Raw genomic sequence first — 57,671 nt, 5'->3', positions numbered from 1 at the left:
GACGCACGAGGTTGTGCGTGTCGGAGATCAGGCCGATCCGGGTGGCTGGGGAGCTTTGGGTGCGCGAAGTCATGATGCCAGTATCGGCCAAACGGCCTCAATCCGCCGACTTCTGTTCGGCAAGTTCCCGGGTCAACACCTGCACCGGCCGCTTCGCGCGAAGCAACCGCCTCGTCGCTCCCTGCACCACCATCGACACCACCGCCGCGCACGCAAAGCTCAGCCACACGCCGTAATGCGGCAGCATCGCGGCAGTCACGGCGAAGAACGACGCAAACGATCCGCGGCCGATCACCATGCCGCGCATCAGCAACGCGACGAAGTCCGCGCCATGCGCGCGTTGGGCCGACACCGCGAGCACGATGCCGAGCAAAGGAAACACCGACAGCAACCCGCTCCACGTCGCTCCCATCGACGCGGACAGCGTGGTCACAGCAATCGTCAGCAGCGCGCCGGCGAGCATGCGCAGCGCAAGATCGCCGAGCCCGAGGCGCGCCGCCGGCACGTGACCCGTGACGCGAACGCCGGCCCACGCTCCAGCGCGAGCAGCAACACGATCGGCCCGGCCACCACCGGCAGCCCCGCCAGCCATCCCGCCACCGACGGTCCCCACACACGCCCTGCCACGGTCAGCGCGGCGAGAAACGCGGGCACCAGCGCGAGCTTTAGCGCAAGCAACATGCTTACGCTTCCATCAGGTGTTCGATGCGCCGGTCGGGCACCAGCCACCACGCCGCGGCCAGCGTGTAGAGCGCAGCCGAGAGCCACGGCTGAACGAACGCCAGCGCAATGCCCGATAGATAGATGACGACGGAAACCTTGCCCTTGAAGTCGTTGCCGACCGCCTTAGCGATCGTCGACTCCGTGCCGTGCTCGCGGATCAGCACGCGGGTCAGAATGAAATACGCAATCGCCGACATGAACAGCACGGCGCCGTACATCGCGGTCGGCCAGGCGGCGAGATGGTTTTCGCCGACCCAATGCGTGACGGCCGGCAGCAGCGACAGCCAGAACAACAGATGGAGATTGGCCCAGAGCACCGCGCCGTTGACTTTCTGCACGGCATGGAACATGTGGTGATGATTGTTCCAGTAGATGCCGACGTAGATGAAACTCAGGACGTAGGCGCAGAACACGGGGATCACGGGGCGCAGCGCGGCGAGATCGTAGCCAGCCGGCACCTTCAGCTCGAGCACCATGATTGTGATGATGATGGCGATCACGCCATCGCTGAAGGCTTCGACGCGTCCCTTGCCCATCGGTCGGTTTCCTGATTGTGTAATCGCGATTGTGAAGACGATTATCGGTGATGACAACGGGACTTGTCGAATGCCGGCGGGCCGCGTAGGCACGCATCACCTTATCAGCGCACCCCGCTCGTTTAACAACTGACGAAGAATGCTGCGATGGCACCGGCTTTCGTCGTCGCAGTAACAGCCGATGGAGAAGTTCGTCGTTTTCGACAATGCGGCAAGCAGGTCCAACACCTTAGCGGTATCGCTACCATTCATCTCCGTGCGGAATTTTTTCGCGAACGCGGCCCACTCAGCGTCGCTCGCGACCGCCTTGGCTTCTTTCACCAGCTCCGCATCAGGCGACAGATTAGGCAGCCACACATCGTAATAGTCGCGGGTGGCGAATTCCGTCCGGGGTACGCCGCGTGGCGGTCGCCGAACGGTACCGATACGCAGCCCTTCGTCGGCTGCCCTCGGAGACCCAAGCTGGACGATGCTAATGCTCATGTCTTTTTTCCTGATTTGTGTTGAACTCGCGATCGTCCCCCGCCGGTCGACAAGCGCCGCTCGCCGGTGGTTCTGTAATGCAGGCTCAATGCCTCGTGCCCTTCATCGCCTCGATTTCCATGGCGGCGGTCCGCTCTTCGCTCGCTTCAATCGGGTCCATTGCCTCGTCGATCGAAGCCGCCGCACGTTCCGCGGCCGCTTTCGTTTCGTCGATTTCGTCGATTTCGTCGAAAGTGGGATCGGATTCTACGTCGTCATCACCAGGGGGTTCCAGCATGTCCCGAAGCATGGCCGCCAGTTCTGGCGTGTCCCACTTCGCGCCCTGTTGCTTCTGTTTCTTTATGTAATGTCTGACTTCCGCGTCCTGTTCCGGGGTCAACGGAAGACCGCGAAAAGTGCTTTTGGGGTCGGCATCATTCATGATCTCGCTCCAGGATACGTGCCAGTTTGAGTGTAATCCCGTTATGGTGCCGTGATCAGCTATTGGACATTGCCAATCGACCCGGCTGGCGCTGTCTTGTGATCAATCAGCCGCGAACGCCAGGGTAGTAAACCGCTAGCCACACGCTCGGCTCCGTGTCGCTCGTCCACGCCACCCGATGCCGGCAATGCGCTTCAATCAGCACGTGGTCGCCCGGCTTCATCGGATGCGGCTCACGCTCGCCGTCGAATGCGAATTCGAGCGTCGCCGCGCCGCTCAGCAGCACGACCCACTCGGCGCGCGGACTGTCGTACCAGAAGTCCGGCGGGCTTGCGTGCCCTCTCGAGACGATCCGTTCGATGCTCACGCCGGCTTCTTCCACAAGTGCGTCGACTTGCTCGTCAGGGCCCGCCGGCGCGCAGAGATCGAAGAGATTGCCGCTGCCGATTACGCGTTTCATCGCTTGTGCTCCGCCTATACCCGTCACCTGCGTCCGCTGCGCGTTCTCGCCCATCGGGGCCCATCGCGCTCATCACCCGGTTTGCCGCCGGGTGCACGGCTCATTTCATCGGCTTGAGTCCATCGAGCAAGGTCGGTACCAGTTCGCTGATGGTCGGATGAATGTGCATGGCGTACTCCAAGGTCGGATACGGTGCGCCAGCCGTCATGATGTCGATGAACGTGTGCAGCGCTTCGTCGCCTTCGATTCCATGGATCGCCGCGCCAAGAATCTGCTTGCTCCGCGCGTCGACCAGCACCTTCATGAAGCCGTCGGTCTCGCCGCGTTCACGGGCGCGGCCCACCCGCGTCATCGGCATGGTGGCGATCAACGCGTCGCGGCCGGCCTTGCGCACGTCGGCCTCCGAGAGCCCGACACGCGCGAGCGGCGGGTCGACGAACACCGCATATGTCATGATCCGCGTGTCGACGCTGCGCGCGCCGCCGTCGAGCAGATTGGCCGCGACGATCTGGAAATCATCGTAGGAAGTGTGGGTAAAGGCGCCGCGTCCGTTGATGTCGCCGATCGCCCAGACGCCCGGCACATTGGTGCGCAATTCGCCATCGACGGGAATCGTGCCGTGCCGGTCCGTCGCGATGCCGGCGGCGTCGAGGCCGAGGTCGTCGGTATTCGGTTCACGGCCGGTGGCGAACAGCAGGTGCGACGCTTCGAGCGCGGGAATGTTCTGCTCAAAGCCAGTGCACACCTCGTTGTCTCGATGCGGATGCGGCTCGACCCGCGAGGGCTGCACGCCGAAAACAAATTCGATCCCTTCGCGCGCAAGCACTTTCTGCACTGAGGTGGCGAAGTCGGCATCCTCGCGCGTGAGCACGCGCTCGCCGCGCGCCAGCACCGTCACGCGGCTGCCGAAACGGCGAAAAATCTGCGCAAATTCGAGCGCGATATAGCTGCTGCCGACAATCGCCAGATGGTCCGGCAATTCCGTCAGTTCGAGCAGATTGGAGTTGGTGTAGTAGCGAATTCGCTCGAGTCCTTCGAGCGGCGGCACGACTGCGCGTGTGCCGGTATTGATGAAGATTTCGTCGGCGCTGATCTCATCTAGCGTCGTGCCGTCTGGGCCGCTGATGGCGAGCGTATGCGGGCCGGTGAAGCGCGCGTGGCCGTTGAAGACGGTGACGTTATCCGTGCCGCGCAGCCATTTTTCGACGCCGTCGCGCGATTGGCCGATGATCCTGTCCTTGCGCGCCTTGACCGCCGCCAGATCGACGCCGACGGCGCCGCTCACCTGCACGCCCAAGTCCGCGGCATGGCGCGCCACGTGGGCCGCGCGGGCGCTGGCCACATAAGACTTGGTCGGCGTGCAGCCGACATTCACGCAGGTCCCGCCGAAAGCCGCACGTTCGATGACCGCGGTTTTACGGCCGCTTTGACCGAGACGCACAGCGAGCGGCGCACCGCCTTGTCCCGTGCCGATCACGACTGCGTCAAAGTGCTGTGGCATGGCAGATCTCCCGAGGCTGGGATGCAGGTCGTAGCATCTTACCCTCAGCGCCTCGCCTTGCCGTGATCGCCCTATCTGCTTGTTTCTGTTGCGTTGTGCAAGCCGGCGTGCCGGCTTGCAATCCGTGTTCGCGGCGCCGAGAGGCCGGCGCCGGCCGATTGATGGAGATTGCGCGTGATTGTGTTCAGGCGTGGCAGTGGACGGCGCAGATCAATTCGCGCGAGCGTTGCAGCGCAGCCTGCGCGCCGCGCGCCGCAACGACCCAACCGACCTGCCCGAGGTTGAAATCCTGCGACACCATCACCTGCATGAGCGCGACCATGGGCAGGACCACCGATGGCCGATAAAGCTGGTTCTTAATCAAGGCTGGTATAACGGGTCCCATCGCGGCTCCCATCGCGCGAGGCCGCTTCGGCACGGCGCGGAATTTACATTCGATGGGAGGATTGTAGGGAGACCGGGGGCGCGGATAAATACCGGGAACGCGAAGTCACTTGTTCGTCAAACTGAACAATCGAGTTTGGACGCCAGCGGCGGCAGGGTCCGATCGTTGTATTGGCCCATTAGCCCATTAACCCGCACGGCGAAGTGGGTTTGCGGCGCCCGCGCTGTGGCCGGCGGCGTCAGGACCGTCACGACGCGCCGGCCCCATCTGCGCGTCGCACAAACTACGCGCATAAGCACTCGCCCCCACGGGCCGGCTATAAAAATACCCCTGCTGCTTGTCGCAAGCGATCCCGCGCAAAAACGCCGCTTGTTCAGCGGTCTCCACGCCTTCAGCAGTGACATTCATGCCAAGCGAATGGGCCATCGCTACCACCGCCTGCGTGATCGCGATCGAATCGCGATGATCCGGCAAGCCCGCGACGAACGATCGATCGATCTTCAGGTTATGCAGCGGAAACCGCTTCAAATACGACAGCGACGAATAACCAGTGCCGAAATCGTCGACGGAAATCCGCACGCCCATCGCGCTCAACGCACTGAGCATCGGCAAGACGGCATCGCTGTCGCTCATCAACAGCCGCTCGGTAATCTCCAGTTCGAGCGCCTCCGGCTCGAGTCCGGACTGCTCGAGACAGCACTCGATCCGCTCAACGAGGCCGCCTTTGAACTGGCGCGGCGACAGGTTCACCGCGACGATCAGATTCGGCGCCAGCGTGCGCCGCCATTGCGCGACCTGCTCACAGGCCCGCGCCAGCACCCAGGCGCCGATCTCGACGATCAGACCGGCGTCCTCGGCCACGGGGATGAATTCCACCGGCGAGACATTCCCCAGCTCACTGTTGTACCAGCGCAGCAGCGCTTCGGCGCCGATCGTGCGGCCGCACTTGCTGTCGACGATCGGCTGATACACGAGGCTCAGTTCGTTGGTGGCAAGCGCGCGGCGCAGTGCCTGCTCGATCATGAAGCGGCGTTGCAGATGCTGATTCAGTTCGGCCGTGAAGAACTGAAAATTGTTGCGGCCGCATTGTTTCGCGTGGTACATCGCCGAGTCGGCGTTGCGCATCAGAGTGGGCACGTCCTGGCCGTCCTCGGGAAACAAACTGATGCCGATCGACGCACCCATGTAGTACTCGTTGTCCGCCACCGCGAACGGCACCGCGATCGTGTCGAGAATCCGCTGGGCGAGCGCGATCAGATGACCCGTGTTTTCGTAAGCGCTGACCACGATCACGAACTCGTCGCCGCCCACGCGCGCGAGCGTGTCGTCCTGCGCGACACACGCCGACAGCCGCTCCGCCACGCTGCACAGAAGCGCATCCCCAGCCTCGTGACCGGCGGTGTCGTTGACCTTCTTGAACCCGTCAAGATCGACGAACAGCACGGCTACCCGCGCCAGTTCGCCGATCCCGGCTCCCCCAACCGGCGCGAACAGATCGCGCATTCGCTCGCCCAAGTAAGCGCGGTTGTAGAGGCCCGTAAGCGGATCGCGCGTGGCCAGAAACTTGAGCTGCCGTTGCGCCTCGCGCACCGGCCCGATGTCGGTAAACGAAATCAGCACCGAGCTGGGTTCGCTGTCGCCCGGTTTGATGATCGGCACGACATTTTCAGTAATCCAGATGACGTCGCCGTCGGTCAGCTCGAGACCGATCGTGACGCCTAGCAGGGGTTTGCCGCTCGCCAGCACCCGAGTGGTCGGGCGATCGGCCTCGGTGACGATGGAACCGTCTTCGTGAAACGCACGCACCATCACCGTCAGAATGTCGTGGCCAACCAGTTCGGCGCTCGCCCGCAAAATGCGTTGCGCACTCGGATTGCAGGCCAGCACCACGCCGTCGCGCGACTGCACGATGATGCCCTCGTTCAGATGGTCCACAACCAGCCGGTGATGCTCCTCGCTGTGCGCGAGGCGTTGCGCCATGGCGTCCTGATGAACGGCGAGACCGACACTGTGGCTGATATCGTGGAGCATCGCCGCTTCTTCGGCGCTCGGTCGGCGCGACGTGCGGTGATAGACCGCGAACGCGCCCAGCACCCTGCCGGCATCGTTTTCAAATGGCACCGACCAGCACGCGCGCAAACCGAGCGGCAACGCGAGGTGCCGGAAATCGGCCCACAGCGGATCGGTTTCGATATCTTCGACGGTGACCATGCGCCGCTCGTACATCGCGGTGCCGCAGGACCCGGCCCGTGGGCCGATCGCGACGCCGTCGATCGCGGCACTGAAGTGCGCCGGCAGCGATGGCGCGCCGCCCACGCGTGCGCGTACGCCGTCCGCGTCCAGTAGCAGGATCGAACAGGTTGCACCTTCGCCCAGCAGCGCTTCCGCGCGGCGGCATACTTCATCGAGCAATTCCGGCAGCGGGGTGTTGCGCGTAATCAGCCGCAACACCGTGCGCTCCGACGCCAGCACCCCCTCGGCCAGATCCGGCCCGTAGCGGGTGCCCTCAGGCGTTGCTCCCATCGTGCTATCTGATGTCGCTTCGCGTGTCATTTGTGCGCCCCCTAACCCCACATCGGCAAGCTAGTGTACGCGGCGCACCGGGGTTTACGCGAGGCCGGCGCACTTTAATCTCGATGCATAGCACGCGAAGTGCATCGCCCGGCTACCTGGTCAGCCAATGAAGCGACAACACCATTAATACTGTAAATCTGACGATCGCTCCCGCCGTCAGCGCCAGCCCTGCCAAGTGTGCGGCCCGCGCAAGGCAAGATTTGGTAATCACCCATCCCAACTCACGCTGTTTTCGGGCGTCTGCGTTCCGGCGACTCGGCCGATCATCCAGTGCATGAAAAACCCATGCGCTGCCCGGACCACGATGAAAATTTTCCGCCCAATCTTTGTCGCCGCACTGATGTTCACGCATCTGCCCGCTCACGCTACCAGCTTCGACTGCAACAGGGGACGCTCACTCACCGAACGGATGATCTGCAACGACCCTGCACTCTCGAAGCTCGATGACACGCTTGGGCAACTGTACTGGAAAGCACGGCGGCGGGTCATCAACCGTCGCGTCTTCCTCACCGACAGCGACAGCAAGTGGGCGTGGCGGGAAGCGAATTGCCGCGATGCGGCGTGTCTGGGGACGTGGTATTCGACTCGGATCGAGGAACTGCAGCGGCTGATCGAAAGTATGCGAACGCAAACCCTGGATGTGCCGGCCGAACCGAACCTTCAGCGTAAGGCGGTGATGCCCGCGCTACAACAAACCGACACCGCGATGCTTCGATGCACCGCCGCGAATCCGGGGATCGTGGTGAACGACCAGTGTTCCACTGTGATCAAGGCAAACAACAGTCAGTGGAAATACACGCCACACGCCGGCGACTGGTTCTGCGGACTCGCTATGCTGTCGTCAGCACAGGCCGGCTCGGCACAGTGAGATTGGCTTGTTTGTGTTTGCCTGCGGTGTTGGACTTTACTTTTGATTCTTTGCCAATCGCAGGCAAACAGGCTTAAGCGACGCGGAGGCAAAAGCGCTACCTGCCGCTCCAGAACCTCCGCTGCACCTCCATCACCTCACCTTCCACCTCGGCCACTGGACCAATCACCTCGACGGGTTTCTGGCAGTGGTCAAACACATAGCGGCAGTCCACGCTCATGGTCGGATTCTCGGAATGACCGCCGGTTGCCTCCAGCAAGCGCTTCTCGGTCATTCCAAACACGACGCGCCCGATATTGGCCCAATACATCGTACCGGCGCACATGCAGCAAGGCTCGACCGATGTATACAACGTGCAACTCCACAAGTACTCCGGCGTGAAATTCAACGCTGCCACGCGAGCCAGCACCGACTCGGCGTGATTCACCGTGTCGACATTGCCCTGCTCCATCAACACGGTCTCCTGATCCGGGCCGATCAGCACCGCGCCGAACGGATGGTGCCCCAGCAGCGTCGCCCGCTCCGCCACCCGGCTCGAATGCCGCAGATGCCGCACGATCTGCTCGTGCGTTGGCGTTAGACCCTGCGGCGGATAGGTCGCAGCCACTCCGGCGGCGCCGGTATCGGTCGAGACGGTAAGACTCACGGGCGATCTCCTTTAATCTTTAATAATATTTAGGCAAACCAGGCAATTGATCACTTCGGCAGCGAACCGTCCACGCCTTGCACGAACCAGTTCAAACGCAGCAGTTCCACATCGCTCAACGATTTGCCCGCAGCGACCTTCACCGCGCCGGACTGATCCGCGATCGGACCTGCAAACGGATTGAACTTGCCCGAGACGATGTCGTCACGCTTCTGGTTCAACGCCTTTTGCGCCGCCGGCGACACCGCGTCCGTGTTGATGTCAGCCAGATCGATCGCCTTCTCTTTCAGCCCCCACCACACCGGCGAGTTGTTCCACGTGCCCGCCATCACCTGCTGCACAAGATGCGTGTAATACACGCCCCAGTTGCTCACACATGCGCCCAGCTGCGCGTTCGGTCCGAACTTCTTCATGTCGGAGTCCCAGCCGAATGCATGCACTTTCTTCTGTTCAGCCGTCTGCATCGTCGCCGTCGAATCGGTGTTCTGGATCAGCACGTCGGCGCCCTGGCCGATCAGCGTCTCGGCGGCCTGCTTTTCGCGGCCCGGGTCGAACCAGCTGTTGATCCACACGACCTTCACACGCGCATTAGGGTTGACCGAGCGCGCACCCATCGTGAACGCGTTGATGTTGCGCACCACCTCCGGCACCGGCACCGAGCCGACAAAGCCGAGCGTGTTGGACTTCGTCGTATAACCGGCGACCAGCCCGGCCAGGTAGGCACTCTGGTAGGTCCGCACGTCATAGGTGGCGAAGTTGGCGGCCTTCTTGTAGCCGGTTGCATGTTCGAACACGGCGTCCGGGAAGTCCTTGGCGACCTTCAGTTCGAAATCCTGGAAGCCGAAGCTCGAGCCGACCACGATCTTGTTGCCCTTGGACGCCAGATCGCGAAACACGCGCTCCGAATCCGCCGACTCCGGCACGTTCTCGATACGCGTCACTTTGATCTTGTCACCGAACTTGGCCTCGACCTCTTTCACGCCCTGCTCGTGCGCATAGGTCCAGCCGGCGTCGCCGGGATTGCCGAGGTAGACAAAGGCGATGCCGAGCGGCTGCGCAGTCGCTGCTGCCGCTACCCCGGCGCTGAACGCGAGGGACGCGCCGAGCGCTGCGGCGAGAACGGTCCGGACGGTTTTGATGCGCAATGAGTGATGCAGTACTCGCGCCAGCTTTGCTTTCATGAATTCTCCGAAGATGGTTTCCAGGTGCACGGCACATCGCTCGGGATTGTCCCGGGCAAGGCTCCAGCATAAGAGGCCATATTCGAAGGTCAATTTCAGCGGAAAAATTATTATTCGTTATCTCGCCCATAACGAAATCTGTATTTTGGTAGCGGAAAAGAAGGTTCCATAGGGTCGAACGGATAGCACCCGCAACTCCCGGATACCGAGTCCCCTCAGCGCTGAAGCGCTCGGCCGTCGCCCTCGCGCCGGATTCAGCTGCAACTCAATGAATCTGTGGCGGCGGGTCCGCTTGCTCATCGTCAGGCGGACCGCCCTCGCCGAACAAATCCGCACACAAGCCCTGGCCGATCTCGCTCAGGCGCGCCGTCCCCGTGCCTTCCTCGGTGAAGGTGGTGTCCACCAGCCCGCCGTCAACCAGCGCCGTCAACTGCCGCCGCAAGCCACTCATCGGCACGTCCGCCTGCTTGGAAAGCTTGGCGAGCGACCACGCGCCGTCAGGCGTTTCCTGATAAGCGCGCCACAACTGCGCCAGTATGGCGACCAGCACCGGATCGAGTTCGTCGTCTTCCATCGTGAATGTCTCCTCGCTTTTCTCAAGCCCTATCGAGCCCCATCAAGTCATCTGCGCCACCAGTTCACCCAGCGTCTTCAATGCCGCCTCGGTCTGCGCCGTCCACGGATAGCTGTAATTGAGCCGGATGAAGTGGCGAAAATCATTGCGCATCGAAAACATCATGCCCGGCCCGATCGTGATACTGCGCGCGAGCGCCGCCTGATAGAGCCGCATCGAATCGACACGTTCGGGCAATTCCACCCACAGCACGTACCCGCCTTGCGGCGTCGACATGCGCGTGCCCACCGGAAAAAACCGCTGCACCATCGCCATCATGATGCTCGCCTGCTGCCGGTAGATCTTGCGCACATGCCGCAGATGCCGGTCGTAGCCGTCATGCCTCAGGTAATCGGCGACGGCAACTTGCGGCACCGAAGGCGTAGTGAGCGTGTTGAGAAACTTCAGCTTCTCGACCTGCGCGCGATAGCGCCCCGGCATTGCCCAACCGATCCGGTATGACGCGGTCAGGCTCTTCGAAAACGACGCGCAATGCAGCACCAGCCCCCTGGTATCGAAGTTCTTCAAGGTCGACGGCCGCGCCTCGCCGAAGTACAACTCCTGATAGACATCGTTTTCGATGGCGGGAATCTCGTGCGCGGCGAGCAGTTCGACCAGTTGCTGCTTGCGCGCGTCCGGCATCTGGAAACCGAGCGGATTCTGGAAGTTCGGCATCACCATGCACGCGGCGATCTTCTGCCGGGCGATGACTTGGGCCAGGGCCTCGATATCGATGCCGTGGACCGGATGCGTCGCCACTTCGATTGCGCGCATGCCGAGACGCTCGATGGCGTGCAGCATCGCGTAGTAAGTCGGCGACTCGACGGCGACCGTATCGCCCGGCTTGGCGACCGCCTGCAAGCTGAGGTTGATCGCCTCCGTCGCGCCGAGCGTGATGATGATTTCGTCCGGATCGACCGGCACGCCGTTCTCGGCATAGCGCCGCGCGATCTGGCGGATCAGTTCGGGATTGCCGGGCGGCAAGTCGTCGATCAGATTCCAGCTCGCGTGGCGCCGGGCGATCGCATTTGCGTACTGGTTGATGCGCCGCCATGGGAACAGCGACGGATCGGGGTATGGCGAGCCGAGCGGCACGGCGTCGTGCGCGCGGATGCTGCGCAGGGTCGACAACACGAGGCGGCTCACGTCGACCGCGGCGGCCACCGGCGGCGTCTGGGCTGCCGGCTGGCGGCTCAGACGCGGCTCGTCAAGCGCTGCCGCCGTCGCCAGCGCGTCGCGCACGAAATAGCCCGACTGCGGACGAGTCTCGACAATCCCCCGGCTTTCCAGCAACGCGTACGCGTGCAGCACGGTCTTGATGCTGACGCCATGCTGCTGACTCGCCTGCCGCACCGACGGAATCCGCTCGCCCGCCGCGAAGACGCCGCGGCGCACGGCTTCGGTCATTTCATCGGCGAGTTTTTCGTACAGTTTCAAGGACCTGGCTCAAACAAACGCGTGGGCGGGAATGCCAGTCTATGACAAATTTCCAGCAACTGTACCCCTCCGCTTTCCATTTTTCTGTATGCTGCGCCGTTTTTGGAACACAGTAGGCTTCCATACATCGGCATAAAAGCCTCGTCCAAGCCACATCCGGCGGCAAGATCATGAAGAAATCCGAAGCTCGCATCGAACCGTATACGCACCCCGCCGCTGGCTGGGGCGCGCTCAAATACGTCGCCATCAACCTGATCAAGGAAAAGGTGACGGGCGGCAACTACCGCACCCTGCTCAAACAGAACCAGCCGGACGGCTTCGACTGCCCGGGTTGCGCGTGGCCGGATCGCGAGCATGCGTCGACCTTCGAGTTCTGCGAAAACGGTGTCAAGGCCGTGGCGGCCGAGGCGACCAGCAAGCGCGTAACGCCGGCGTTCTTCGAGGAGCACACGGTCGAAGAACTGATGGCGCAGTCGGATTTCGAGTTGGAACAACACGGCCGCTTGACCGACCCGCTCGTCTACGACGCCGTACGCGACCGTTATGTGCCGATCGGCTGGAACGAAGCGTTCGACCTGATCGCCGATCACTTGAAGCGCCTCGACAATCCCGACAGCGCCGCCTTCTACACGTCGGGCCGCGCCAGCAACGAAGCCGCATTCCTGTACCAGTTGTTCGTGCGCATGTACGGCACTAACAATTTCCCCGATTGCTCGAACATGTGCCACGAAGCGACCAGCCGCGGCTTGCCGCACACGGTCGGCATCGGCAAGGGCACGGTCACGCTCGACGACTTCGAGCACGCCGATACGCTCCTGATCTTCGGTCAGAATCCGGCGACCAACCATCCGCGCATGCTCGGCGAGTTGCGTGAGTGTGCGAAGCGCGGCGCGACCATTGTGTCGATCAATCCGCTGAAGGAACGTGGCCTGGAACGCTTTGCAAGCCCGCAACATCCGGTAGAGATGATCACAATGGGCAGCACGAAGATCAGCTCCGTGTTCATCCGGCCGAAACTCGGCGGCGATTTCGCATTGATCAAGGGCGTCGCCAAACGCGTGACCGAACTCGACGACGAAGCGTTGGCCTCGGGTCTCGAACGTGTGCTCGACGTCGCGTTCATCGCCGAACACACGGTCGGCTTCGATGCCTTCGCCGATGATTTGCGTGCCGAAAGCTGGGACACCATCGTCGCCGAATCGGGCGTGCCGTTTGAAGACGTGCTGAAGCTCGCCGACATCTACGTGAAGGGCCGCGCAGTGATTTCGACGTGGGGCATGGGCCTCACGCAGCACAAGAACTCCGTGCCGACGGTGCAAATCCTATCGAACCTGATGATGATGCGCGGCAATATCGGCCGCCGCGGCGCGGGCTTGTGCCCGGTGCGCGGACACTCGAATGTGCAGGGCGACCGCACGGTCGGCATCGAAGAAAGGCCGACTCAGGAGTTTCTCGACAGGCTTGGCGAAGTCTACGATTTCGAGCCGCCGCGCGAGCATGGTCTCGACGTCGTCAACACGATCCAGGCGATGCTCGCCGGCAAGGTGAAGGTGTTCATCGGCCTCGGCGGCAACTTCTCGATCGCGACGCCGGACACGCCGCGCACGTGGGACGCGATGCGCTCGTGCGACCTGACCATGCACATCACGACCAAGCTGAACCGCAGCCACCTCGTGCACGGACGCGACGCGCTGATTCTCCCGACACTCGGGCGCACTGAAATCGATCTGCAGAATGGCGTTGCGCAAGGCGTGAGCGTCGAGGATTCGATGAGCATGGTGCACATCTCGTACGGTATGAACAAGCCGGCCTCGGAGAATCTGTTGTCGGAGATTGCCATCGTCGCGCGCATGGCGCACGCCACGCTCGGCAGCGGCAAGGTCGACTGGCTCGCTCAGGCAGCAGACTATGCGTTGATTCGCGACGGCATCGCGCAGGTGATCGAAGGCTTCCAGGACTACAACGAGCGTCTGAAGAACCCAGGCGGTTTTCACCTGGGCGTGGCGTCGCGCGAGCGGATCTGGAAAACGCCGAGCGGCAAGGCGCAATTCCTGGTGCATGCAATCGACGTCGACACGCCGATTCATCAAGCGCGCAGAGAGCACGGCGAGCGTCTGATGACCTTGATGACGACGCGTTCACACGACCAGTACAACACGACGATCTACGGCCTCGACGACCGCTATCGCGGCGTGTATGGGCAGCGGCGCGTGCTGTTCGCCAACAAGGAGGATCTGGCGATGCTGGGTTTCGTTGCGGGACAGCGCGTGGATATCACGAGCGTGTGGGCCGATGGGGTCGAGCGTCATGCGAACGGGTTCTTGCTGGTGGAGTACGACATTCCGCGTGGGTGTCTCGGCGCTTACTACCCGGAGACGAATCCGCTGGTGCCGCTCTCTTCGGTCGCCGATGGCGCCGGGACGCCGACTTCGAAGTCGATTCCGGTGTTGTTGACGGCGTCGGCGGTTGAGACGGTTGAGACGGTTGAAGCGGTTGCTGCTTGATGCGGTGCTGCGTTCCGGGTGGCAAGCGTTGCCCCAAGCGCCACACCTGAAGCTTGACGCTCAGGCCTGGTTTTTCATCAGATCGCGGTACGTGAGATACAAGCGCAGATCGAATTCAATCTGGTGGTAGCCCGGATGCATGAACTCGCAGAGGCGGTAGAACGCCTTGTTATGGTCGCTTTCTTTCAGATGAGCGAGTTCATGCACGACGATCATTTTCAGGAATTCCGGCGCGGCGTCCTTGAATAGCGAGGCGACGCGGATTTCTTTTTTTGCCTTCAGCTTGCCGCCTTGCACGCGCGAGATGCTCGTGTGAAGGCCGAGAGCATGGCGCACGACGTCGAGCTTGCTGTCGTAAGTGACTTTGTCGATTTGCGCTCCGTTGCGAAGGTGTTCGCGCTTGAGCTCCGCGCAGTACTCGTACAGGGCCCTGTCCGTTTGCACCTTGTGCGCGCCGGGGTACCTCGCGGTGAGATAGTGGCCCAGTTGGTCGTCGGCTATCAGCTTTTTCACCTTCTCTTGCAGCGCTGGTGGGTAGCCGGTCAGGTATTTCAGGTGTTGCATGATGGTGTTCTTTGCGATTGGCGACGGCACGGATTGCATGCCTCGCGGCAGAGGCAGTGGGACGCGGATTTTCGATTAGCCGAATTCAACCGAGGTTGTCTTCGCAATCCGTCCAGAGCCGCAGTGGATCCCGGTGAAGCGGATACTGCTTGTCGAGCCACACCGACAGTCGGGTCCAATCAGGGTGGTTGGTCCCGGTTTGCGCAGACCAAGTCGACGACCTCTCAAGAATCTGTCCGTTCTCACGATCACGGACAACCAGACTGCCGAGACCGCTTGAACTGTTCTCCTGCGATTCGACCCGATATCGCGGCAGTAGTCTCACTTCAGCATCCCCTGCCCAGCCGTACACGGCCCGGACCACGCCACTTGCGTCCCTCAATTCCACGGCACCGCTTGCCGGCCGAATGGCCGCCCAGCCTTCAGGAAATTCCGCGACGACCTCGTTGCCGCTTTCCCGGATCCATTTCACACGCCAGGCCCGCTCCATCGCCTCACGCACCTGCGACACCGACGCATATCCCGGAGGCAACTCGATCGCTATGGGCAGGGTAACGAGGTTGTCTTTCCAAAGCGAAGCCTCGTCACGATCACGCCGTTCGGTTGTTCTGGATACATCTTCTCCGAACGGGTTATCAGGCCGGCTAGCAAGATGGGCACCGCTTTGCTGCAGGTCGGGGAAAAGATCGTCGGCATCCCGACGAGTCAGTTTTGATTTTCCGCTTTTCATGGGTTTGTCCGCTGAAAGTCACGCTCAAGAACGACCAATTTACATTAATCGTGAGCTTGGGGTATCTCTTTCACCGGGCGACCGGCAACGCGTTGCTGAAGCGTGAGCCTCAGTCCCGTCCAAATCGCATCAGCATTTTGCAACCCGGCTGGTTATCGCTGATCGAGATGTCCGCGCCATGCACACGTGCAATAGCCGCGACAAGACTCAGACCGAGGCCATGCCCAGCCGTTGCCTGCGCTTTCGCGCCGCCGCTGCGGTAGAACGGCCGGAACACCGCCTCGCGCTCACCAGGTTCGATGCCGGGCCCCGTGTCGGCCACTTGCAGCATGGCAAGCTCGTCGACTTGAGACGCTTCGAGCGTGATCTCGCCGCCTCGCGGCGTGAACTTCAACGCGTTGTCGAGAAGATTTTCGACCACGCCAAAGAGCAGGTCGGAATCGCCGATGACTTCCACCGGCGCGATCGCTTTCAACTTCATCGTCAATCCCCGCTCATGGGCAAGCGGTTCATAGAGTTCAACGACATCGCGCAGCACCGTATCGAGCGATACCGGCCCGAAGCTCGCCTTGCGTCCTCCCGCCTCGATCTCCGCGATCCTCAGCAGCGCCGTAAAGCGATTGAGCACCACGTCCGATTGCATGATCGCGCTATCGATCGCGCTCGCATAGTCCTCAGGCGTTCGCGCGCGCCGGCCAGCCCGTTCAAGTCCCGCGCGCAACTGCGTCATCGGCGTGCGCAGATCGTGCGCGATACCGGCGCAAACCCCTCGCACCTCTTCGACAAGGTGCTCGATCTCGTCGAGCATCGTATTGACGATCGACGCCAGCCGGTCGAGATCGTGGCTCGTGCCGCGTGTCGGCAGACGGCGGTTCAGCTTGCCCGTCATGATTTCGCGGCTGGCTTCGCTGATCGCGCGAATGCGCCGGTTCGACATCCAGTTGAGCGCGGCACCGCAGCCGATCGCAAGCAGAATCGTCAGCGTCATGCCCGCGCATAGCGTCTTCACCAAGGTGCGGTCGAACACGATGATCTCGTCGATCGAATGTCCGACCACAATCCGCACACCGCTGGTGGTCGGCACGATAATGCCGCGATAGTGCCCTTCGACCTGCGTGCCGCGGTCACGAAAAGTCTGCGTATAGTTGAAGGGTTGCCGGTCCGGCTCCGCGGCCAACACCGCCACATTGCCCGCGAGCCGCGCACCGTTCGCATCGAATACGCCATACGGTCGGCTGTTAGCGATATCGCGCCGGCTCAATGCCGCGATTTCCGCAATCGCTTCGGCGCGGCCGATCGTGTGGAATTCCGCCACCTCGCCACGCAGACGCTCGTCGACTTCATGCAGCAGATAGCTGCTCGTCAGCCAGTACAACAACGCGAACAGCGCGATCGCGGAACTGACGAAAACGATCACCAGCCAGCCGACGCTGCCCGCGTTGACCCGCGCCGCTCGCTTAGCTTTCGGCATGGATGATATAGCCGGCACTACGAACCGTCACGATCATGGCCGGCAAGCGCCCATTGCAACTGACCTTGCGGCGCAAATTGGAAATATGCATGTCGACGACATTCGTCTGCGTGTTGAACGGGTAATTCCAGACCGACTCGAACAGCATCGCGCGCGTGACGACCTGGCCGGCGTGGCGCATCAGGAACTCGAGCAGCGCCAGCTCGCGCGGTTGCAGTTCGAGCGTCTGTCCGGCGCGCTGAACGACGCGCGTAGCAGGGTCGAGCGTCAGATCGCCGACGCACAACAAGGACGGCTCCCCACCCGATGAATTGCGGCGCAGCAACGCGTTCAGCCGCGCGGTCAGTTCGAGCCCGTCGAACGGCTTGGTCATGTAGTCGTCCCCGCCGGCCCGCAGTCCGCGCACGCGTTCGTCGACTGCGCCCAGCGCGCTCAGGATGAGCACTGGCGTGCGCTTACCGACGTTGCGCAAGGTGGACAGGATCGACAAGCCGTCGATGTCCGGCAGCATGCGGTCGAGCACCACGACGTCGAAGTCGCCGTTCAGGGCGCGTAGCAACCCGTGATGACCGGTCGGCACGCATTCGACGTCGAAACCGTAGTCTTCGAGCGCAGCATGGATTTCAAGCGCGACGTGCTGATCGTCCTCGACGACCAGCACGCGCGGCGTGCTCCTGCATAGCAGGGAAATCGGCAGTTCACTTGCCAAGTGGGTGGGTTCCTCGTTGATCTTGAGCCAGTTGCCGCGACTGCGCCCACGTCGTGGCCGGCAGCACTGCTGTGCCTTCCTGCGCGACCGCCTGCAACGCGGTGGGCGCGAGACCCAGCGCGGCCAGAATGGTTGGCGCGACCTGAGTCGTCGAGACGGGGTAAGTCACGTGGCGGCCCTGATCGGCAAGTCGCGGACTCGCAATCAGCAGCGCCACCGCTGTATCGTCGTTATGAAAACCGCCGTGTTCGGCGAGTTTGCCATCCTTCGGTGGCGTAAATATGACACCGTCGCGCGACACCACGACGATGTCCGGCGTGCGGCTGTCCTGCAGCGGCGTGGGAAAACGTAGCGCCAGCCGGTCACCGCTTAGCACGTCGGCGATGCCCAAAGCTTTCGACTGGCTTCTGAGCGCGGCGCTGATCCGCTGGGTCGCGGACGCATCGTGCAGCCAGATCAACGCGCCGTGATCGGTGGTCAGTTGCGCGAGCGCACCGGGCGCCGCGTCGTCGATCACCTTTTGCAAGCGGCGCTCGTCGATCTTGCTGAGGCGGGCCGGATCGATCGGACCGTTGCCGTGCTTGGCCGTCACGATCACCAGCGTGTCCTCGCGCAGGTGCTGCTTCTCGAGTTCGCCGACGAACTGGCCGATCAGCCGGTCAGCATGGTCGATCGCGCGATCCACGCCTGGTGTCAAGCCACCCTCGGCGTCGCGATAGCCGTACAGCTTCTGCGCGACATTCACCGCCTGCAGATTCAGCCCGAACACGTTCGGCACGGCTGCGTGCCGGCTGCCGTCGTGGCTCAACCCGTCGATCTCATTGATGACCGCGCGCGCCTTCATATCGTCGTAGTCTTCAGTCTTGCCGAGCGAACCGGTGATCGCGCGGGTCGACACGTTGCTCAGACCTTCGTAGTTGGCGCCGATCTCCGGCAGGAACAGATCGTCGACGCCGTGACCGGACGGCCCCTCGACCAGTTCGTAGGTCGGGTGCTTGTCGGTCCAGGCGGTATAACCGCCAGCTTCACGCACGGCTTCGAAGATCGTATTGACGCGCAGGAACGCGTGTGGATAGACCGGCGTGCAAGCGTGCCGCGGATCGCGCGGCAGTTTGGCCGGATCGATTGCATCGCGGCCGTCCGCGCCAATCGTGTCGAGCGACTCGTCATAGCGGACCCGTGCCCCCCCCCGGCTGCAATCGCTGCCGGGCGCCGCAAGCTCGCGGTCGTAGGAGTCGTCGTAGTACACGCCGGTCACGGCGGGCGTGCCACCGGTGACGAGAGCCAGCAGGCCGGGAAACGAATCGGCCGGCTCGACCGTATGGGCGTTGGTGTAGTCGACGCCCTGCTTCGACAGATTCGCCAGCGTGCTATCGGGATGCGCCTGAATGAAGTTGGCGAGGTCGCCGGTATGCAGGCCGTCGACGCTGATCAGCAGCACGTGCTGCACCGGAGCCCCTGGCGGCAGTGCGCCCGCGCAGGCAGTGCCTGTGACGGCAAGAGCGGAGAGCGAAAGAGCGGCTGTGATGGCGGAAAGAATCGGTTTCATTCGGTTTCGTTTAGATTGAAGGTGACCCACAGTTGTTCAGAGAGCGTCTTTCCTGCGAAAGCGGATTCCGGCTTCGGACACACTGCATCGCGCACTGCAGCCAGCGCAGCGCGATCGAGCAGGCCAACGCCGCTGGAGACGACGACCCGCGCGTCGGAAATCAAGCCGTCGCGGTATTCGAAAGCCACTCGCGTCCGGCCGGTGATACCGCCCATGCGCGCCGACTCCGGGTAATGCAAGGCGGACTGGATGGCCGCACGTAACGCGGCTTCGAAGCTCGCTCCCGGCGTGGCAGGTGTCGCGGGCGCCGCAACAGGCGGCGGTGGCGCCGGATGGGACACAGCAGGCGGCTCCGTCGGCGTGGCCGACGGCACCGTGGGTGCCGGGTCCGGTTTGGGTGGTGCTACCGGTGCGGGCGCATGCACGACCGGACGCTGCGTTACCACACGCTCGGCGCGATGCACGGGCTGAGGCGGATGCGCCACAGGCTGAGGCTGAGGTGCTGGCTGCGCTGCAGGCGCGGGCGTGGGTGCAGCCGCTGGCGCAAGCGTCAACACCGTCGCCGGCAGCTCGGCCTGCGCAACGTGCCGATGCGTCAACATCAGATAGGCACCGGCAAGCACACCGGCCTCCACGACGAGAGCAAAAGCCGCCGCCAGATAGATGCGCCGTCGCTCCGGCGCGCGGACATGCACAGAGATCGTCGCCATCTCACTTCGCCACGGGTTGTGCGGCCAGCGCGATTTGCGACACGCCCGCCGCGCGACAAGCGTCCATCACGGCAACGAGCTTCTGAATCTGCGCGACCTTCGAGCCAGCGATGGTCACTGCCGTATGCGCCGCATCGGGCCGCGCCGAGAGCATCGCCGTGAGTTCCGCGGCCGACATCGTCTTGCCCTCGACCGACATCGCGCCGTCGTCGGACAGCGTGACCATCACCTTCGCCGGCGGCAATGCCTGAGTGCTCGCGCTCGACGGCAACTGCGTTTTCAGACCCGCATTCGGAATCATGTGCAGCGTGATCATGATGAAGAACACCAGCAGAAAGAACATGATGTCGATCATCGGGATGATCTCGATGCGTGCTTTGCGCGCTTCGAAATACTTCATCGTCACGCCCCTTGCGACACGAGCTTTCCAGCAACGGCGCGCGGCGCTTCGCGCTCTCCTCTCACCACCTGCTCGTGCGCGGTGCCGGCCATGCGATTCACGAGCGCCGCCTTCAACGTATCCAGTTGATGCACAACGGAGCGGACCCGGTTATGCAGCCCATTGAAAAACACCAGACCCAGCATCGCGACGAACAGGCCCGACGCGGTGGCGACCAGCGCTTCGGCGACGCCGCCGGTCACCTGGGTCGGCGCGTTGCCCGGGTTCGACAACACCTGGAACGCGTTGAACATGCCGATGATCGTGCCGAACAAACCGAGCAACGGCGCGAGCGTGACGATCGTATCGAGCACCCACAGCAACCGGTCGATGCGCGGCGCCTCACGCATGATGACCTCGTTGAAGCGCGCGTCGAGTTCCTCGCGGTTGTGTGTGGTCTGCAAACGCGTAGCCGTCGCAAAGAGCCGTGCGACCGGCAAGTCGCGATATTGCTGCGTGAGCGAGGCGAGCGTCGCCGCGTCGAGATGATCGAGCCGGTCGACCTGTTCAAGCGCGGCATGACCGCATGCCGCGAGGCGATGCAGGAACCAGAAGCGCTCGACAATCACCGTCAACGCGACGAACAGCATCGCGGCGATCACATACAGCACGCCTCCGGAATCGTTCGCGAGGTGCAGCAGGGTGTCGACATTCATTGAATCAATCTCCGGTTAGAAGTCGGTGGACAGCGAGGCGACAACCGCGCGGCCGGGAATCGTCCAGTACAACGGCGTGCCGGCGGCGGCGGTAAAGCCGGCGAGCGCGTCGATGCTGGTGCGGTTAAAGACGTTGTCGAGTTCGAGGCCGATACGCGTGTTGTGCATCCACGAGGCCGGGCTCTTGATCGTGTAGACGGCAGAAAGGTTGGTCACAGTGAAACCGCCGATCGGTTGCGTATCGCCGGTATCGCCGAACTGATGGCCGACGAACTTGGTGATCAGCGAGCCGTAGAGCGGACCGCGTTCATAGATCAAACCCAGCGCGGCCGTGGATTGCGGTGCGTTCGGCATCCACGTGTTGGTGTTCTTCTGTTTGGCCGAATTGAAGGTCAGGTTGCCGTACAGGCTGAAACCGAGTCCGGCATAGAACGTCGCTTCCGATTCGAAGCCCTTGTAGACCGCGCCGCCCGCATTCGAGAATGTCGCGGTGCCGCTTACGACGCGGCTCGTCACCGCATTGCGGAAGTTGATGTAGTAAAGATCGGCCGATACCGTCAGGCGGTCGGTCTTGTACGTCGTGCCGATCTGGTAGTTGTCGGTCTGCTCGGGGTCGGGCTGGCCGGAAACGGACGGATTCTGCACGTAGAACACATTGAGGTTCGGTGCGAGGAAACCTTGTGCGTACTGGATGTACGCGCTCCAGTTCGGGTTGATCTGCTCATGGAGCGTCAGCGACGGCAGTACCTTCGTCCACGTATGGCTGAAGTTCACCGCCGCGCCGGAGCCCTGATCGAGCGGCGTGTCGATATTGCGATTGAACGACACGTATTTGACGCCCGGCGTCACGGTCAGCCCGTGCGGCAATTGCCACTCGTACTGGATGAACGGCTCGAATGTGAGGAACGTGTCGTGCATCGTGAAGTTCAGCTGCTCGAGCGCGAAATTCAGCGAATCGTCCACGTTCATGTTGTCGCGGAAATTCGACTGGTGCGTGAGCCATGCGCCGAGCTGCAGCTTGCCCGGTCCGATCTGCCGCTCGGCATTCACGATGTCGCCGAAAGCGCGGTAGTTGTTGGCCATCTGCTGGCCGGGCACGTTGTTCGGACCGAAGGTGGTGCCGTTCGGCGTTTCGCCGTTCGGATCCAGACCATTGAAGCCGTCGTGGTAATACGCGTAGGTGTACAACTTGTTTTCGATCTTCCAGTCCGCGAGCTTGGTCTTGATGCCGATGTACTCGAAGTCCGTGTTGATGCGGTCGAAGTTGTAGCCGTAGTACGACTGGCTCGTCGGATCGCCGCTCAGGCCGAAGTCAGGCCCGAACTGATGGATCTGCGCCGCCGTCGCGCCGAGCGACACGTTCTGGTGGACGCGGCTGTAGTCGGCATACAGCGTGAGCAGCGTGTCGTCGCCGAGCGGCTTGTCGAGCTTGAAGAAAAAGTTGTCGCGACGTTGCGCCGCGTTGGTCAGATAGCCGTCGCTGCCGACGTGGTTGTAACCGACCACCGCGCGCGCATCGCCCCATTGCTGCATGTCGCCGGTGTTGAGTTCGGCGCCTCCCGTCCAGGTATTAAAGCTTCCGTACGAACCGAAGACCGTGAATTTCGGCGTCAGAGACGGTTCCACCGACTGCACGGAGATCGTGCCGCCGAACGTCGCAAAGCCGATCTGCGAGGCGTCGCCAGGACCGCGATCCACCGCGATCGAACCGATATTGCGCGACGAGAAAAACGAGGTCGAATGGTGGGTGAAATCGTTGGCGTCGCCAAACGGGATACCGTCGAATGTCACGTTGTACTGACCGTCCTGAAAGCCGCGAATCGACAGGCTTTGCGACTCCATCAAGCCTGCGCCGTTAGGGTCGATATTGGACACGCTCGGCGAGATCTGAATGATGTCGCTATAGTTCGCGGTCGGTGCAGTGCTGTTCTCGATGTAATGGCGGCTGATGATGGACTTCGGCTCGCTCGCGCTCAGCGACCCCTGCGACGGCGCCTGGGCCGGCGCTGATTGCACGTTGCCAGACGGCGCAGCGGCGCCAGCGGACGCGGTCGCCGTGCTTTGCACTGAGCCGAGATCCCCGGAGGTCTGGGCGAAGGAAACTTGCGTACCGGCCGCGCAAAGCGAAGCCAGGACGAACTGCGTAAGCGGTTTCTTGCGGAACCTTGAACGTACCCGTTGCATGTTTCAGCGTCCTTGTTTTGAATGACCGTAGGGTGATCAGCGAATAAGGACATGCTAAAGACGGGACGTTAATCGACCGTGATGGATATCTTACGAACCTAATCATGTTGCATACGCAACAGAAACGGAGTCATGTCGATGACGGGTCAGAGAACTTACGATCGTAAATTCGGTAAGAAACGAGCTGGACCTACCCTGTCAACGCGAGATCGGGGGTGGCTCTAAGTACTTTCGGTGCGGCGCATCGAAACCGGCGTCACGCCACCGCGTTGCCGGCAATTCTGCGGTTGAATGAATGCGCCCATGCTGGGCGCACCATGAAAAAACGGCGCGCACCTTGCAGTGCGCGCCGTCGTCAGGCCAGTGCGATGCCCGGCGGCAAACCGGGCAGTACGCATCAGAAGATGTTGCGCAGGCCGACTGCAACGCCGGTCTGGTTGTTGCGACCCGGGAAGTCCGCGGTCGCCGCGCCGGTTCCGCGGATGAAATCGACCGTGCCATACACTTCGGTACGCTTGGACAGCGAGTACTCGGCAAGCAGCACGGCCGAGTAGCGGATACCGCGGCTGAGCGTGGTGTCGTTGGCGTTCAGCGCATTGCGGGCATGATCGTAGTAGCCCGCTGCGGTCAGCAACAGCGGCGCCGTCACCTGCCACGTGGTACCGACGTAGAAGCCATCGTCGATGCGGTTGGTATTCGTAACAGGCGCCGCAAAGTTGGCAGCCGGCGAGTTCGCGGCCGACATGAAGATATCGACCATGCCGGTGTTGTCCTGCGCATGCAGCCAGCCTGCATAGGCCTTGACCGTGCTGAACGCATAGACAGCGCCGACGTTGATGACCTTGAACTTGTTGTTATGCGCATCGCTGTTCTGCTGATAGCCGGCATCGAACGACAGGCCACCGTACGTATAGGACGCGGTCAAGCCGTACATGTTGTTCGCGCCGGTGCTGCCGGCCACGCCGCCAAAGCTGTACATGCCCTCGACGTTCAGGCCGCCGAACTGGCCGTTGTACTTGACGGAGTTGTTCTGGCGCAGGCCGTAGCCGAGTGCGCCGGGCAGCCAGCCATCCTGATCGTAGTTACCGACCGTCAGCGGGTCGTAGACGTTACCGAGCTGGTCGAACAGCGGCGTATTCTGGCGGCCCAAGGTGACGGTGCCGTACTGGTTGCTCGACAGCCCAACATAGGCCATCCGATTGAACAGCGTGCCCGAGCTCGCGAGCTGGCCGTTCCAGAGGTTGAAGCCGTTTTCAAGCCGGAACACCGCGGACAGGCCACCGCCCAGGTCCTCGGTCCCCTTCAAGCCCCAGCGACTGCCGGTGATCGGACCGACGCCCATCGACACCTGACTGTCGTTGTTCGCATTCGCGTTGGTGAGGTAGCGCACGCTCGTGTCGACAATGCCGTACAGCGTGACCGAGTTTTGTGCGAAAGCGGATTGGGCCGCGAGAGCGATCAGTGCTCCGGCGATGGCGCTAGTGGTCTTCTTCATCGAGGTTTTCCCCTTGTATATTTGATAGGCAAGCCGCCCGGGTTGGCTGTGGCCACGGGTCATGAGCTCGGCCTTTACGGGGGTCGATGATATTTCCGCAAAAATAATTCATGCATCGATTTAATTTGTCTGTCGCCGGTTTGCAACATTCGGCGTGCGCCGGTATCGCCGGGCGAACCTGCCGGGGTCGCGCCGCATAGGCTTCGAACAGAAATTGATGGCCGCTTGGTATTTCCCCTGATTGGAGCGGATCGGTCTGGCGTGCTCGCTCGATCGGGAAGCCAATCCGCAGAAGCAGCCATGGAGCAATTTCGTGAACAACTCCCGCACGCCGCGCTCAAACAGCAGCTCTTCAATGTCGCGCAAGCTCAATTGAAAACGAAGGTACCAGCGCACTGCACAACTGATGACGCCAGCCGCGAACCGGTGACCGTGATAGACCGATTTCGTCTTCTTCATAGCACCAACATCTTCGACGGTCACTCAACCTGACAAAGCCCGGCGATATCCTCTTCGACCGAATCAGGCTGCCGTTACTCTTGCGGGCCGCGTCAAGCCGTCAGGTAGTAGTCCCTGAACTGATCCCTTAACTGGTTCTTGAGCACCTTGCCGGTTGCGCCGAGAGGAACGGCGTCTACAAACACAACGGCATCGGGCTTCCACCACTTCGCCACCCGGCCGTCAAAAAATTCGAGCAGCTCGTCGGTTCCAAGCGCGCTCTCCGGCTTTTTTACGATCAGCAGCAACGGGCGCTCATCCCATTTCGGATGCCTTGCAGCGATGCACACTGCGCTCGCAACCTCCGGGTGCAAGCACGCCACGTTCTCGATGTCTATTGAGCTGATCCATTCGCCACCGGACTTGATGACGTCCTTGCTGCGGTCGGTGATCTGCATAAATCCGTCGGGATCGATCTTCGCCACGTCACCGGTCGGAAACCAGCCGTCGCAAAGCGGCGGCGTATCTTCGCTGCCGAAATATCCGGACGTAACCCACGGCCCGCGCACCTGCAGGTCGCCGGTCACCTGACCGTCCCATGACAATTCCTCGCCGTCCGGGCCCACGATTCTCATGTCGATGCCGAACACGGCGCGGCCCTGCTTTGCCTGGACGGCGTAGCGCTGCGGCGTCGGCCACGACAGGTGGTGCGCTTTGAAACTGCAGACCGTGCCTACCGGACTCAGTTCCGTCATCCCCCATGCGTGCAGGACATCGACGTGGTAACGCTCCTGGAATTCTGTGGTCATGGCCGTCGGGCATGGCGCCCCGCCCACGATGGTGCGGCGCATGGAGGTAAACGTCGTGCCACGCTCGGCCGCATGTCGAAGCAGCCCCTGCCAGACGGTCGGGACACCGGCGGACAGCGTGACCTGTTCTGCTTCGATCAGCTCATAGAGCGATTTTCCGTCGAGAGCGGGACCCGGGAACACGAGCTTGGCGCCGACCATGCATGCGATATAGGGCAGCCCCCACGCGTTCACATGGAACATGGGGACGACCGGAAGAATCACATCGCGCGCCGAGCAGTTCAGCGAGTCGGGCAATGCCGCTGCATAGGTGTGCAAAATCGTTGAACGATGGCTGTACAGCACCCCTTTCGGATTGCCAGTGGTCCCCGACGTGTAGCACAGAGAAGACGCATGGTTCTCGTCAAGGAGCGGCCACGCAAAGTCATCACTGTGACCGTCAATGAGATCTTCGTAGCACAGCAACATGATCGGCAGATCGTATTTGGCCGGCATGTTTGCGCGATCGGTCATCGCAACGAATACCTTCGGGCTCTTGATACGCGATGCGACAGACTCGATCAACGGAAGGAAGGTCAAGTCGAAGAAGATAACGCGATCGTCAGCATGATCGATGATGTAGGCGAGCTGATCGACGTGCAGTCGGGGGTTGAGCGTGTGGAGTACGGCACCGGAACCCGACACCGCAAAATACAGTTCCATGTGGCGGTAGCCGTTCCATGCCAGCGTACCGACGCGCTCACCCTGGTTAATCCCGAGCCCGGCGAGTGCATTGGCCAGCTTTCGGGCGCGTTGCGCGAGATCGCGATAACAATATCGGTGAATGTCGCCTTCGACCCGTCGCGACACGATTTCCTGCCCGCCGTGATGCCGTTCGGCGTGAGTGAGGAGCGACGCGACCAGCAGCGGTTGCTGCATCATCAATCCATGCATGAGTACCTTCCTGATTTTTCCAGATTCAGCTTAGCTGCGCGTGACACGGACCTGCCGGGGCGTCGCCGACGGTGAGTTCGAGCTTACCGGCGACGTTCCGGATGGGAAACGTTGCAAGACTCAACCCGCCTTTTCCCGGCATGCAACCGGTCGTGACGTCAAAACGAAGGCCGTGCGCGGGGCAGCGCAGCAGGTGCCCTTCGAGCTGGCCACCTGCAAGTGATGCCCCATTGTGCGGACAAGAGTTTTCGACGGCGCAGAGCGCACCGTCGATGTTAAAGAGCACGACACTGCGACCGTCAACGAAGACTAGCTTGCGTTGTCCTGGCGGGAGTTCATCGGCTGATCCGACCGGTATCTGGCGTGACATTATCTGTTCTCCTGATCACCGATCGAACGCAACATGGCGTCCACGATCGGGCCGGGCGAGTACGCCCCGGACAGCGACAGCGCCGAATTAACCACAAAATGCGGCACACCCCTGACGTCGTCAGCCTGCGTTGAACGCGGCAACGCGATGTTGCCTTCTCGCCGTGACATCGTGAGATGGTCAGCGAGGCCCGCAGCGTCGAGACCACACGCGAGACCAATTCGCTCAAGCACGTCCGGGTTGCCGATATCTTCGCCGTCCATGAAATAGGCGGTAAACAACCGGTCGATCAGCAACGCGGGCTTACATGCCGCGCCTGTGTTTGCGGCTGTGGCCCAGGCAACGAGTTGGTGCGCTGCCCGTGTGTTGGGCATCACCTCGATCCTGTCGAACGCCAGCTCGATGCCCGCTGCGTGAGCGGCCTCCTGAACTTGCGCGCGCCGTGCAGCGACCGCGCCAGGACTCCCCAGACGGGCCACATAGAACGCCTGATAAGGGACCCCACCGACTGGCGTATCGGGCAGCAACTGATGCGAGTGCCACCGCACCTTGACGCTGACGTCCGGACGCAAGCTTGCGATGCGGCTGACAGCCGCATCGAGATTGCGCTTGCCAATCAGACACCACGGGCAGACAAAATCGAAGTGGACATCGACCGTCACTGACGCGTTTTGGCTCACTGCAGTGCCCTGCTCCGTTGCACCGTCCATGTCAGAGAAGCTCACGGATCAGGGTGTCCGCCTGCGGCCACTCGCCATAACCGGCTGCGGGATTCAGGTGCCCAACATCGCCGAGGTCGACGAGACGACTGCCCCAGTCCGCTGCCATGCTGGCAGCGCGATCAAACGCGGCAAGCGGATCATTGCGGCTGGCGCCGAGAATACTCGGGAACGGTAATGGTTTGCGCGGAAACGGCAGCCACCCGTGTTCTTCGAGCACGTCCAGCGTCGGATAACCGGCGGGCATGGGGTTTTCCAGGTCCGCTGGCGTGGCGAGCAGCGCGCCCTGGATCGGGCGGTTGTGGTGCTGCGCCCAGTGCACGGTAATCATGACGCCGGCGCTGTGAGCGACCAGTACGATCGGGCCGTCGATCTTCGCGATGGCCTCGTCCAGCGCCGCGACGCGCGCCGCGCAGCTGAGCTTGTCGTGCTCGAGCGGCGGCACCGAAGCCGTTTTGGGAAGGCGAACCTGCAGCAGTGTCTGCCAGTGTTCGGCCACATGGTCACGCAGACCGGGCACGATAAGTACGGTAGGTGCGGTATTGAGCGTCACGACGCTGAGTCCTTCAGGTTAGTACGGCTTGTCGCCAATAATTCCGGCCCGCTCCATCTTGCGATGGCACGGCGCGTAATCCATCACTGCGTAGTGCTGCGTGCTGCGGTTGTCCCATATCGCGATGCTGTTCGGCTTCCAGCGCCAGCGCACCTGGTACTCCGGGATGTACGCCTGGCTGATGAGATAACGCAGCAGGTCGGACGCGCCCGGATTGGCGTCCTGGCCGAAGCGCACGCGCGCCGGCGTGTGGTAGTTCGTGAAGTGCGTCGTGAACGCATTGACAAACAGCACTTTCTCGCTCGTCTCGGGGTGCGTGCGCACGACCGGATGTTCCGCGTCGGGATACTGGGCTTTCAAGGCATGCCGCTTCTCGATCGGCATCACCGCACCAAAGCTTGCCTCGATGCTGTGGCGTGCGCGCAGGTCGGCGATCTGCTCCTTCACGTGCGCGGGCAGGTTCTCATACGCGAGCACCATGTTCGCCCACATCGTGTCGCCGCCGATGGGCGGGCATTCCACGCATCGCAGCACGGCGCCAAACTGTGGGGCTTCGCGCCACGTGGCGTCCGAATGCCACGCATTTTCGTAGCGGTCGTTGGGCTGGTCCGGCGACTTGTAGATTCGCACGAGGCCCGGATGCTCAGGATCGCTGCCTGCGACCGGGTGGTCTTCCAGCTCGCCGAAGCGGCGCGCGAAAGCGACATGCTCAGCACGGCTAATGTCCTGATCGCGCAGGAACAGAACACGGTGCTTGAGCAGGTTCGCCCGGATCTCGGCAAAGAGGCCATCGTCGTGGATCGCGTCGGCGAGCTTGACGCCCACCAGTTCGGCGCCAATGGCGTTGTTGAGTTGTTCGACAAGCATGGCGCCCTCCTTAGATGACGAAGACTGATGAACCCGTTGTCTTGCGCGATTCGACATCACGGTGCGCTTGTGCGGCATCCTCGAGCGCATAGCGCTGATTGATCTCGATCTTGATGCGGCCAGCCGCAACGTGGCCGAAGATTTCCCCGGCCAGGTCCGCTTTTTCAGCGGGGTCGGCGATGTAGTCGGCGAGCGCGGGACGGGTCAGATACGGCGATCCTTTCATTGCCAGGATCTGCGGATTGAATGCCGGAATCGGCCCCGATGCCGTGCCGACGCAAACAATGAGGCCCCGGCGCTTGACCGAATCCAGAGTGGCTTCGAAGGTATCCTTGCCCACACTATCGAAAACCACATTGACCCCGGCGCCATTGGTCAGCTCGCGTACGCGCCGCGCGACGTCTTCATGGCTGTAGTTGATGGTGTGTTCGCAGCCGTGCGCGCGGGCGACTTCCGCTTTCGCTTCGCTCGAAACGGTGCCGATCACCGTGAGCCCCAGCAGCTTGGCCCACTGCGAGACGATCAGTCCGACGCCGCCCGCGGCAGCATGAAGCAGAATCGTGTTGCCGGGTTTGAAGTCGTAGATGCGCCGCATCAGATACGACGAGGTCAAGCCGCGCATCGTCATGGCTGCCGCCGTCTCGCAGGTAATGCCTTCAGGCAGCTTGATCAGCGGTGCCGCCGGACACAGGCGCTCCGTGCTGTAAGCGCCAAGCGTGTTAATAAAGCCCGTGTAGGTGACACGATCGCCTACCGCGACGTTCGTCACGCCCTCGCCCACTGCTTCGACCACACCGGCTGCCTCTACACCCATGCCGGCAGGCAGTGGAACCGGATACAGTCCGGAGCGGAAATAGGTGTCCGCGAAATTCAGGCCCACTGCCTCATGGCGCAGGCGAACCTGCCCCGGGCCCGGATCACCGACTTCAACGTCCTCATAACGCAGGACTTCAGGGCCACCGGTTTCATGAAAGCGGACTGCTTTCGCCATGATTCGTTCTCCAGTTTGTTTCTCGATTTACAGAAAGGGAATGCGCCTGCTGGAGGACCATCACGTCCCGGCGCAGGCGTCGATTACCGCATGGTGTCCAGGTACTGCTTGATTAACCAGACTTAACCAGACCGCGCCGCCGCTTCACCAGGCGGACGACGCGGCATTCGCGAGGAAGCCGCTCAGAGCGAGGCCTTCTCACGCAGTGCATTCACGAGGTCAAGGTCGCGCTTGTAGCTGCAACGGCCGATGGCAAACGCGACCGCCGCGAGCAACGATGCAAACGGGACCAGTTGCAAGGCGCCCAGCAGACCGAACCGGTCTGCGACGATGCCCGTAAGGATCGCCGCGGGCGCCAGCCCCAGCAGGTTGTTGGCCAGTGTCAGGGTGGCGAATGCTGATGCGTGTATCGACGGCGGGGTAAGGTTCGCCACCATCGCACCCGAAGGCCCCGTTGCACCAGCACAGAAGAACATGCCGCAACCGATCAGGACGAGCTGCAGCCGGCCGGCCGGCAGATGGAACGCGATGCCGAGCAGGACGCAGCACAGCAGGCAGTACACAATCGCGGTCATCCACTTTCTTTGTACACCCTTCCTGTTGAGACGGTCGGTCAGGCTTCCGCACGCGATCATGCCAAGGCCGGTCACGAGCACGAATACCGCGCCATGTACGGCCGCCTTACCCGGTGCCATGCCGTAATAGCGATTCAGGAAGCTCGGCATCCAGGACCATACGGCCGCCGGAACGAGCAGATGCATACCGCTGCCCACATAGGCGCAAACGACGGACTTCGTGGAAAACAGCCCCTTCATCAGCGTGCGAAAGCTCATGCGCACACCAAGGTTCCCCTTCTGCCCGGTGATCGCCGGTTGCAGTGAAGCCAGCCTTTTCTCCGTGACAACACAACGGTAAATCACAACGAGCGCGATACCGACGCAGGCCATTGCGCCGAACGACCAGCGCCATCCAAGGCTGGACGCGACGGCGCCGCCCAGCGCCATGCCCATCACAGAACCAAACGCACCACCTGCCATGAAAGTGGCGGCGAGGGTGGCGCGCAGACGCGGCGGAAAAATGCTCAGGACGAGCGCGATGCCCACACTTCCGTAGGCCGCCTCGCCAATGCCGACGCACGCACGCGCGAGCAACATCTCGCCATAAGTGGTCGAGATCGCACAGCCGAGCGTCGCGAGACTCCACAGCGCCGCCATCAGTACGATGCTCTTTACGCGGCCCCAGCGATCAGCGAGAACCGAAAGCGGAAAGGTCAGCACGCCAACCATCAGCGCCACCACGCTGCTGAGCGAGCCGAGCTTCGTGTCAGAGAGGTTCCACGCGGACTTGATAAACGGAAAGACCGCGTTGAGAACCTGACGCGACATATAGTCGGAAAGCAGCAGACCGATCGTGAGCGCGCAGACCACCCATGCGTAGACGGGTATGTCCGATTGTGTTGCCGAAACATCGCCCGTCGTGGGCTCAGCATGCTGTAAAAGCATTTCGTCTCCTCCGCGTCTCGCGCGTCCAGCGCCCTTTTCCCGTGACGGACAAAAGGGGCCGATATTTGTGTCGCTCCCCCAGGGTCGCCGGGGGGCCTCCTTCTTCAACCGCCATCAGCACGAGATGTCATGTCGATGGCGGGCACCACCCTGTTACGCCGCGCGCAGCGGCAGGTTCTTAACGCCTGCCTTCCGGTTCGGTGCCATGCCGTTGGCCGCGAGTGTCTCGTCGACCGTTTTGTACTGCACGCCGATCTTGTAGATCTCGCGCGCTTCCTTGCCGCTTGCGATCTCGCGGCCCAGTTCGCGGGCCACGCGCACGCACTGCTCGATCTGCTGCACCGAGGTCATGCGGTTGCCGTGCTGGTCGATGATCGTATCTTCGATGCCGCAGCGCGGGTGCAGGCCCATGGCCATCGCCATCATGTTGAACGGCAGGACGTTCTTCAGCAACGACTCGGCCGTGACCGTGCCGCCGTCCGGCGCACGGTGGACGAAGTTGAAGAAGTTGTGCGGGTTCGGACCGTCAAAGCCGCCGCCGATGCCGATCCACGTCAGGTTCAACGGCCCCTTGTAGACGCCCTTGCGCACCAGGCGGTCGAGCGTTTCGAGCGCATGGATACCGGTGAGCTGGAAGTGCGGCTGGATGCCCGATGCCTGCAGGCGGCGCAGGTGTTCCTCAACCCAGGCCGGACCCGCGGGCACCGTCATTTCGCTGTAGGCTGCCATGAGCGCAGGATTGGCCAGCGACGTGCCTTCCAGGTATTCCGGATAGAGCAACTCCATGATGTTCATCTGCGTGGTGTTGATCGCGACCGTCACCTGATCGGGCTTCGGGTCGAGATCGGCCAGCATGTGACGCGTGTCGTCGGACAGCCACTTCGCGGCCTGGCCGTCGTCCTCCGGTGCAAACGAGATCGAGCCGCCCACCTGGATGATCATGTCCGGCACGGCCGCACGCACGCCCGCGATCAGTTCGTTGAACTTCGACAGGCGCTTGGAGCCCTTGCCATCCAGCTCGCGCACGTGCAGGTGCAGCACGGTCGCGCCGGCGTTGTAGCAGTCGACGGCCTTCTGGATCTGCTCTTCCATCGTCACCGGAATGTCTTCAGGAAAATCCTCAGGCATCCATTCCGGGCCGTACGGAGCCGTCGTGATGACTACCTTGTCCTGATTCTCCGGGTGCAGCGAGTCGTCGAGAAATTGCATCGTTTCCTCCAGAAATAGTTGGATGTTTTTACTTCCGCGTCAGGCGCATGCCGACGCGTCAGGAAATGGATCAGTGAGGCGAAGATACGGCAATCCGGCGATACGGATTTCGTTTTTGGTGACATTGTTTTATGATTTGACGACACTGCGCGTTAACACCAATCCTGCGCTAATGGGCTTCGCGCGTGAGGAACGGAAGGAGATCGAATGCAAAGCATGGTGAGGTCGTCGACACTGCACGGGTATTTCGACGTGGTGAGAGGCTTGGGTCTCAACCCCTATGAGCTTGTGCAAGAGGTCGGTCTCGACGCTGTGGCGCTGGCGAACCCCGATGAACGGATCCCGGCTGACGGCGCCTGTCGGTTGCTCGAAGCGACGGCGGAGAAAGCGTCGTGTTCGACACTCGGGCTGCAGATAGCGCAAACCCGCCAGCAGTTCGGCAGCGGCGTCATCAACGTTCTGCTCGCCCACAAGCGCACGCTCCGTGAGGTGCTGCTGGCGGCTGCCCAGTACCGCTATCTGCTCAACGAAGCGCTGGGTGTTTACGTCGAAACGACCGGCGACACGGTGACGATCCGCGAAGAGATTGTCGCCGAACCGGGCACCCCGACAGTACAGGCGATTGAATTGGCAGTCGGCGTGCTGTCCCGCCATTCCAGCGCGCTCCTCGGTGCCCACTGGAAACCGCACAGCGTGCACTTCACCCATGCGGCGCCGCCCGATCTCACCTTCCATCGCCGGTTCTTCGGCTGCCCGGTCACATTCGAAAGCGACTTCAACGGATTCGTTTGTGCGGCAGCGGACCTCGATTATCCGAATCCGAATGCAGACCCCGTGCTGGTCCGGTATGCGGAAAGCCTGGCCAATCCGCTAAACAATACGGCGGCGGATTCAATTGCGCTGGACGTGCGCAAGACGATTTACCTGCTATTGCCCCTCAGTCAGGCTTCAATCGAACTGGTGGCGCAACAACTGAATCTGACGGTGCGCACCCTGCAGCGCCAGCTTGATTCAGCCGGTTCCAGTTTCTCGGGCATCGTTGAAGAAGTGCGGCGTGATCTTGCTGTGCGCTACCTGCTCAACCCACGTTATCCGATCGGCCGGGTCGCCGCCCTGTTGGGCTACACAAACCAGGGGGCGTTCACGGTCTGGTTCCAGAAGCGTTTTGATATGACGCCCCGTGAGTGGCGCAGTCGCCACCGAAAGTGAAAATGCACGGGGGCCATGATGGTATCTGCGGCGAATCAGGAATGGTCACCCTGGCGCACGGCATCCGGCAGGTCGCGCAGATAGGTCCGCCGGCAAAGCTCGAACGCCATGGCTGCCGGAATGGACACCAGTTGCGCCAGTTGAAGCGCGCCGAGCAAGCCCACCTTGTCCGCGAGCACGCCGGTAATGAACGGACCCGGAGCCGCGCCGATCAGGTTGTACGCCAAGGCAAGGATCGCGAGAGCGGTAGCGTGAACAACAGGATTCGCGAGGTTGGCGACCGAGGCGCCCGCTGGCCCCCACGGACCGGCTGCCACCAGTGCGCCGACCGCGATCAGGATGATCTGTGCATTACCTGCAGGCAGGCGGAACGCGACGGAGAGCACCCCACACGACAACAGGCAAAAGCCTATGCCAAATGAAACCTTGCGGGCTGGAGCGCCACGGCCCGCCCAGTCAGTCAACACCTCGCAGAGCGTCATTCCGATACCACTCAGGACGAACATCCCCGCCGCGGACATGGCCGCCTTGCCCGGCGCCATCCCGTAGTAACGGTTGAGATAGCTCGGCATCCACGCCAGCAGGGAATAGAGCGCGAAGGACTGGAGGCCACCGCCGAGGTAAGCGCAGATCAGGGCACGCGAGCCGAAAACAGAGCGAAGGGTGTCCCAAACCGAAAGGCCCGCGCCTGTTCGCACGGCCGCACTCTGGTGAACGTGGCGCGCCAACCTGCCCTCCGTGACAATCAGGCTATATACGGCAGTCACAACCAGCCCGACGACGGCCATCACCGAGAACGCCGCGCGCCACCCATAGTGGGTCGCAACGGAGCCGCCAAGCGCTGTGCCAAGCACCGCGCCGAAGATCCCGGCCGATGTGAAAGCGCCCGCCAATGTCGCGCGCACCTTTGGCGGAAAGACGCTCATGATGACGGCCAGTCCGACACTGCCGTCGGCCGCCTCGCCTACGCCAACGAAGAACCGCGCAGCCAGCATCTGGCCGTAGTTCGCCGCGAACCCGCAGCACAATGTGGCGATACTCCATACCACCGCCATCAGCGCGATGCTACGTGCGCGGCCCCGACGATCTGCCAGCAGCGACAATGGCATGGTGAGTATCCCGACCATCAGCGCCACAACGCCGCTCAGGCTGCCCAGTTGAGCATCCGTCAGGGTCCACGCGGCCTTCAGTTGAGGAAACACGGCGCTCAGTACCTGCCGCGACATATAGTCAGAAAGAAGCAGGCCAAGTACAAGCGCAAATACGGCCCACGGGTAAGCCCGTGAGCGTGGTGACGCGCCAGCTAGATCGGCCCTTCCGGTTTCGGCTAGATGCAATCCCATTGTGGTTCTTCTCCTGTCGGTTCTGGCTCTTCTGCGTTCTGGCGGGCGTTCAGTGCGAGTCGAAAACCCTCAGGCGCGGCGCATCAGACTGAAGCTTTGTGCGGATGGGCCGCCATCCGGCTGGCTGGCAAGGAATATCGCGAGCGGAACGACGTCCTCCGGTTCCTTGAGCCACTCTTCGTTGATCTGACACTTGCCGCCAAAGTCAGTCATCGCGGTACGCACGGGCCCAGGGATCAGCTCATTGACGCTGATGTTTGCGTCCAGGAGTTCCAGCGCGAGGGTTTGCGTAAGCAGCCACATTCCCGCCTTCGAGCAGCCATAGGCGGACAGATTGGCATTGGGACGCTGCCGCAGCCCCGAGCCCATCAGGATCAGCTTGCCCGCACCGCGCCGACGCAGATGCGGAATCGCCGCGCGCGCGGTATTGAACGCACCAACGAGGTTCACGTCGATCACCTCTTTCCAGAGTTTCGGGTCGGAGTGTTCGACCGTCCCGGTCACGGTGCCCACGCCCGCATTAGCAAGCACGATGTCCACGCCGTCGAACGCCCGAACCGCTCCCGAAAACAGCGCCTCGACCGATTCGTAGTTCGCTACGTCTGAGGAGATCGCGATCGCTCGACCGCCCTGCGCGGTGATCAACGCGACGGTTTCATCGATCTCCCCGCCTGAGCGTGCGCTGCACGCGACAGCTGCCCCAGCTTTCGCATAGGCAAGTGCAATGGCGCGGCCGATGCCGCGACCTGCGCCCGTGATGACGGCGACCTTTCCTCGCAGCGCTGTGTTTTCCACCGAATTCATTTGCCTCTCCAGAATCAACCGCTGTTGTCGAGAAGCTTAACGGTCTGCTCTCGCGACGGTACTCCTGAATACCCGGCCCCCCGTTGCTGGGGGGAGCCTTCAGGCGACGCCGCCGGTAGTCTTTTGGCGCATCGGCCGGATCATCCGTTCTCCCCCGGCCGGCTTGAGCTCGATCGCAACCTGAAAGGATCAGTCGTATGACACTGGATAGCAAGATCGCCCTCGTGACGGGCGGTGCCCGAGGTCTCGGAAAGAGCATTGCATTGGCTTACGCACGTGCCGGCGCCCAGGTCATCATTTGCGACGTCAACGAGGAGAACCTGAACGCCGCGCGTGAGGAAATGACCGCCGCGGGGACACACGAATGCATCGCTCAGGTATGCGACGTTTCCTCCAGCGCTCAGGTGGCAAACCTCTTCTCGAGCATCGCGGCGCGCTTTGGTCGACTGGACGTGCTGGTCAACAACGCGGGAATCGGGCCGATCGGTCCCGAGGACGACGCGCGGCGCAACAGGCATTGGGACTACATGACAACGCCAGTGCCCAGACAGGCGTTAGGCTTTACCAGCTCGATGTCAGACGAACAATGGCATCGCTACTGGGGCGTCAATGTTCACGGCGTGTTCTACTGCACGCGCGAAGCATTGCGGATCATGGAGCCCCAAGGCAGCGGCAAGATCATCAACATTGCGTCGATTGCCGGGATGTCTACCATCAGCGCCCATAGTCCGCACTATTCCGCGACGAAAGGTGCAGTGATTACATTCACACGAACGGTGGCGGCAGAAGTGGCCGGCGGGAACATCTACATGAATGCGATCGCGCCGGGCGGCGTCCAGACGCCGGACTTCGAAAAGTACTTCGCCCGCTCCACCGAGGAGCAAAAGAACAGGCTCATGCAACTGATCCCGCTAGGCCGGTTCGGCAAGATGGAGGAGTACGCCTCGCTTGCGGTCTACCTTGCGTCCGACAATCACTATCTGGTGGGTCAGATCATTTCGCCCAACGGCGGCGCAGTCTGAGCATCGTTCTATATAACCGATCAATTCGTTCTATATTCTGTGTTGGAATATAGAATCAGTCATCGCGATAATTCCTCCTTTTTCTGGTCGCCGAGGGCGCCGTCGATCTTGGTTTCGTGGAAGACCAGGTGGACGCCGACGGTCTCGACGTGCGCGCGGTTGCCCAGGATGAACTGGTGTTAGTAGTCGCCCCCAGTCACCCTTGGGCCCGTCACGGTTCGACATCTGCCGATATTGTTGACTTGCGCGATAGCGCCTGGGTGCTGCGTGAACCGGAATCGGGTACACGCGGGATCTTCGAAAAGATGGTGCGAAGCTTAGGGGGCGATCCCTCTGGGTTCGAGATCGCGCTGGAGCTTCCGTCGAACGAAGCGGTACGCTCCGCGGTCGAGGCCGGTGCTGGCGCGACCGTGATGTCCCGTCTGGTCGCGGCGTCCTCACTCAGTGCCGGGACGCTGACAGCACTCCGTTGGCCTCTGCCGTCGCGGGATTTCCTGATGCTGCGTCACCAGCAGCGTTATGTGACGGAGGCGATGCGCGTATTCTTCGAGATGGCGTCGGAATAGAATGTTAGTCAGGATGGCGAATCAAGTCGGTTGATATGACGCGACGCCGCGGAAACATTCGGGCGCTTCAGCGGTGCCGGCATGCTTATGCTTATGGTCAAACGATAAAACGAACCCGAAGGAGACTCCCATGAAAGACCATTCCCACGGCGTGGACGCGCGCCGGCGCAAGATGCTTCACGGTCTTGCCGCTGGCGGTCTCGCCGGCACCATGGCCGGATGGAACCGCAGCGCGTGGTCGGCAGAAACCTTCAACCTGCCATTCGCTGGCGGCGAGCGCGACTTGACGAGCGCGTTTCCGCAGAAAGGCGAGATGTTGCTGCTGCGAACCCGTCCGCCGTTGCTGGAGACGCCGTTTTCCGTCTTCGATCGAGGCGTGTTCACGCCTAACGACCAGTTTTTCGTGCGCTGGCATCTCGCCGACATTCCCACGAAGATCGACGGCGCCGCATTTCGCCTGAACGTTCACGGACAGGTTGAACGAGCGCTCAGCCTGAGCCTGACCGAACTGCGGACCAAGTTCGAACCGGTTGAACTGGCAGCGGTGAATCAGTGCTCCGGCAACTCGCGAGGATTCTACGATCCGCGCGTGGCGGGTGCTCAATGGGGCAACGGCGCGATGGGCAATGCGTTATGGACCGGTGTCCGTCTGCGCGATATCCTGGATCGTGCGGGTATAAAGAGCAGCGCCGTGCAGGCCCGCTTTAACGGGCTCGACACAGGGGTCCTCCCGGCAACACCGGACTTCATGAAGTCGCTCGACATCGACCATGCACGCGATGGCGAAGTGATGATCGCCTATGCGATGAACGGTCAGCCGTTGCCGCTGCTGAACGGCTTTCCGCTGCGCCTGGTTGTGCCCGGCTGGTATTCAACCTACTGGGTGAAAATGCTCAACGATATCGAGGTGCTGGACCACCCGGACGACAACTTCTGGATGTCAAAGGCCTACCTGATGCCGGACACCCCCCATGCCAGCATCACGCCTGGCCAAACCGGCGTCAAGATGGTGCCGATCAACCGGATGGTCCCACGCTCGTTCTTCACCAATCTCACGAATGGCCAGAATGTGGCCGCCGGCAAGCCGCTCAACGTACGCGGCATCGCCCTTGGCGGAGATACCGGCGTGCGCGATGTCAGCGTGTCGTCTGACGGCGGCGCGACCTGGGTGTCCACGCGTCTCGGCCACGATCATGGCAAATACAGCTTCAGGCAATGGGAAACGCACTTGATACCCAAGGCCGGTCCCATGGAACTGAAAATCAAGGCGACGAACACCGCGGGGGTCGTGCAGCCGGATACCGCAAACTGGAACACTGCGGGCTTCATGCGCAACGTCGTCGAATCCATCACGCTGATGGTTTCCTGAGGAGCGGAACATGAAAAGTCCAAACGTGTTGATATTGATTCTGCTCGCTACCGTCGGCATCTCGGCCGCCTTCGCCGAAACCGCACAGAAAGCGCCGTCGGCGGCAGCCTTGAATCGCACCGTCAGTGTTACCCTCCCTGATAGTGAGCAGGTTTTTCCACCGGGCGCCGGTGCCGAGATCGCCAACTCGCAGTGCATGATCTGTCATTCGGCGGGCATGGTTACGCGCCAGCCGCCATTGCGCTTCGGTGAGTGGAAGGCGGAGATCAACAAGATGCGCACCGCGTACGGCGCACCCATACCCGCGGAGCAGGTAGAAGAACTCGCTACGTATCTGACCGCGATCAAGGGCAAACAGTAGAACTGTCGCTACACGGCGACACGAAGTTCCGCATCGGCTGGCACGCCGAAGGCCCGCCCCCACCCTCTAAAAGAAAGGAGCCCTACATGCAATCATCACGTCGTCACTTCATGATACTAGCCGCCTCGCTGGCCTCATCCGTTGCGCTCTCGGGCAAGGCGTCGGCCGAGACGCCCGCGGTATCCGAAAGCGATCCGACCGCACAGTCGCTTGGCTATAAGGCGGACGCGACACACGTCGACAAGGCTAAATATGCGAAGTATCAGCCGGGCCAGGCGTGCGCCACCTGTCAGCTCTATCAGGGCAAGCCTGGCGATGCATCAGGTCCGTGCCCGATTTTTGCCGGTAAGCTGGTCTCGGCGAAGGGGTGGTGCAGCGCGTACGTGAAGAAGGCCTGAAGCCGCGCCTGACAATGGCACAACCTGAGCTTGCCGCTCACACAACTAACGTTGTGTGAGCGGCAAGACTGCAGCCAAGCGGCTTTTTTCAAGTGCGCACCGCATGAATGCGGCGCGCACCTGTCGCGCCTCACCGATCAGCCGTCGCCCTTCAACTCGATCAGCAGATCCTTCGCGGCCACACGGTCACCCGCCTGGACATGCACGGCGGCAATCTCGCAGTCGCGCTCCGCCGCGATGTGGGTTTCCATTTTCATCGCTTCCAATGCGACCAACGTCGTACCGGCGGCGACTCGCTGCCCCGGCTGTACCGCAACGGTCACGATCGAACCCGGCATGGGAGCCGCGACATGCAGCGGATTCGAGGGATCGGCTACCGGGTGGCTATGACGCGCCGGTCCCGCATGTGCGGTAGTACGCTGCTCGATCAAGGCCGTGCGCGATTGTCCGTTCAACTCGAACTGAGCCTTGATCATGCCGGACTCGGTGTCGGCGTGCTTGCCTTGCAACGCGACGAGCAAGGTTTTGCCCGGAGCAATGTCGATCGCCACTTCCTCCTGCGGCTGCAGTCCATAGAGAAAAGCCGGCGTCGGCAGCACCGAGGTGTCGCTATAGGCACGCAGGTGCGCGAAGTAATCGCTCGTCTGCTTCGGGTACATGAGGTAGGAAGCCAGCTGCTGATCGTCCAGTTTGTGTTCGCAGTCAGCGTTGCCCTGCGTACGCGCCGCTTCCAGATCGACCGCTGCAAGCGCGTCGCCAGGCCGGTAAGGCGCAGGTGGCTCGCCCCTCAGCACCTTGCGTGACAATCCCACCGGAAAGCCGTCGGGCGGAAAGCCGAGCTCCCCCTTGAACAGCGAGACAACGGACTCGGGAAACGCGACTTCCTTGGCGGGATCGCACACGTCGGCGGCGCTGAGGTCGTTGGCCACCATCATCAACGCCATGTCACCGACCACCTTGGAGGTCGGCGTCACCTTGACGATGTCGCCGAACATCCGGTTGACATCGGCGTACGCGCGCGACACCTCGGTCCAGCGATGTTCGATACCGAGCGAGCGCGCCTGCTCACGCAGGTTCGTGTACTGGCCGCCTGGCATTTCATGACGATAGACATCGGCGGTGCCAGCCCGTATCTCCGATTCGAACGGCGCGTAGTAGCGACGCACACCCTCCCAGTACGTCGACGCTTCGTGCAACCGTTCGAGGCTCAAACCCGGATCGCGCTCGCTGCCCGCGAGTGCCGCGGCGATACTCGACAGGTTAGGTTGCGACGTCAGACCGCTCATCGCGTCGAGCGCGCCGTCCACCGCATCGCAGCCGGCGTTGATCGCGGCCAGCGCCGAAGCCGCCGAGATGCCACTGGTGTCGTGCGTATGGAAGTGCACGGGCAAGCCGGTTTCTTCCTTGAGCGCTTTCACGAGCGCAGCGGCGGCCTGCGGGCGGCAGATACCCGCCATGTCCTTGATGCCCAGGATATGCACGCCGGCGTCTTGCAGTTCGCGCGCAATTCCCACGTAATAGTTCAGGTTATACTTCGAACGCGAGCCGTCGAACAGATCGCCGGTGTAGCAGATCGCTCCTTCGCACAGCGCTCCGCTTTCGCGCACTGCGTCGATCGCCACGCGCATATTGCGCACCCAGTTCAGCGAATCGAAGACACGAAAGAGGTCGACTCCGGCACTCGCGGCCTGGCTGACGAAGAACCGTACGACGTTATCCGCGTAGTTCGTGTATCCCACCGCATTCGAGCCGCGCAGCAACATCTGGAACAGGATGTTGGGCACCCGTTCGCGTAACTGCGCGAGGCGTTGCCATGGGTCCTCCTTGAGAAAGCGCAGTGCAACATCGAAGGTTGCGCCGCCCCAGCATTCCATCGAGAAGAGTTCCGGGAGTTCGCGGGCGTAGAACGGCGCGATCGGCAGCATATCGGCCGTGCGCATGCGCGTCGCGAATAACGACTGGTGCGCGTCGCGCATCGTCGTATCGGTCAGCAGAACCTGCTTCTGGTCCAGCATCCAGCGCGCGAACTTCTCTGGTCCGAGTTCGCGCAACCGGTCGCGTGTACCCGGTGGCAACGGGGACACAGTGTCGAGCGCCGGCAGCACCGGCCTCGACATCGGCAACGAAGGTAACGAACGGCCACTCATCTCCGTATGCCCGTTGACGCTGACCTCGCCAAGATAGCGCAACAGCTTGGTCGCGCGGTCACGCCGCTTTGCGAATGCGAGCAGTTCCGGCGTCAGGTCGATGAAGCGCGTCGTGACATCGCCTCGCCCGAAGGCGGGATGATTGACTAGGTTTTCAAGGAATTGCAGGTTCGACGCGACACCGCGAATCCGGAACTCGCGCAGCGCCCGGTCCATCCGTCTGATCGACTCGGCAGCGGTCGGCGCCCACGTGGTCACCTTGACCAGCAGCGAGTCGTAATACGGCGTGATCACCGCGCCGCCATAGGCGGTGCCGGCGTCAAGGCGGACACCGAATCCCGCCGCGCTGCGGTAAGCGGTGAGCCTGCCGTAGTCCGGCAAGAAGCCGTTCTCGGGATCTTCGGTCGTGATCCGGCATTGCAGCGCGTGGCCGTTGAGCGGAATGTCCGGTTGCGCCGGCACGCCCGCCGCGCGCACCCTGACGACACCGCGCTCGTCGAGCGTGTCTTCGATCATGCCGATCCTGCCGCCTTCCGTGATACGGATCTGCGCCTTGACGATATCGACCCCGGTGATCATCTCGGTGACCGTGTGCTCGACCTGGATGCGCGGGTTCACCTCGATAAAGTAAAACTGGCCGGAGTCGGCATCCATCAGGAACTCGACCGTGCCTGCATGGGTGTACCCGACCGCGCGCATCAACCGCAACGCCGAATCGCAGAGCAGCGCGCGGCCAGCGTCATCGAGGTACGGTGCGGGGGCGCGCTCCACCACTTTCTGGTTGCGCCGCTGCACCGTGCAGTCGCGCTCATGGAGATGCACGAGATCGCCATGCATATCGCCGAGTATCTGCACCTCGACGTGGCGTGCATTGCGCACCAGCTTCTCCACATACACTTCGTCGTTGCCGAACGCCGCCAGTGCTTCGCGTCGGGCTGCGACGAGCGCGGATTCGAGATCGTCCTCGCTCTCCAGAACCCGCATCCCTCTTCCGCCCCCGCCCCAACTCGCCTTGAGCATCAGCGGGTAGCCGATTCCGGCTGCGAGGCGCATGCATTCCTGCAGGTCGTGGGGCAATGGCGGGGTTGCCGGCATCACCGGCACACCCGCCGCGACAGCCGCGTTACGGGCCGCCACTTTGTTGCCCAGCATGCGCATCACCTCAGGCGACGGACCGATCCAGCGGATTCCGGCATCGATGACCGCCTGCGCGAAGTCGGGATTCTCGGAGAGAAAGCCATAACCGGGGTGGATCGCGTCGACCTTTGCCTGCATCGCGATCCGCAGGATGTCGTCGATGTCGAGATAGGCCGCGAGCGGTTTTTTGCCTTCACCTACCAGATAGCTCTCGTCCGCCTTGAAGCGATGCAGAGCGAGGCGGTCCTCCTTCGAATAGATGGCGATCGTGCGGATGTTCATCTCCGCGGCGGCACGCATGACGCGGATGGAGATTTCCGAGCGATTGGCTATCAGCAGGGATCTGATCAGAGGATTATTCATTGTCTGTAGAAGCGAAGCAGTCCAGGAGCGCAGCCATAGCGTGCGCATCTTGCACGGTATGGCTGCGAATGGCGCGATGCGCCGGCGGGTCATCAGGCCCCTCAGGGGTGGTGCACTCGAGCGAGACCCTCCGGCGCGAACGGGAGGTGCACTGCTGGCGACCGGAGATTCAGGCGACGTCAGTGAAGAGGTAGTGCGAATCCATCCAGTCGTAGCCCGATCTGCCGTTAGCCCAGGCCCAGTTGGTCCGGCCATGGTTTGCCACGCTTTCGGGACGATTGTCTGCCGCCGGGTTGGCTTCCATCCTGCCCCCGTGTTCCGGGGACTCGACGTATCGCGTCCTCGTTCCGTTTTGTCCGTCATTAGTCATCGCTGGATTTCCCGATTGAAAAAGCTGACTGCAGCAATACGCCGCTCTCTGGACAGCTACCCGCAAGGAGTGGGCCAAGACCGCATCAAGCATCTAGATCATTGATTTAAAATAACAATTATTTCTTGGCGGTGCGATGTCAACCTCAAAAATGAAATGCGGATTTCATTTTTGAGATCACACGCAGCATGCGCCGATCGCCAAAGCTGAGCGCATTGACGTGCAATGAAGCGACAGTGGAAGCAGCCTGGGGCGCAACGGGCCGACGTCGCACCCTCAGACGGTCTCCGCCCTCCCATGAGGAGGGGGGCGGCCAGGAACGGCACGCCCTAGACTTCACTTAAGCAACAAGGGAAAGGCGTGGATACGCCGTCCACCGCCAGAGGCGGAAAAAATCATTGGACACAACCGTCTCGATGATTTCGGGCATGCGGCGTTCCTGGTCGCCTCGGCGCCAGGCAGGCGCCCGGTGTTACTTTTCAGGGAAAGCGCCATGCGAAACGGTGAGAGTTCTTTGCGGAGGTTGATCGACAAGTGGCTTGGGCACTGTGGCGAGGGGACCGTGCAAGTGATCGAGTTCAGTCGTACATCTTCGAATCGAAGCCGCTTCATACGCGTTGGCGGAGGCCGCTCTGAAAGTTCTTTGGCGATCACCTTCTTCCGGCATCGCGACGGTTCGTGGAACGTGTATCCACCACGGCAGGACGCACCGATGATGAGCACGTCCTTGCTCGCGGCATGAGCGCAGCGGATCTGAAACCGGTAGCCACCTGCTTCGCAAGTCGTGGCCGACTTTGTCAATAGATGGGCCGCTTTAGGTAGTCGATTCGCGTCCAATCGCGACTACGATCGGCTCAACGGTTACCGCGCCGGGCCATCAACTCTGCCCAGGCCGCGTCCCCTCGTCGATCGCTTTTTCGGAATCCATCGTGAGCTATACGGCACCGGTCAAGGGCGTGCTGTTTGTCATCAATGAAATTGTCCACTTCGATCCCGTGTCGGCACTCCCAGGCTTTGAGGAGTTCCAAAACAGACAGGGTCAGTCCATTCATTCAGTAATAACAAGTTGAGAAAAAGATGAACGAAATTGGCGGTTACGACATTGAAGACCTGGAAGCCGGCATGAGCGCCACCTTTGCGAAAACCATTACGGAGGCGGATATCCTGTTCTTCGCGGCCGCATCGGGCGACAACAACGCCGTTCACATCAACGAGGAATTCGCGCGGACCACCCCGTTCAAAGGGCGCATTGCGCATGGCATGCTGACCGCGGGTGTGATTTCCGCGGCCCTTGCCGGGCACCTCCCGGGCCCCGGTACCGTGTACCTCGGACAGAACCTGCGTTTCAAGGCACCGGTGCGGCCTGGCGAGACTGTGCATGCAACGGTCGCTGTGAAAGAACTGCAGTTGGAAAAGAGCCGCGTCGTGATGTCGACCGTCTGTACGGTTGGAGGAAAAGTGGTGATCGACGGCGAAGCGGTCGTCATGGCCACGTCCCGTGCGCGGCGCCTGGTTGAAAGCGCGGCCAGCGCCGAACCGGTTGCAACGGTGAGTCAGTCAATCGAGGCGCTGTGACCATGTCATTCAACGTACCCACTGAATATGTACAGGGATTCATCAAGTCCGGGCAGCAGTTCTGGCGCGCCATGGCCGGTCTGGATGCGAATGACAGTCCTCAGGGTGACACGCACACTACAGCGGAGCCTCCGGAAGCACTAGCCGCTCCTGCGGCGCTGCTCGAGGCGCACTCGGCGTACTGGCCACAGCTGGCGTCGGTTTGGACCCGCACGCTGGCCAGCACAATGGGCGCGGAAACCGAGCCCGTGATTGCACCGAAGCGCGGTGACCGCCGCTTTCTTGCCGAAGACTGGCGCAAGAATGCCTGGTACAGCCTGCTCAAGCAGAACTACCTGCTCAACGCGCGCTTGCTTGAAGACGTCGTCGATGCGGTTGTCCTAAATGAAAAGGACAAACGGAAGCTCGAATTCTTCGCACGGCAGTTCATCGACTCGCTAAGCCCAGCCAATTTCGCCGCGACCAATCCCGAGGCGCTCAAGCTCGCGTTCGAATCCAGCGGCGACAGCTTGCGTGGGGGCTTCACGAACCTGCTTGGTGACCTGCAGCGCGGCACCATCTCGATCACGGACGAGACCGCTTACGAGGTCGGACACAACGTGGCAGCGTCACAGGGCGCGGTCGTGTTCGAAAACGATCTATTCCAGTTGATCCAGTATGCTCCGCTCACCGACAGGGTAGCCAAACGCCCACTGGTCATAGTACCGCCCTGTATCAACAAGTATTACATTCTCGATCTGCAACCTGAAAATTCCTTTGTGCGCTTTGCCTGCGAACAGGGGATGACCGTGTTCATGGTGTCGTGGCGCAATCCGGATGCCGTGATGGCGCATACGACATGGGACGACTACGTCGAACAGGGTGCGTTGACGGCCATCAACGTTGCGCTGGCGATCACCCGCGCCGATCAGGTCAACGCGGTGGGCTGGTGCGTGGGAGGCACTATTCTGTCGTCGGCTACCGCGATCTCCCGAGCACGTGGCGACGACAAGGTGGCTAGCATCACGTTGCTCACCACGATGCTGGATTTCGAAGAACCTGGCGAGCTGGGCGTCCTCATTGACGAAGCGGGCGTCGCTCAGCGCGAGGGTGCAATCGGTCGAGGCGGCATCTACTCCGGCAAGGAACTTGGGTTCACGTTCCAGACGTTGCGAGCAAACGATCTGATCTGGCCTTACGTCATCGAGAACTACCTGAAGGGAAAGTCGCCGCCGGCATTCGACCTGCTGTACTGGAACGCCGACAGCACGAATCTGCCGGGGCCCATGTACACCTCGTATTTGCGCAATATGTACCTGGAGAACAACCTGTGCAAACCGGGGCGCTTGACGATGTGCGGCACGCCCGTCGACCTGGGACGCATCGACACCCCGACCTACGTGCTGGCAACCGAGGAAGATCACATCGTTCCGTGGCGATCGGCTTATCGATCCACACAGCTGGTTGGCGGCCCGACTCAGTTCGTTCTCGGCGCGAGTGGCCACATAGCTGGGGTCGTCAATCCTGCGTCGAAGAACAAGCGAAGTTTCAGGGCCAGTGGCGATTCGAGCGGCGATCCGGATGCGTGGCTGGCGTCAGCCGAAACACGGCCGGGTAGCTGGTGGACCCACTGGATCGAGTGGCTGAAGCCGTCCGCTGGAGAATCGGTCAAGGCGCGCACGAGGCCGGGAAGCGCCCGCCATAAGCCGATCGAACCGGCGCCCGGACGCTATGTGAAAGTTCGCACGACGTAGTGCTCGCGCTGGGCAGCGCGGCCCCGGCAGGACACGATCCGTTCGCCGGCGTCGTCACGCCCGGCCTGTCGCTCGACTCAGGGAGCCACGAGATTCGGGCGGCGACGCCGATGGCGACACGCAAACGGCATGCTCACAGATAAACGCCGCAACCTGATCCTCGGGCATCGGCTTGGCCATCAGGTAGCCCTGCACTTCATCGCATTCCAGGCGTCGTAAGCACGCGAGCGTTGCTTCGTCTTCGACGCCTTCGGCTATCGTGCAGCCGGGAAGAAAACCGAAGTCGGCCAAAGCACGCTGGACCACGCCTTCGATGTCACTGTGCGAGAACTGCACCGCCAAAGCAAGCTTGCACCGCCTCAGCGGGAGAGAAGCCGGCGCGGAAATAGTAGCGAAGCTGGTCCATTCCTGCACAGTCAGGCGTGAATGGCGGCTGAATGTACTTCATTCTGATGGCTTCTTCATACCATGCTCTCGTCCACGCCTCAAGCTCGTAGATAGGTGCGTGCACAGTCCGCTCAGAAGCTATGCCGCAGGCCGATCATAGCCGCCGTCGTCGTCACGCCAGGAGCCACCGGCTGACCGTAGACGATCGTCTGATTCATTGTCCCCTTGTTATTGACGTGACCGACCTGTGCGTAAACCATTGTTCTGACGGAGAGCTTGTATTCGGCTCCGAGCGCAATTTCCGTCGAGCGATTTGCCGAATTATTCTTGTCTTTCAGGTAGTAAAGGCCCGAGGTAACCTGAAGCGCCGGGGAGAAGCGATAGCCCAATCCCGCGGAATAGAGATCAATATTGACCTGATTGGCATGCGCAGGATTCTTGCCGTTGCTGTACGACGCCGACACCGAGAAGCCATGGAGCGTATAAAGTGCGCCAAGATAGACGAACCGGTTGTTGTCGAGTCCGGTCAATGGCGCACCCGGAGCCGGATTCGTATCATGTCCGTTGTAGTACACAGCGGACAGGCTCAGACCGTAGTTAGAGTACTTGAGCACCGCGGACTCGCGCGTCCCCCCCTGAAACTGGCCCGCCACGCCACCCGGCGCGTATTCCAATCCGATCGAAGCGCCGCCGAAAGAGGGTGACTGGTAAACCAGCGCGTTGCTGTCATACAGTGCGCCGATTGCGGCATTTGTGCTGGTGCCGGGCCACCCGGCGGCCTGGTTCATACCCAGCCATGCAGTGAGGATACTGCCGAAGTATTGGGAGGACCGTACATCCGTCTCGGCCATCGCATAGATCATTGGGACGATCTGCCGACCCGCGTTGAACGTGCCGAACGGTCCCGATACGCCGATCGTCGCAAACTGGTTGAACTGAGCCGCGGCGCCCGGGGTGTCGCTCAGACCGGATTTGCCGGTGCTACTGTCGAACGAACCCTGGAGTTTGAAATTGACATGGTAGCCGCCGCCGATGTCCTCGCTACCCTTCATTCCCCACAGGCTCGAATAGATGCCGCCGTCTTTGAGGCGGTACACCTTTCCCGTATTGGGCGCCTTAGGGTTAAACGACGCTGCCGAGCTGCTCTGGTACAAGAAACCCGAATCAAGGATGCCGTAAAGCGTCACCGAAGATTGCGCGTGAGCGGCGCTCGCGAATGTAATGAGCGCTGCCGCTCCGATCAATTTCACCTGCATTTCGTCTCCTGATAGTTTTGTTTCGACTGCGGCCAGGAATTCGCGGCATTGTGGCGCGTCGTGCAGGTAAGAATACGTAAAGCAGCCCGGTCAGACCCCTCCCACGGCGGGAGGGGCGGAAGATCAAGATGAACAGCGCGCCGCGCGGCGCCGGGTCATGCGCCTTCGAGCAAACCCAGCACCAGCGCTCTTCGAACGGCATGCTTTCGCGAGCTGGCGTCGAGCTTTCCAAAGAGATTCTTGAGGTGCCACTTCACGGTGCCCTCTCCCACTGCGGCCGCGACCGCGATCTCCTTGTTCGACATATTTCTCGCTAGTAGCTCCAGGATTTCACGCTCTTTGGGCGTGAGCACGACGCTCGGCACAGCGCGCGGCACGGTAGCCTGACGGCCCAGTGGCGGCACAGCGATGCGCGCTGCCGCAATCGCGCGGGTGACTTCGCCGGATTCAGGCTGCTCTTCGCTGACGCGCCGCGCCCAGTCCGCGAGAGCTGGATGCGCGTCGGCCAGAGTACGAGTCAAACGGAAAGTCTGCGCGAGATTCATCGCCTCGCGAAGCAGTGCGAGCCCGTTTGCGCCGGACTGCTCCAGCGCGAACGCGCGCATCGCCATGACTTCGATCTGATATCGGCCAAGCTTCATCGCCTCAGCGGCAACGCCTGCCTCCGCGAGGTCGTCAAGAGCCTGCTGCCAGCGTCGCGCCGCAATTGCAGCGCCTGCATGCGCCAACCCGACAAGCAGCCCGACCGACTGCCTCCACAGCGGCCCCTTTTTCGGCTCCTCCTCGGTCACCATGTCGTCGATACGCCGGACCAGTGCGTCGCACATTTGCGCGCGATACCGGCCAGCATGAATACGCACCTGTTCAGCCATGCTGGCAATACACAGGCGCGGCAGGTGCCGGCTCACACCCATCGCGTACATGGCCTCGAGGAGATCGAGGGCCCGATGTTCGTTGCCTTTGAGCGCAGCGATGCGCGCCGCGGTGCGGTAGGCGAGCAACACGGTGTCTGGCGTGCCGCCTCGCTCCAGAATGTCCAGTCGATTGGCCAACAATGCGGCGGCCTCGTCGACACGATCGGCTTCATAGCTCAGCGCAGCGCAGGTCGCGGCAAACATGCACGAAAGCGGATGACGGCGGCCTAGGTCCGCTTCCGCGCTTGCCAGTGCCGGACGGAGTACCTCCTCGGCAAGCACGAGTTGTCCTTCCCATACGTAGCTGAAGCCAACAATGTAATCACCCCAGCGCACCACGTAGCCGATCCCTTTGCCGACTTCGGCCCGCTTTGCCGCCAGCTGGAACCGACGTGCCTGCGCGGGTTGGCCTAGCAGAATCGCGCGTACCGCGAGGCGGTTTGCGTGAACCTGGGCGAGCCAGGAATCGCGGGCGGGAACAAACTCGGCCCAGGGAGCGAACAGGTCCAAGAACCGGTCGATCTCATCGGCGTAGTAAGCCGCAGCGCACAGGATGAGCGCGCATTCGTAGCGCAGTTGAGCGTCGGCGTCAGGGCTGGCAAGGACGCGCTGCACCTGAAGCTCAGCCTCTTTGTGCCGCTCTCCCAGCGCCAATGCCCAAGCCGCTGCCAGCAATAAACGCGGACGCCGCTCGAGTTCATCTGCAGGGAGCAGATCTAGCCATTCGAGAACCGCACTCAGGCGTCCCTCCTTGACCGCGTCATGCAGGCAACGCTCCGCCAGTTCGTAGGCAGTCTGGTGCTGACCCGCGGCGTGAGCATGCCTTGCTGCCTGTTCAATCATGCCGCGCCCGTTAAGCCAGGCGGCAGCACGACCATGCAGCGCAGCCCGTTCGGCGGCAGGCCGATGAGCGAGGCGGCCTTGCAGGACGTCGCGTACAAGCGTATGAAGCCAGCACCATGCGCCGTCCTCAGAGGTAACGAACACGGGCGTCTCGCGAACGAGGCGTGCCAGCCGCTCCGGTGCCTGCGGGTCGCCAGTCATCGCCTGACAGAGTTCCGGGTGCAGTGAATCCAATAAGCTGGTGCGCGTGAGGAAATCGGTATCTTCCGACGAGAGCTCCGCAATCAGCGTTCCGACGAGGTGTTCACGCAGTCCGCCCTGATTGGCCGCCATGGTCTCCACGACCTGCCGGGGATCCGAGGCGCGCGCCATTGCCGCCATTGCAAGCTGCAACCCAAGCGGCCAGCCATCCGTTAGCTCGAACAGCCTGGCGCACGCGTCGGCGTCGAATCTCGACCCGAACCGGTTGCCGATAAGTCCAATCGTCTCTTCGAGACGAAAGCGAAGCATCTCGGGATCGACCAGAATACATTGCCCGTAGGTGATCAGATCGGCAACTGCCGTATCGATTCTGCGGCGCGCAGCGACGGCCACGTGAAGATTCTGCGGGGCATTATGCAAGACATAAATCAGTGCAGTCAGGCCGGCATCGGGGAGACGGTCGGCCTCGTCGACGATCAACAGAACATCACCCGAAAACTGTGCGACTTCCGCCAGCCAGGCGGTCACGCCGTCCAGTTCTCCGACCGATCCCATGGCGCCGTCAAGCAGCAATCGTCCGAAGGCAGGGCGGGCGCAGCCTACCCGCATTGCATGGACGAGCCCCTGGAGGAGCCTCTGAGGGTCATCCCGCTCATCCACTGAAAGGAAGGCCACCGCGGCACCACGCGCCAGGGTTTCCCTGCGCCATTGCGCAAGCAGAGAGGTCTTTCCGTATCCAGCCGGCGCTTGTACGAGGGCGATTGATTGATCACCGAAGTGCAACGCGTGCGCGGCTAGCCGGTCACGAACTAGCAAATGTGCCGGCGCGCGCGGCGCGATGGTCTTCAGGACCAGCTCGGTGGCTACACTACCGGCGCCTGTAGGTGTTGATGCCATCTTGCTGGGCCTGTCGAGGCTCCTGACGGACATTGCCGGCTGCCGCAGGAAGCGAAATAAGGGGAAGGTTCAAGCGTACCACCCAAGCGCTTGACGCCCCCTCCCTTCGTGGGAGGGGTGAGTGAATCGACCGCAGACTAAGATGACTTCTAACAGACCTCCGATGCGAAACCAGCTGGTGAGTTCGAAACTGGTCAGCGGGATCTGCAAACGTCGAATGCAGCATAAGGGATACCATGTATCGACACTTTCTCGTCCCTGTGGGCGACATCGGTTCATGCATTGAAGCAACCGGTCACGCAGTCGCTTTTGCCCAGTCGATGGGTGCGCGCGTGACCTTCCTGCCCATACTTTACCAACATGCTGCCACGCTGCACCGGCAGGACGGGCGCGCAGGCGACGTCAGGGAGCGCGCGTTGGAACTGCTGGCGCGGGCCGAGGCTGCGGCGCGCGCGCAGGGCGTGCCGTATTCGTCCATCGCTGCCAGCGATGAAACGTCGTTCGACAGCATCGTCGCGGCGGCAGTCAAGTCTGGATGCGATTTGATTTGCATCGCCCCTGGCCAGAGGATGACCGAAGCGGCAGACGTCGTGCTTGCGCCGTCCGATGGCTCTGGCGCGGACAACGTGGCAGTCCTGATATGCGCTGCAGACAGTCGACCGGCAACCTCGCGCGTGATCGGCAGACTCCTCGACGAACACCGCGCCATCGCCGACACCGTCCACGCGCTGCTGGACATGGTCCGCACCGCACGAATCGCCGGCCAGCAGCCCGAGCCGATATCAATGCGTGAGGCGGTCAAGCACCTACGCGATCTTCAGATACGCCGGCATCGTCTTAAGGAAGCGGCGAGGTTTTTCGCGCGATTGCGTGAGCGCACTTCTGTTGCGGATGCTGAACTTGATGAACTCGAATGCCAGCATCGGCGCAACATTCAACTCCTCGATGAACTCACCGAACTGGTCGAGCGCGACTCGGAACCGCGTGTCCCAGTTGGACGGCTTGAACAGGCTCTAAGCGCTTACGCGCAATTCGCCTGGGAGCATCTAGGACGGGAAGAAGGCGTGGTACTGCCGGCTGCGCGGCGCTATTTGCGCGACGAGGACTGGAACGAAATGGCGACGGCATTCGACGCAACGGCGGCTGATTCCGACACGGTGAAAACCTGACTCGTACGACCCGCGGGCCTGTCAGCGCGCACGCAAGATAGGGAGACGTCAATTCATGCTCGAGTCGATGCGAGATTGAAGGAGAACGAACTGTCACGCTTAACCAATAAAACTGGAGATAAACCGATGAAAAAAGCAACCGTACTCAAGTTGGCGGCTAGCGGAATGTTCGCGCTGGCGTCTATCAGCGCGTGGGCTCAGTCTAGCCAGACAGCCGCTGCTTCAACCGGATCTGCAAAAGCGGCATCGGCTGGAGTCGATGCCAAAGCCGCTAAACGAGCGAATCGCGAACTAGCCAGGCAAGTTCGCACGGCGATTGCCAAAGAGAAGAGCATCGACGCCGCAAACATCAGCGTGAAAGCGAAAGGCGGCGCGGTAACCCTTTACGGAACAGTGCCGGCCGCATCTCAGATCGACACAGCGGCCTCAGTAGCGAAAACGGTCCCAGGTGTGACATCGGTCAAGAACCAGATCGCGATTCAGCAGACATTCGGGCAGTAATCTCCTTTCGGGGAGTGCGCATTTTCCCCGCGGAATCGAAAGCATTCCGTGGGCTTTCGCGATGCCTCGAAGCCGCTCCCCGGGCACGGGGCAATGTTGCTGTCACTGCTTGCGGCGTGACACTGGCGCCAACGCCCGATCGATTTTATTCAATCATCTACCTTGCTATTTATTATGCATTGCAAATCAACTGTGTCTAATCTCGAGCCGGACGAAGTGAAGGCAAACGCAAATGCGACCGGCCTCCACTCCGTTGCAAAAAACGAGCACGAAAGTAACGCGCCGCAAGCAGAAACGCCGGCCACGCGCATGCCAAAAGCAACTTGGGCCTGGGCTGAAAGTTCCAGACACTTCGACTGGATGGACTGGCATACCCCCTCGGCCCTCGCGAGCGTCACTGACTTTGACCTGTAGATACAGGTGGGTTTGTTACCCGGTCTGAACGCTGCCGTACAATGACGGCCGTGGTGAACCGACATCAACGAGCCTCGTCAACGCCCATGCATTCACCCAGCGCCACCGTCCCGATCTCACTTCTCAACGGCTTCCTCGCCGCCGCGGGTGCACGGTCGGGTCTGGTCAGAAAATACTTGGACGAGGCCAGCATCTCACCTGCGCTCCTGACCGAACCGGGCGCGCGAGTCACAGAGGAACAGTTTTCGACCTTATACCGTGCCCTCGCCATTGAATTCGACGATGAAATGCCGGGCATCTTCGCCCGCCCGATGCGCAGCGGCACACTAAAGTTTCTCTGCCTGAGCCTGCTCGATGCGCCCAACCTGGAAATTGCCATGCATCGGTTTGGGCAGTTCTTTCACATTGTCCTCGATGACTTCAGGTTCGAATCGCGCAGGGGTGGTTTGATCGCGTGCGTGGCCCTTCACCCTGATCCATCGTCAACCGTCAGTATGCTCGGGCAGCAGCTCATGTTAAAGCTCGCTCACGGCGTGGCATCGTGGCTGATCGGTCAGAAAATTCCCTTGCTGCAAGTCGAGTTCGCGTTTTCATGTCCGCCGAACACAGTCGATCATCTGTACCTGTTTCCCGGACCTGTCCATTTCGACTGCAAGCAAACGCTGATGCGCTTCAGCGCCGCGTATTTCGACATGCCCATCCGCCAGCGCAAGACGAATTTGCGCAAATTTCTCGCACGGGCTCCCGAGGACTGGATTTTTGTTTCCTTCAGCGAGCAGCTCACGAGCCACCGCATCCGGCAGTACCTCGCATCCTGTTTGCCGGATGTGCCGACCGTTGAAGACGCCGCGCGGAGTTTTCACTGCTCGGTCCGCACGTTGTGCCGGCGCCTCGCCTCAGAGGAAACCGCATTCCAGACGCTGAAGGACGAACTGCGGCGTGATATCGCGATTCAACGACTCACCGGTACCAACGACGCAATCGCCGCGATCGCGGGCGATGTCGGCTTTGACACCCCCACTGCGTTTCATCGGGCCTTCCGGCACTGGACTGGCAGCACGCCCGGTGAGTATCGCCGGCAACCCTGAGCGCGACCCTACCCGCCTCGCGGGACCATCGAACGGCAACCGGCCCCGCTGACCTACGCAGTGGGGCAAACGCGCATCGGCGACCCGCCTTCTTCGCAAGTCGTGGCCGAATTTGTCAATAGATGGGCCGATTTAGGTAGTCGATTCGCGCCCAATCGGGACTACGATCGGCTCACTCTTACCGTGTCGGGGCATCAAGTCTGCCCTGACCGCATCCCCTCTTCGATTGCATTTCTGGAAATCCATCATGAGCTATACGGCGCCCGTCAAGGACATGCTGTTTGTCATCAATGAACTTGCCGATCTCGATCGCGTGTCGGCGCTCCCGGGCTTCGAGGACGCTACTTCCGACACTGCGCAAGCAGTGCTCGACGAAGCGGCGAAGTTCAACGCGGACGTGATTGCGCCGTTGAATTTCGAAGGCGACAAAAATCCGAGTACCTGGCGCGATGGCGAGGTTTACGCCACGCCGGGCTTCAAGGAAGCCTTCCGCCAGTTCGGCGAAGGCGGCTGGCAAGGTGTCGTGCATCCCGTCGAATACGGTGGCCAGGGCTTGCCTAAACTGCTGGCGACACCGTGCATCGAAATGCTGAACGCCGCCAACCTGTCGCTTGCCCTATGCCCGCTGTTGACCGACGGCGCGATCGAGGCGCTCCTGACAGCCGGCACTGAAGAGCAGAAGCAAGCTTACGTGCCGAAGCTGATCTCCGGCGAATGGACCGGCACGATGAACCTGACCGAACCGCAAGCCGGCTCGGATCTGGCATTGGTACGCACTCGCGCAGAGCCCCAGGGCGACGGAACGTATCGCGTGTTCGGCACCAAGATCTTTATCACGTGGGGCGAACACGACATGGCGAAAAACATCGTCCATCTCGTGCTGGCGCGCACGCCGAATGCACCGGAAGGCGTCAAGGGTATCTCCCTCTTTGCCGTACCGAAGTTTCTCGTCAACGAAGACGGTTCGTTGGGCGAGCGCAATGACGTGCATTGCGTGTCGATCGAACACAAGCTCGGCATCAAGGCGAGCCCGACCGCGGTGCTGCAGTTCGGCGATCATGGTGGCGCAATCGGCCAGCTGATCGGCGAGGAGAATCGCGGCCTCGAATACATGTTCATCATGATGAATGCAGCCCGCTTTGGCGTGGGTGTGCAGGGTATCGCCGTTGCTGACCGCGCGTATCAGAAGGCCGTTGCGTATGCGAAGGATCGCGTGCAAAGCCGGCCGGTGGATGGCTCCGCGAAGCAGTCCGTGGCGATCATTCAGCACCCGGACGTGCGCCGCATGCTGTTGACCATGCGCGCCCTAACCGAGGGCGCCCGTGCGCTCGCCTACGTCGCAGCGGCGCATAGCGACATCGCGCATCGCCACGCCGACGCAGCCGTGCAGGCAGAACACCAGGCCATCTACGAATATCTCGTGCCGGTTGTGAAGGGCTGGAGCACGGAACTCTCGATCGAAGTGGCGAGCCTGGGCGTGCAGGTCCACGGCGGTATGGGCTTCATTGAAGAGACGGGCGCTGCTCAGTACTATCGCGACGCCCGCATCCTGACGATCTACGAAGGCACCACGGCGATTCAGGCGAACGATCTGATCGGGCGCAAAACCTTGCGCGACGGCGGCGCGGTGGCGAAGGCAATCCTCGCCCAGATCGATAGAACGCTGGGCGAACTGCAAGACTGTGCGTCGTTCCCGTCCAACCCTGCGTTCCGGTCGCTGCACAAGCAGCTCACGGCAGGCCGCCAGGCTCTCGCGAGCGTAGTGGAATTCATGCTCGCCAACGCCAAAAGCGATCCGAATGCGGTGTTTGCTGGCGGCGTGCCCTACCTGAAGCTGGCTGGCGTCGTCCTGGTGGGCTGGCAATTTGCACGTGCCCTGCTGGTGGCTGCTGAGAAGCACGCAGAGGATAAGTCGTTCTACGACTCGAAGATCGCAACCGCTCACTTCTTTGCCGATCACATCCTGCCCCAAGCCGTCGCGCTTGAGGCGTCCATCGTCAGCGCGAAAAACAACGAAGGCATGTTGGCGCTGAGTGAAGACCAGTTCTAAAGAAAAGGCATCGCATCGTGACAGACGCAAGTCTCATTGAACAGTACGGTCCACGCGAGTCGATGGAATACGACGTCGTGATCGTCGGCGGCGGCCCGGCTGGCCTGTCCGCGGCGATCCGCCTGAAGCAGCTGGCGGCTGAAAAAGGCGTCGAGCTTGGCGTGTGCGTACTGGAAAAAGGCTCGGAGATCGGGGCGCATATCCTGTCGGGCGCGGTGATGGATCCCCGCGCGATCACCGAACTGATCCCCGACTGGAAAGAAAAAGGCGCGCCGCTCACGGTGGACGTGACCGAAGACAAGTTCCTGTTCCTGACCGAAACCG

At 61.7% G+C, this 57,671-nt stretch carries 51 protein-coding genes and 2 pseudogenes (1 of these 53 running past the window's edge); 15 read left to right on the top strand and 38 right to left on the bottom strand.

Annotated features, from left to right (window positions below; genetic code table 11):
- The 9 genes and pseudogenes from GNZ13_RS25445 to GNZ13_RS25405 all read right to left on the bottom strand — a co-directional run.
- Nucleotides 1-73, bottom strand: partial view of a metallophosphoesterase family protein gene (locus GNZ13_RS25445; protein WP_172169498.1) — the start only. The gene continues 416 nt to the left of window position 1, outside the view; the window shows 73 of its 489 coding nt (coding positions 1-73); it begins with the start codon at nt 71-73; its stop codon lies off the left edge, out of view.
- Between the two features lie 24 nt (nt 74-97).
- Nucleotides 98-681, bottom strand: a pseudogene (locus tag GNZ13_RS25440) (hypothetical protein).
- A 2-nt stretch (nt 682-683) separates the two neighbouring features.
- On the bottom strand, nt 684-1,259 hold the full coding sequence (locus GNZ13_RS25435; protein ID WP_172169495.1) for a TMEM175 family protein: 576 nt from the start codon (nt 1,257-1,259) through the stop codon (nt 684-686).
- Nucleotides 1,260-1,355: 96 nt separating this feature from the next.
- Nucleotides 1,356-1,742: a DUF488 domain-containing protein gene (locus tag GNZ13_RS25430; protein ID WP_172169492.1), complete on the bottom strand. Its 387-nt coding sequence runs from the start codon at nt 1,740-1,742 to the stop codon at nt 1,356-1,358.
- Between the two features lie 85 nt (nt 1,743-1,827).
- A complete protein-coding gene (locus GNZ13_RS25425) occupies nt 1,828-2,163 on the bottom strand; it encodes a hypothetical protein (protein ID WP_172169489.1) in 336 nt (111 codons plus the stop codon).
- 106 nt (nt 2,164-2,269) lie between these two features.
- Complete coding sequence (locus GNZ13_RS25420; RefSeq protein WP_172169486.1) at nt 2,270-2,623, bottom strand: cupin domain-containing protein; 354 nt, start codon at nt 2,621-2,623, stop codon at nt 2,270-2,272.
- Nucleotides 2,624-2,723: 100 nt separating this feature from the next.
- A complete protein-coding gene (locus GNZ13_RS25415) occupies nt 2,724-4,124 on the bottom strand; it encodes an FAD-containing oxidoreductase (RefSeq protein ID WP_172169483.1) in 1,401 nt (466 codons plus the stop codon).
- 184 nt (nt 4,125-4,308) lie between these two features.
- A complete protein-coding gene (locus tag GNZ13_RS25410) occupies nt 4,309-4,509 on the bottom strand; it encodes a hypothetical protein (RefSeq protein WP_172169480.1) in 201 nt (66 codons plus the stop codon).
- Between the two features lie 186 nt (nt 4,510-4,695).
- A complete protein-coding gene (locus tag GNZ13_RS25405; protein ID WP_172169477.1) occupies nt 4,696-7,062 on the bottom strand; it encodes a putative bifunctional diguanylate cyclase/phosphodiesterase in 2,367 nt (788 codons plus the stop codon).
- Between the two features lie 325 nt (nt 7,063-7,387).
- On the opposite strand from GNZ13_RS25405, the gene GNZ13_RS25400 reads away from it, so the two are divergent.
- On the top strand, nt 7,388-7,951 hold the full coding sequence (locus GNZ13_RS25400) for a lysozyme inhibitor LprI family protein (RefSeq protein ID WP_172169474.1): 564 nt from the start codon (nt 7,388-7,390) through the stop codon (nt 7,949-7,951).
- Nucleotides 7,952-8,048: 97 nt separating this feature from the next.
- Here the strand turns inward: GNZ13_RS25400 and GNZ13_RS25395 are convergent, their stop codons facing one another.
- The 4 genes from GNZ13_RS25395 to GNZ13_RS25380 all read right to left on the bottom strand — a co-directional run bounded on the left by GNZ13_RS25395 (nt 8,049) and on the right by GNZ13_RS25380 (nt 11,828).
- The gene (locus GNZ13_RS25395) at nt 8,049-8,597 is read right to left on the bottom strand and encodes a nucleoside deaminase (protein WP_172169471.1); all 549 of its coding nucleotides are present in this window, start codon (nt 8,595-8,597) and stop codon (nt 8,049-8,051) included.
- 50 nt (nt 8,598-8,647) lie between these two features.
- On the bottom strand, nt 8,648-9,778 hold the full coding sequence (locus tag GNZ13_RS25390) for a BMP family ABC transporter substrate-binding protein (RefSeq protein WP_172169468.1): 1,131 nt from the start codon (nt 9,776-9,778) through the stop codon (nt 8,648-8,650).
- Nucleotides 9,779-10,043: 265 nt separating this feature from the next.
- Nucleotides 10,044-10,352, bottom strand: coding sequence for a winged helix-turn-helix domain-containing protein (locus GNZ13_RS25385; protein WP_172169465.1), 309 nt, complete (start codon nt 10,350-10,352; stop codon nt 10,044-10,046).
- Nucleotides 10,353-10,394: 42 nt separating this feature from the next.
- Nucleotides 10,395-11,828 carry an aminotransferase-like domain-containing protein gene (locus GNZ13_RS25380; protein ID WP_172169462.1) on the bottom strand — a complete coding sequence of 478 codons (1,434 nt, stop codon included), beginning with the start codon at nt 11,826-11,828 and terminating at the stop codon, nt 10,395-10,397.
- A gap of 170 nt (nt 11,829-11,998) precedes the next feature.
- Here GNZ13_RS25380 and GNZ13_RS25375 point away from each other — a divergent pair, with 170 nt between their 5' ends.
- Nucleotides 11,999-14,332 carry an FdhF/YdeP family oxidoreductase gene (locus tag GNZ13_RS25375; RefSeq protein ID WP_172169459.1) on the top strand — a complete coding sequence of 778 codons (2,334 nt, stop codon included), beginning with the start codon at nt 11,999-12,001 and terminating at the stop codon, nt 14,330-14,332.
- A gap of 60 nt (nt 14,333-14,392) precedes the next feature.
- Here GNZ13_RS25375 and GNZ13_RS25370 read toward each other — a convergent pair whose 3' ends face one another.
- The 19 genes and pseudogenes from GNZ13_RS25370 to GNZ13_RS25280 form a co-directional block, all read right to left on the bottom strand.
- A complete protein-coding gene (locus tag GNZ13_RS25370; protein ID WP_172169456.1) occupies nt 14,393-14,896 on the bottom strand; it encodes a YgjP-like metallopeptidase domain-containing protein in 504 nt (167 codons plus the stop codon).
- A gap of 85 nt (nt 14,897-14,981) precedes the next feature.
- On the bottom strand, nt 14,982-15,626 hold the full coding sequence (locus GNZ13_RS25365; RefSeq protein ID WP_172169453.1) for a hypothetical protein: 645 nt from the start codon (nt 15,624-15,626) through the stop codon (nt 14,982-14,984).
- A gap of 109 nt (nt 15,627-15,735) precedes the next feature.
- Nucleotides 15,736-17,097, bottom strand: coding sequence for a sensor histidine kinase (locus GNZ13_RS25360; protein ID WP_172169450.1), 1,362 nt, complete (start codon nt 17,095-17,097; stop codon nt 15,736-15,738).
- On the bottom strand, nt 17,084-17,806 hold the full coding sequence (locus GNZ13_RS25355) for a response regulator transcription factor (protein WP_236002178.1): 723 nt from the start codon (nt 17,804-17,806) through the stop codon (nt 17,084-17,086). Before GNZ13_RS25355 ends, GNZ13_RS25360 begins: the two co-directional genes overlap by 14 nt.
- Nucleotides 17,796-19,355 (bottom strand): alkaline phosphatase family protein, encoded by a 1,560-nt coding sequence (locus tag GNZ13_RS25350; protein ID WP_172169447.1) that lies wholly within the window; start codon nt 19,353-19,355, stop codon nt 17,796-17,798. The genes GNZ13_RS25355 and GNZ13_RS25350 overlap by 11 nt, the downstream gene beginning before the upstream one ends.
- Complete coding sequence (locus tag GNZ13_RS53565; protein WP_172169444.1) at nt 19,352-20,065, bottom strand: TonB family protein; 714 nt, start codon at nt 20,063-20,065, stop codon at nt 19,352-19,354. The genes GNZ13_RS25350 and GNZ13_RS53565 overlap by 4 nt, the downstream gene beginning before the upstream one ends.
- Nucleotide 20,066: 1 nt before the next feature.
- Nucleotides 20,067-20,465 (bottom strand): ExbD/TolR family protein, encoded by a 399-nt coding sequence (locus tag GNZ13_RS25340; RefSeq protein ID WP_172169441.1) that lies wholly within the window; start codon nt 20,463-20,465, stop codon nt 20,067-20,069.
- A 2-nt stretch (nt 20,466-20,467) separates the two neighbouring features.
- Nucleotides 20,468-21,160 (bottom strand): MotA/TolQ/ExbB proton channel family protein, encoded by a 693-nt coding sequence (locus GNZ13_RS25335; RefSeq protein ID WP_172169438.1) that lies wholly within the window; start codon nt 21,158-21,160, stop codon nt 20,468-20,470.
- 15 nt (nt 21,161-21,175) lie between these two features.
- The gene (locus GNZ13_RS25330; RefSeq protein WP_172169435.1) at nt 21,176-23,344 is read right to left on the bottom strand and encodes a TonB-dependent receptor; all 2,169 of its coding nucleotides are present in this window, start codon (nt 23,342-23,344) and stop codon (nt 21,176-21,178) included.
- 397 nt (nt 23,345-23,741) lie between these two features.
- Nucleotides 23,742-24,839, bottom strand: a complete 1,098-nt coding sequence (locus GNZ13_RS25325; protein ID WP_172169432.1) for a porin — start codon at nt 24,837-24,839, stop codon at nt 23,742-23,744.
- A gap of 323 nt (nt 24,840-25,162) precedes the next feature.
- A pseudogene (locus tag GNZ13_RS25320) lies at nt 25,163-25,298 on the bottom strand (IS6 family transposase); the annotation flags it as partial.
- Between the two features lie 92 nt (nt 25,299-25,390).
- A complete protein-coding gene (locus GNZ13_RS25315; RefSeq protein ID WP_172169429.1) occupies nt 25,391-27,019 on the bottom strand; it encodes a 3-(methylthio)propionyl-CoA ligase in 1,629 nt (542 codons plus the stop codon).
- Nucleotides 27,020-27,044: 25 nt separating this feature from the next.
- On the bottom strand, nt 27,045-27,389 hold the full coding sequence (locus GNZ13_RS25310) for a Rieske (2Fe-2S) protein (RefSeq protein WP_172169426.1): 345 nt from the start codon (nt 27,387-27,389) through the stop codon (nt 27,045-27,047).
- A complete protein-coding gene (locus GNZ13_RS25305; RefSeq protein ID WP_172169423.1) occupies nt 27,389-28,114 on the bottom strand; it encodes a DsbA family oxidoreductase in 726 nt (241 codons plus the stop codon). The genes GNZ13_RS25310 and GNZ13_RS25305 overlap by 1 nt, the downstream gene beginning before the upstream one ends.
- Nucleotides 28,101-28,661, bottom strand: a complete 561-nt coding sequence (locus GNZ13_RS25300; protein ID WP_172169419.1) for an RBBP9/YdeN family alpha/beta hydrolase — start codon at nt 28,659-28,661, stop codon at nt 28,101-28,103. The genes GNZ13_RS25305 and GNZ13_RS25300 overlap by 14 nt, the downstream gene beginning before the upstream one ends.
- 18 nt (nt 28,662-28,679) lie before the next feature.
- Nucleotides 28,680-29,528 carry a TauD/TfdA dioxygenase family protein gene (locus tag GNZ13_RS25295; protein ID WP_172169416.1) on the bottom strand — a complete coding sequence of 283 codons (849 nt, stop codon included), beginning with the start codon at nt 29,526-29,528 and terminating at the stop codon, nt 28,680-28,682.
- Nucleotides 29,529-29,538: 10 nt separating this feature from the next.
- Nucleotides 29,539-30,519 (bottom strand): quinone oxidoreductase family protein, encoded by a 981-nt coding sequence (locus GNZ13_RS25290; RefSeq protein ID WP_172169413.1) that lies wholly within the window; start codon nt 30,517-30,519, stop codon nt 29,539-29,541.
- A gap of 182 nt (nt 30,520-30,701) precedes the next feature.
- Nucleotides 30,702-32,021: an MFS transporter gene (locus GNZ13_RS25285; protein ID WP_172169410.1), complete on the bottom strand. Its 1,320-nt coding sequence runs from the start codon at nt 32,019-32,021 to the stop codon at nt 30,702-30,704.
- Between the two features lie 153 nt (nt 32,022-32,174).
- Entirely contained in the window at nt 32,175-33,230 is a 1,056-nt protein-coding gene (locus GNZ13_RS25280) for a BKACE family enzyme (protein ID WP_172169407.1), read from the bottom strand.
- A gap of 207 nt (nt 33,231-33,437) precedes the next feature.
- Between GNZ13_RS25280 and GNZ13_RS25275 the strand changes: the two genes are divergently transcribed.
- Nucleotides 33,438-34,439, top strand: coding sequence for an AraC family transcriptional regulator (locus tag GNZ13_RS25275; protein WP_172169404.1), 1,002 nt, complete (start codon nt 33,438-33,440; stop codon nt 34,437-34,439).
- A 35-nt stretch (nt 34,440-34,474) separates the two neighbouring features.
- On the opposite strand, the gene GNZ13_RS25270 is transcribed toward GNZ13_RS25275, so the two are convergent.
- Together GNZ13_RS25270 and GNZ13_RS25265 are read right to left on the bottom strand one after the other, a co-directional pair.
- Complete coding sequence (locus GNZ13_RS25270) at nt 34,475-35,782, bottom strand: MFS transporter (protein ID WP_172169401.1); 1,308 nt, start codon at nt 35,780-35,782, stop codon at nt 34,475-34,477.
- A gap of 69 nt (nt 35,783-35,851) precedes the next feature.
- Entirely contained in the window at nt 35,852-36,586 is a 735-nt protein-coding gene (locus GNZ13_RS25265) for an SDR family NAD(P)-dependent oxidoreductase (RefSeq protein ID WP_172169398.1), read from the bottom strand.
- A 197-nt stretch (nt 36,587-36,783) separates the two neighbouring features.
- Here GNZ13_RS25265 and GNZ13_RS25260 point away from each other — a divergent pair, with 197 nt between their 5' ends.
- From GNZ13_RS25260 to GNZ13_RS25240, 5 genes are all read left to right on the top strand, one after another.
- Nucleotides 36,784-37,608, top strand: coding sequence for an SDR family NAD(P)-dependent oxidoreductase (locus tag GNZ13_RS25260; protein ID WP_172169395.1), 825 nt, complete (start codon nt 36,784-36,786; stop codon nt 37,606-37,608).
- An 83-nt stretch (nt 37,609-37,691) separates the two neighbouring features.
- A complete protein-coding gene (locus GNZ13_RS25255; protein WP_236002181.1) occupies nt 37,692-38,174 on the top strand; it encodes a LysR substrate-binding domain-containing protein in 483 nt (160 codons plus the stop codon).
- Between the two features lie 130 nt (nt 38,175-38,304).
- Entirely contained in the window at nt 38,305-39,543 is a 1,239-nt protein-coding gene (locus tag GNZ13_RS25250; protein WP_172169389.1) for a molybdopterin-dependent oxidoreductase, read from the top strand.
- A gap of 10 nt (nt 39,544-39,553) precedes the next feature.
- Nucleotides 39,554-39,904, top strand: coding sequence for a c-type cytochrome (locus tag GNZ13_RS25245; RefSeq protein ID WP_172169386.1), 351 nt, complete (start codon nt 39,554-39,556; stop codon nt 39,902-39,904).
- Nucleotides 39,905-39,990: 86 nt separating this feature from the next.
- Nucleotides 39,991-40,302 carry a high-potential iron-sulfur protein gene (locus GNZ13_RS25240; RefSeq protein WP_172169383.1) on the top strand — a complete coding sequence of 104 codons (312 nt, stop codon included), beginning with the start codon at nt 39,991-39,993 and terminating at the stop codon, nt 40,300-40,302.
- 137 nt (nt 40,303-40,439) lie between these two features.
- On the opposite strand, the gene GNZ13_RS25235 is transcribed toward GNZ13_RS25240, so the two are convergent.
- Complete coding sequence (locus GNZ13_RS25235) at nt 40,440-43,949, bottom strand: pyruvate carboxylase (protein ID WP_172169380.1); 3,510 nt, start codon at nt 43,947-43,949, stop codon at nt 40,440-40,442.
- Between the two features lie 1,447 nt (nt 43,950-45,396).
- Between GNZ13_RS25235 and GNZ13_RS25225 the strand changes: the two genes are divergently transcribed.
- On the top strand, nt 45,397-45,894 hold the full coding sequence (locus GNZ13_RS25225; protein ID WP_172169374.1) for a MaoC family dehydratase: 498 nt from the start codon (nt 45,397-45,399) through the stop codon (nt 45,892-45,894).
- A gap of 2 nt (nt 45,895-45,896) precedes the next feature.
- Nucleotides 45,897-47,627, top strand: a complete 1,731-nt coding sequence (locus GNZ13_RS25220; RefSeq protein WP_216675011.1) for a PHA/PHB synthase family protein — start codon at nt 45,897-45,899, stop codon at nt 47,625-47,627.
- A gap of 54 nt (nt 47,628-47,681) precedes the next feature.
- Here GNZ13_RS25220 and GNZ13_RS25215 read toward each other — a convergent pair whose 3' ends face one another.
- From GNZ13_RS25215 to GNZ13_RS25205, 3 genes are all read right to left on the bottom strand, one after another.
- Nucleotides 47,682-47,963, bottom strand: a complete 282-nt coding sequence (locus GNZ13_RS25215) for an EAL domain-containing protein (protein WP_172169368.1) — start codon at nt 47,961-47,963, stop codon at nt 47,682-47,684.
- A 182-nt stretch (nt 47,964-48,145) separates the two neighbouring features.
- Nucleotides 48,146-49,270 carry a porin gene (locus tag GNZ13_RS25210; protein ID WP_172169365.1) on the bottom strand — a complete coding sequence of 375 codons (1,125 nt, stop codon included), beginning with the start codon at nt 49,268-49,270 and terminating at the stop codon, nt 48,146-48,148.
- A gap of 155 nt (nt 49,271-49,425) precedes the next feature.
- The gene (locus GNZ13_RS25205; protein WP_172169363.1) at nt 49,426-52,125 is read right to left on the bottom strand and encodes a LuxR C-terminal-related transcriptional regulator; all 2,700 of its coding nucleotides are present in this window, start codon (nt 52,123-52,125) and stop codon (nt 49,426-49,428) included.
- A 236-nt stretch (nt 52,126-52,361) separates the two neighbouring features.
- On the opposite strand from GNZ13_RS25205, the gene GNZ13_RS25200 reads away from it, so the two are divergent.
- From GNZ13_RS25200 to GNZ13_RS25180, 5 genes are all read left to right on the top strand, one after another.
- Nucleotides 52,362-53,294 carry a hemerythrin domain-containing protein gene (locus GNZ13_RS25200; RefSeq protein ID WP_172169360.1) on the top strand — a complete coding sequence of 311 codons (933 nt, stop codon included), beginning with the start codon at nt 52,362-52,364 and terminating at the stop codon, nt 53,292-53,294.
- Between the two features lie 126 nt (nt 53,295-53,420).
- Nucleotides 53,421-53,795 carry a BON domain-containing protein gene (locus GNZ13_RS25195; protein WP_172169357.1) on the top strand — a complete coding sequence of 125 codons (375 nt, stop codon included), beginning with the start codon at nt 53,421-53,423 and terminating at the stop codon, nt 53,793-53,795.
- A gap of 500 nt (nt 53,796-54,295) precedes the next feature.
- Nucleotides 54,296-55,297 carry an AraC family transcriptional regulator gene (locus GNZ13_RS25190; RefSeq protein ID WP_172169354.1) on the top strand — a complete coding sequence of 334 codons (1,002 nt, stop codon included), beginning with the start codon at nt 54,296-54,298 and terminating at the stop codon, nt 55,295-55,297.
- A 247-nt stretch (nt 55,298-55,544) separates the two neighbouring features.
- On the top strand, nt 55,545-57,347 hold the full coding sequence (locus tag GNZ13_RS25185) for an acyl-CoA dehydrogenase (protein WP_172169351.1): 1,803 nt from the start codon (nt 55,545-55,547) through the stop codon (nt 57,345-57,347).
- Between the two features lie 17 nt (nt 57,348-57,364).
- A partial coding sequence (locus GNZ13_RS25180; RefSeq protein ID WP_172169348.1) for an NAD(P)/FAD-dependent oxidoreductase occupies nt 57,365-57,671 on the top strand: 307 nt, incomplete at its 3' end.

Source organism: Paraburkholderia elongata (assembly GCF_013177735.1).
In the GTDB taxonomy this organism is placed as follows: domain Bacteria; phylum Pseudomonadota; class Gammaproteobacteria; order Burkholderiales; family Burkholderiaceae; genus Paraburkholderia; species Paraburkholderia elongata.
The sequence above is the reverse complement of the archived record's forward strand: the minus strand, read 5'-3'. Positions and strand labels throughout refer to the sequence as shown.

Coding starts and splice junctions, on each gene's coding strand:
- GNZ13_RS25435 (WP_172169495.1), bottom strand. CDS start 1,259: ATGGGCAAGGGACGCGTCGAAGCCTTCAGCGATGGCGTGATCGCCATC.
- GNZ13_RS25430 (WP_172169492.1), bottom strand. CDS start 1,742: ATGAGCATTAGCATCGTCCAGCTTGGGTCTCCGAGGGCAGCCGACGAA.
- GNZ13_RS25425 (WP_172169489.1), bottom strand. CDS start 2,163: ATGAATGATGCCGACCCCAAAAGCACTTTTCGCGGTCTTCCGTTGACC.
- GNZ13_RS25420 (WP_172169486.1), bottom strand. CDS start 2,623: ATGAAACGCGTAATCGGCAGCGGCAATCTCTTCGATCTCTGCGCGCCG.
- GNZ13_RS25415 (WP_172169483.1), bottom strand. CDS start 4,124: ATGCCACAGCACTTTGACGCAGTCGTGATCGGCACGGGACAAGGCGGT.
- GNZ13_RS25410 (WP_172169480.1), bottom strand. CDS start 4,509: ATGGGACCCGTTATACCAGCCTTGATTAAGAACCAGCTTTATCGGCCA.
- GNZ13_RS25405 (WP_172169477.1), bottom strand. CDS start 7,062: ATGACACGCGAAGCGACATCAGATAGCACGATGGGAGCAACGCCTGAG.
- GNZ13_RS25400 (WP_172169474.1), top strand. CDS start 7,388: ATGAAAATTTTCCGCCCAATCTTTGTCGCCGCACTGATGTTCACGCAT.
- GNZ13_RS25390 (WP_172169468.1), bottom strand. CDS start 9,778: ATGAAAGCAAAGCTGGCGCGAGTACTGCATCACTCATTGCGCATCAAA.
- GNZ13_RS25385 (WP_172169465.1), bottom strand. CDS start 10,352: ATGGAAGACGACGAACTCGATCCGGTGCTGGTCGCCATACTGGCGCAG.
- GNZ13_RS25375 (WP_172169459.1), top strand. CDS start 11,999: ATGAAGAAATCCGAAGCTCGCATCGAACCGTATACGCACCCCGCCGCT.
- GNZ13_RS25370 (WP_172169456.1), bottom strand. CDS start 14,896: ATGCAACACCTGAAATACCTGACCGGCTACCCACCAGCGCTGCAAGAG.
- GNZ13_RS25365 (WP_172169453.1), bottom strand. CDS start 15,626: ATGAAAAGCGGAAAATCAAAACTGACTCGTCGGGATGCCGACGATCTT.
- GNZ13_RS25360 (WP_172169450.1), bottom strand. CDS start 17,097: ATGCCGAAAGCTAAGCGAGCGGCGCGGGTCAACGCGGGCAGCGTCGGC.
- GNZ13_RS25350 (WP_172169447.1), bottom strand. CDS start 19,355: ATGAAACCGATTCTTTCCGCCATCACAGCCGCTCTTTCGCTCTCCGCT.
- GNZ13_RS53565 (WP_172169444.1), bottom strand. CDS start 20,065: ATGGCGACGATCTCTGTGCATGTCCGCGCGCCGGAGCGACGGCGCATC.
- GNZ13_RS25340 (WP_172169441.1), bottom strand. CDS start 20,465: ATGAAGTATTTCGAAGCGCGCAAAGCACGCATCGAGATCATCCCGATG.
- GNZ13_RS25335 (WP_172169438.1), bottom strand. CDS start 21,160: ATGAATGTCGACACCCTGCTGCACCTCGCGAACGATTCCGGAGGCGTG.
- GNZ13_RS25330 (WP_172169435.1), bottom strand. CDS start 23,344: ATGCAACGGGTACGTTCAAGGTTCCGCAAGAAACCGCTTACGCAGTTC.
- GNZ13_RS25325 (WP_172169432.1), bottom strand. CDS start 24,839: ATGAAGAAGACCACTAGCGCCATCGCCGGAGCACTGATCGCTCTCGCG.
- GNZ13_RS25315 (WP_172169429.1), bottom strand. CDS start 27,019: ATGCATGGATTGATGATGCAGCAACCGCTGCTGGTCGCGTCGCTCCTC.
- GNZ13_RS25310 (WP_172169426.1), bottom strand. CDS start 27,389: ATGTCACGCCAGATACCGGTCGGATCAGCCGATGAACTCCCGCCAGGA.
- GNZ13_RS25295 (WP_172169416.1), bottom strand. CDS start 29,528: ATGCTTGTCGAACAACTCAACAACGCCATTGGCGCCGAACTGGTGGGC.
- GNZ13_RS25290 (WP_172169413.1), bottom strand. CDS start 30,519: ATGGCGAAAGCAGTCCGCTTTCATGAAACCGGTGGCCCTGAAGTCCTG.
- GNZ13_RS25285 (WP_172169410.1), bottom strand. CDS start 32,021: ATGCTTTTACAGCATGCTGAGCCCACGACGGGCGATGTTTCGGCAACA.
- GNZ13_RS25280 (WP_172169407.1), bottom strand. CDS start 33,230: ATGCAATTTCTCGACGACTCGCTGCACCCGGAGAATCAGGACAAGGTA.
- GNZ13_RS25275 (WP_172169404.1), top strand. CDS start 33,438: ATGCAAAGCATGGTGAGGTCGTCGACACTGCACGGGTATTTCGACGTG.
- GNZ13_RS25270 (WP_172169401.1), bottom strand. CDS start 35,782: ATGGGATTGCATCTAGCCGAAACCGGAAGGGCCGATCTAGCTGGCGCG.
- GNZ13_RS25265 (WP_172169398.1), bottom strand. CDS start 36,586: ATGAATTCGGTGGAAAACACAGCGCTGCGAGGAAAGGTCGCCGTCATC.
- GNZ13_RS25260 (WP_172169395.1), top strand. CDS start 36,784: ATGACACTGGATAGCAAGATCGCCCTCGTGACGGGCGGTGCCCGAGGT.
- GNZ13_RS25250 (WP_172169389.1), top strand. CDS start 38,305: ATGAAAGACCATTCCCACGGCGTGGACGCGCGCCGGCGCAAGATGCTT.
- GNZ13_RS25245 (WP_172169386.1), top strand. CDS start 39,554: ATGAAAAGTCCAAACGTGTTGATATTGATTCTGCTCGCTACCGTCGGC.
- GNZ13_RS25240 (WP_172169383.1), top strand. CDS start 39,991: ATGCAATCATCACGTCGTCACTTCATGATACTAGCCGCCTCGCTGGCC.
- GNZ13_RS25235 (WP_172169380.1), bottom strand. CDS start 43,949: ATGAATAATCCTCTGATCAGATCCCTGCTGATAGCCAATCGCTCGGAA.
- GNZ13_RS25225 (WP_172169374.1), top strand. CDS start 45,397: ATGAACGAAATTGGCGGTTACGACATTGAAGACCTGGAAGCCGGCATG.
- GNZ13_RS25220 (WP_216675011.1), top strand. CDS start 45,897: ATGTCATTCAACGTACCCACTGAATATGTACAGGGATTCATCAAGTCC.
- GNZ13_RS25210 (WP_172169365.1), bottom strand. CDS start 49,270: ATGCAGGTGAAATTGATCGGAGCGGCAGCGCTCATTACATTCGCGAGC.
- GNZ13_RS25205 (WP_172169363.1), bottom strand. CDS start 52,125: ATGGCATCAACACCTACAGGCGCCGGTAGTGTAGCCACCGAGCTGGTC.
- GNZ13_RS25200 (WP_172169360.1), top strand. CDS start 52,362: ATGTATCGACACTTTCTCGTCCCTGTGGGCGACATCGGTTCATGCATT.
- GNZ13_RS25195 (WP_172169357.1), top strand. CDS start 53,421: ATGAAAAAAGCAACCGTACTCAAGTTGGCGGCTAGCGGAATGTTCGCG.
- GNZ13_RS25190 (WP_172169354.1), top strand. CDS start 54,296: ATGCATTCACCCAGCGCCACCGTCCCGATCTCACTTCTCAACGGCTTC.
- GNZ13_RS25185 (WP_172169351.1), top strand. CDS start 55,545: ATGAGCTATACGGCGCCCGTCAAGGACATGCTGTTTGTCATCAATGAA.